General features: G+C 62.7%; 54 protein-coding genes. 38 read left to right on the plus strand and 16 right to left on the minus strand.

All coding sequences use genetic code 11. The features are described 5' to 3' along the window. Positions 1-45 precede the first annotated feature (45 nt). Genes ACYP5B_RS38860 through ACYP5B_RS38875 form a run of 4 tightly spaced genes read left to right on the plus strand, consistent with a single transcriptional unit; the run spans position 46 to position 5,736 of the window. Positions 46-1,332: an MSMEG_0569 family flavin-dependent oxidoreductase gene (locus ACYP5B_RS38860; RefSeq protein ID WP_459573139.1), complete on the plus strand. Its 1,287-nt coding sequence runs from the start codon at positions 46-48 to the stop codon at positions 1,330-1,332. Between the two features lies 1 nt (position 1,333). Further along, the gene (locus ACYP5B_RS38865) at positions 1,334-2,185 is read left to right on the plus strand and encodes a Pnap_2097 family protein (RefSeq protein ID WP_459573140.1); all 852 of its coding nucleotides are present in this window, start codon (positions 1,334-1,336) and stop codon (positions 2,183-2,185) included. Continuing rightward, on the plus strand, positions 2,182-4,293 hold the full coding sequence (gene scpA, locus ACYP5B_RS38870; RefSeq protein ID WP_459573141.1) for a methylmalonyl-CoA mutase: 2,112 nt from the start codon (positions 2,182-2,184) through the stop codon (positions 4,291-4,293). Before ACYP5B_RS38865 ends, scpA begins: the two co-directional genes overlap by 4 nt. A gap of 60 nt (positions 4,294-4,353) precedes the next feature. Beyond that, positions 4,354-5,736: an MmgE/PrpD family protein gene (locus tag ACYP5B_RS38875; protein ID WP_459573142.1), complete on the plus strand. Its 1,383-nt coding sequence runs from the start codon at positions 4,354-4,356 to the stop codon at positions 5,734-5,736. A gap of 48 nt (positions 5,737-5,784) precedes the next feature. Here the strand turns inward: ACYP5B_RS38875 and ACYP5B_RS38880 are convergent, their stop codons facing one another. Beyond that, positions 5,785-6,588 (minus strand): IclR family transcriptional regulator, encoded by an 804-nt coding sequence (locus tag ACYP5B_RS38880; protein WP_400096344.1) that lies wholly within the window; start codon positions 6,586-6,588, stop codon positions 5,785-5,787. A 246-nt stretch (positions 6,589-6,834) separates the two neighbouring features. On the opposite strand from ACYP5B_RS38880, the gene ACYP5B_RS38885 reads away from it, so the two are divergent. From ACYP5B_RS38885 to fumC, 9 genes are all read left to right on the plus strand, one after another. After that, a complete protein-coding gene (locus ACYP5B_RS38885) occupies positions 6,835-8,298 on the plus strand; it encodes an FAD-binding oxidoreductase (RefSeq protein ID WP_459573143.1) in 1,464 nt (487 codons plus the stop codon). 8 nt (positions 8,299-8,306) lie between these two features. Then, entirely contained in the window at positions 8,307-9,671 is a 1,365-nt protein-coding gene (gene purB, locus ACYP5B_RS38890) for an adenylosuccinate lyase (protein WP_400096346.1), read from the plus strand. Positions 9,672-9,716: 45 nt separating this feature from the next. Further along, a complete protein-coding gene (locus tag ACYP5B_RS38895) occupies positions 9,717-10,718 on the plus strand; it encodes a Bug family tripartite tricarboxylate transporter substrate binding protein (RefSeq protein WP_459573144.1) in 1,002 nt (333 codons plus the stop codon). A gap of 55 nt (positions 10,719-10,773) precedes the next feature. After that, on the plus strand, positions 10,774-11,115 hold the full coding sequence (locus ACYP5B_RS38900; RefSeq protein WP_035815155.1) for a carboxymuconolactone decarboxylase family protein: 342 nt from the start codon (positions 10,774-10,776) through the stop codon (positions 11,113-11,115). 9 nt (positions 11,116-11,124) lie between these two features. Continuing rightward, complete coding sequence (locus ACYP5B_RS38905) at positions 11,125-11,994, plus strand: sulfurtransferase (protein ID WP_459573145.1); 870 nt, start codon at positions 11,125-11,127, stop codon at positions 11,992-11,994. A gap of 154 nt (positions 11,995-12,148) precedes the next feature. Beyond that, positions 12,149-13,153, plus strand: a complete 1,005-nt coding sequence (locus ACYP5B_RS38910) for a Bug family tripartite tricarboxylate transporter substrate binding protein (protein WP_459573146.1) — start codon at positions 12,149-12,151, stop codon at positions 13,151-13,153. A gap of 7 nt (positions 13,154-13,160) precedes the next feature. Beyond that, positions 13,161-14,273, plus strand: coding sequence for an NAD(P)/FAD-dependent oxidoreductase (locus ACYP5B_RS38915; RefSeq protein ID WP_459573147.1), 1,113 nt, complete (start codon positions 13,161-13,163; stop codon positions 14,271-14,273). A 52-nt stretch (positions 14,274-14,325) separates the two neighbouring features. After that, positions 14,326-16,686, plus strand: coding sequence for a molybdopterin guanine dinucleotide-containing S/N-oxide reductase (locus ACYP5B_RS38920; protein WP_459573148.1), 2,361 nt, complete (start codon positions 14,326-14,328; stop codon positions 16,684-16,686). A 447-nt stretch (positions 16,687-17,133) separates the two neighbouring features. Beyond that, positions 17,134-18,537, plus strand: coding sequence for a class II fumarate hydratase (gene fumC / locus ACYP5B_RS38925; RefSeq protein ID WP_459573149.1), 1,404 nt, complete (start codon positions 17,134-17,136; stop codon positions 18,535-18,537). A gap of 17 nt (positions 18,538-18,554) precedes the next feature. Here the strand turns inward: fumC and ACYP5B_RS38930 are convergent, their stop codons facing one another. The 4 genes from ACYP5B_RS38930 to ACYP5B_RS38945 all read right to left on the minus strand — a co-directional run bounded on the left by ACYP5B_RS38930 (position 18,555) and on the right by ACYP5B_RS38945 (position 22,011). After that, the gene (locus ACYP5B_RS38930) at positions 18,555-19,187 is read right to left on the minus strand and encodes a VTT domain-containing protein (protein WP_459573150.1); all 633 of its coding nucleotides are present in this window, start codon (positions 19,185-19,187) and stop codon (positions 18,555-18,557) included. Positions 19,188-19,227: 40 nt separating this feature from the next. Further along, complete coding sequence (locus ACYP5B_RS38935; RefSeq protein WP_459573274.1) at positions 19,228-19,641, minus strand: hypothetical protein; 414 nt, start codon at positions 19,639-19,641, stop codon at positions 19,228-19,230. Positions 19,642-19,709: 68 nt separating this feature from the next. Further along, on the minus strand, positions 19,710-20,492 hold the full coding sequence (locus ACYP5B_RS38940; protein WP_459573151.1) for a COG4705 family protein: 783 nt from the start codon (positions 20,490-20,492) through the stop codon (positions 19,710-19,712). Between the two features lie 331 nt (positions 20,493-20,823). After that, on the minus strand, positions 20,824-22,011 hold the full coding sequence (locus ACYP5B_RS38945) for an FIST signal transduction protein (protein ID WP_459573152.1): 1,188 nt from the start codon (positions 22,009-22,011) through the stop codon (positions 20,824-20,826). Positions 22,012-22,470: 459 nt separating this feature from the next. On the opposite strand from ACYP5B_RS38945, the gene ACYP5B_RS38950 reads away from it, so the two are divergent. The 5 genes from ACYP5B_RS38950 to ACYP5B_RS38970 all read left to right on the plus strand — a co-directional run bounded on the left by ACYP5B_RS38950 (position 22,471) and on the right by ACYP5B_RS38970 (position 27,437). Next, complete coding sequence (locus tag ACYP5B_RS38950) at positions 22,471-23,337, plus strand: IclR family transcriptional regulator (protein WP_459573153.1); 867 nt, start codon at positions 22,471-22,473, stop codon at positions 23,335-23,337. Between the two features lie 24 nt (positions 23,338-23,361). After that, the gene (locus ACYP5B_RS38955; RefSeq protein ID WP_318235072.1) at positions 23,362-24,303 is read left to right on the plus strand and encodes a dihydrodipicolinate synthase family protein; all 942 of its coding nucleotides are present in this window, start codon (positions 23,362-23,364) and stop codon (positions 24,301-24,303) included. Between the two features lie 114 nt (positions 24,304-24,417). Next, positions 24,418-25,119, plus strand: a complete 702-nt coding sequence (locus ACYP5B_RS38960) for an SDR family NAD(P)-dependent oxidoreductase (RefSeq protein WP_459573154.1) — start codon at positions 24,418-24,420, stop codon at positions 25,117-25,119. Positions 25,120-25,181: 62 nt separating this feature from the next. Then, positions 25,182-26,354, plus strand: a complete 1,173-nt coding sequence (locus ACYP5B_RS38965; RefSeq protein ID WP_459573155.1) for a mandelate racemase/muconate lactonizing enzyme family protein — start codon at positions 25,182-25,184, stop codon at positions 26,352-26,354. Between the two features lie 117 nt (positions 26,355-26,471). Then, positions 26,472-27,437 carry a Bug family tripartite tricarboxylate transporter substrate binding protein gene (locus ACYP5B_RS38970; RefSeq protein ID WP_318235069.1) on the plus strand — a complete coding sequence of 322 codons (966 nt, stop codon included), beginning with the start codon at positions 26,472-26,474 and terminating at the stop codon, positions 27,435-27,437. Positions 27,438-28,131: 694 nt separating this feature from the next. Here ACYP5B_RS38970 and ACYP5B_RS38975 read toward each other — a convergent pair. The 3 genes from ACYP5B_RS38975 to ACYP5B_RS38985 all read right to left on the minus strand — a co-directional run bounded on the left by ACYP5B_RS38975 (position 28,132) and on the right by ACYP5B_RS38985 (position 29,050). Next, positions 28,132-28,287 carry a hypothetical protein gene (locus tag ACYP5B_RS38975; protein WP_459573156.1) on the minus strand — a complete coding sequence of 52 codons (156 nt, stop codon included), beginning with the start codon at positions 28,285-28,287 and terminating at the stop codon, positions 28,132-28,134. Positions 28,288-28,503: 216 nt separating this feature from the next. Continuing rightward, positions 28,504-28,800: a BrnA antitoxin family protein gene (locus ACYP5B_RS38980; RefSeq protein ID WP_459573157.1), complete on the minus strand. Its 297-nt coding sequence runs from the start codon at positions 28,798-28,800 to the stop codon at positions 28,504-28,506. Then, the gene (locus tag ACYP5B_RS38985) at positions 28,784-29,050 is read right to left on the minus strand and encodes a BrnT family toxin (protein ID WP_459573158.1); all 267 of its coding nucleotides are present in this window, start codon (positions 29,048-29,050) and stop codon (positions 28,784-28,786) included. Before ACYP5B_RS38985 ends, ACYP5B_RS38980 begins: the two co-directional genes overlap by 17 nt. A gap of 397 nt (positions 29,051-29,447) precedes the next feature. On the opposite strand from ACYP5B_RS38985, the gene ACYP5B_RS38990 reads away from it, so the two are divergent. Beyond that, positions 29,448-29,675: a hypothetical protein gene (locus ACYP5B_RS38990; protein WP_459573159.1), complete on the plus strand. Its 228-nt coding sequence runs from the start codon at positions 29,448-29,450 to the stop codon at positions 29,673-29,675. A gap of 757 nt (positions 29,676-30,432) precedes the next feature. On the opposite strand, the gene ACYP5B_RS38995 is transcribed toward ACYP5B_RS38990, so the two are convergent. Continuing rightward, positions 30,433-30,651, minus strand: a complete 219-nt coding sequence (locus ACYP5B_RS38995; RefSeq protein WP_459573160.1) for a hypothetical protein — start codon at positions 30,649-30,651, stop codon at positions 30,433-30,435. Between the two features lie 653 nt (positions 30,652-31,304). Then, a complete protein-coding gene (locus tag ACYP5B_RS39000; protein ID WP_459573161.1) occupies positions 31,305-31,526 on the minus strand; it encodes a hypothetical protein in 222 nt (73 codons plus the stop codon). Positions 31,527-31,822: 296 nt separating this feature from the next. Between ACYP5B_RS39000 and ACYP5B_RS39005 the strand changes: the two genes are divergently transcribed. The 11 genes from ACYP5B_RS39005 to ACYP5B_RS39055 all read left to right on the plus strand — a co-directional run bounded on the left by ACYP5B_RS39005 (position 31,823) and on the right by ACYP5B_RS39055 (position 41,503). Then, positions 31,823-32,239: a hypothetical protein gene (locus ACYP5B_RS39005; protein WP_459573162.1), complete on the plus strand. Its 417-nt coding sequence runs from the start codon at positions 31,823-31,825 to the stop codon at positions 32,237-32,239. 96 nt (positions 32,240-32,335) lie between these two features. Next, entirely contained in the window at positions 32,336-32,746 is a 411-nt protein-coding gene (locus ACYP5B_RS39010; RefSeq protein ID WP_459573163.1) for a hypothetical protein, read from the plus strand. 53 nt (positions 32,747-32,799) lie between these two features. Further along, complete coding sequence (locus tag ACYP5B_RS39015) at positions 32,800-34,200, plus strand: TolC family protein (protein WP_459573164.1); 1,401 nt, start codon at positions 32,800-32,802, stop codon at positions 34,198-34,200. 2 nt (positions 34,201-34,202) lie between these two features. Next, positions 34,203-35,501: a multicopper oxidase family protein gene (locus tag ACYP5B_RS39020; protein WP_459573165.1), complete on the plus strand. Its 1,299-nt coding sequence runs from the start codon at positions 34,203-34,205 to the stop codon at positions 35,499-35,501. Positions 35,502-35,561: 60 nt separating this feature from the next. Further along, positions 35,562-35,912, plus strand: coding sequence for a copper-binding protein (locus ACYP5B_RS39025; RefSeq protein ID WP_459573166.1), 351 nt, complete (start codon positions 35,562-35,564; stop codon positions 35,910-35,912). Positions 35,913-35,977: 65 nt separating this feature from the next. Then, positions 35,978-36,352: a copper homeostasis periplasmic binding protein CopC gene (gene copC, locus ACYP5B_RS39030; RefSeq protein ID WP_459573167.1), complete on the plus strand. Its 375-nt coding sequence runs from the start codon at positions 35,978-35,980 to the stop codon at positions 36,350-36,352. Continuing rightward, entirely contained in the window at positions 36,352-37,296 is a 945-nt protein-coding gene (locus tag ACYP5B_RS39035) for a copper resistance D family protein (protein WP_459573168.1), read from the plus strand. The genes copC and ACYP5B_RS39035 overlap by 1 nt, the downstream gene beginning before the upstream one ends. Before the next feature lie 142 nt (positions 37,297-37,438). Then, positions 37,439-37,936 carry a cupredoxin domain-containing protein gene (locus tag ACYP5B_RS39040; RefSeq protein ID WP_459573170.1) on the plus strand — a complete coding sequence of 166 codons (498 nt, stop codon included), beginning with the start codon at positions 37,439-37,441 and terminating at the stop codon, positions 37,934-37,936. Positions 37,937-38,079: 143 nt separating this feature from the next. Next, on the plus strand, positions 38,080-38,349 hold the full coding sequence (locus ACYP5B_RS39045) for a copper-binding protein (RefSeq protein ID WP_459573275.1): 270 nt from the start codon (positions 38,080-38,082) through the stop codon (positions 38,347-38,349). Positions 38,350-38,755: 406 nt separating this feature from the next. Further along, complete coding sequence (locus tag ACYP5B_RS39050; RefSeq protein ID WP_459573171.1) at positions 38,756-38,983, plus strand: DUF2933 domain-containing protein; 228 nt, start codon at positions 38,756-38,758, stop codon at positions 38,981-38,983. Positions 38,984-39,049: 66 nt separating this feature from the next. Continuing rightward, positions 39,050-41,503: a heavy metal translocating P-type ATPase gene (locus ACYP5B_RS39055; RefSeq protein ID WP_459573173.1), complete on the plus strand. Its 2,454-nt coding sequence runs from the start codon at positions 39,050-39,052 to the stop codon at positions 41,501-41,503. Positions 41,504-41,572: 69 nt separating this feature from the next. Here ACYP5B_RS39055 and ACYP5B_RS39060 read toward each other — a convergent pair whose 3' ends face one another. The 5 genes from ACYP5B_RS39060 to ACYP5B_RS39080 all read right to left on the minus strand — a co-directional run bounded on the left by ACYP5B_RS39060 (position 41,573) and on the right by ACYP5B_RS39080 (position 46,352). Next, a complete protein-coding gene (locus ACYP5B_RS39060) occupies positions 41,573-42,073 on the minus strand; it encodes a TPM domain-containing protein (RefSeq protein ID WP_459573174.1) in 501 nt (166 codons plus the stop codon). Continuing rightward, a complete protein-coding gene (locus ACYP5B_RS39065) occupies positions 42,073-42,918 on the minus strand; it encodes a TPM domain-containing protein (protein ID WP_459573175.1) in 846 nt (281 codons plus the stop codon). The genes ACYP5B_RS39060 and ACYP5B_RS39065 overlap by 1 nt, the downstream gene beginning before the upstream one ends. Next, positions 42,915-43,538, minus strand: a complete 624-nt coding sequence (locus ACYP5B_RS39070) for a LemA family protein (RefSeq protein WP_459573176.1) — start codon at positions 43,536-43,538, stop codon at positions 42,915-42,917. Before ACYP5B_RS39070 ends, ACYP5B_RS39065 begins: the two co-directional genes overlap by 4 nt. A gap of 214 nt (positions 43,539-43,752) precedes the next feature. Next, complete coding sequence (locus tag ACYP5B_RS39075; RefSeq protein WP_459573177.1) at positions 43,753-45,858, minus strand: copper-translocating P-type ATPase; 2,106 nt, start codon at positions 45,856-45,858, stop codon at positions 43,753-43,755. After that, positions 45,849-46,352, minus strand: coding sequence for a heavy-metal-associated domain-containing protein (locus ACYP5B_RS39080; protein WP_459573178.1), 504 nt, complete (start codon positions 46,350-46,352; stop codon positions 45,849-45,851). Before ACYP5B_RS39080 ends, ACYP5B_RS39075 begins: the two co-directional genes overlap by 10 nt. Before the next feature lie 498 nt (positions 46,353-46,850). On the opposite strand from ACYP5B_RS39080, the gene ACYP5B_RS39085 reads away from it, so the two are divergent. The 8 genes from ACYP5B_RS39085 to ACYP5B_RS39120 all read left to right on the plus strand — a co-directional run bounded on the left by ACYP5B_RS39085 (position 46,851) and on the right by ACYP5B_RS39120 (position 55,085). Next, the gene (locus tag ACYP5B_RS39085) at positions 46,851-47,060 is read left to right on the plus strand and encodes a heavy-metal-associated domain-containing protein (protein ID WP_459573179.1); all 210 of its coding nucleotides are present in this window, start codon (positions 46,851-46,853) and stop codon (positions 47,058-47,060) included. 3 nt (positions 47,061-47,063) lie between these two features. Next, entirely contained in the window at positions 47,064-48,368 is a 1,305-nt protein-coding gene (locus ACYP5B_RS39090; RefSeq protein ID WP_459573180.1) for an MFS transporter, read from the plus strand. 31 nt (positions 48,369-48,399) lie between these two features. Then, complete coding sequence (gene ppk2 / locus ACYP5B_RS39095) at positions 48,400-49,200, plus strand: polyphosphate kinase 2 (RefSeq protein ID WP_459573181.1); 801 nt, start codon at positions 48,400-48,402, stop codon at positions 49,198-49,200. An 873-nt stretch (positions 49,201-50,073) separates the two neighbouring features. Next, complete coding sequence (gene tnpC / locus ACYP5B_RS39100) at positions 50,074-52,785, plus strand: IS66 family transposase (protein WP_459573182.1); 2,712 nt, start codon at positions 50,074-50,076, stop codon at positions 52,783-52,785. Positions 52,786-53,549: 764 nt separating this feature from the next. Continuing rightward, the gene (locus ACYP5B_RS39105; protein WP_459573183.1) at positions 53,550-54,068 is read left to right on the plus strand and encodes a DUF6998 domain-containing protein; all 519 of its coding nucleotides are present in this window, start codon (positions 53,550-53,552) and stop codon (positions 54,066-54,068) included. Between the two features lie 59 nt (positions 54,069-54,127). Beyond that, positions 54,128-54,520, plus strand: a complete 393-nt coding sequence (locus tag ACYP5B_RS39110) for a hypothetical protein (RefSeq protein WP_459573184.1) — start codon at positions 54,128-54,130, stop codon at positions 54,518-54,520. 43 nt (positions 54,521-54,563) lie between these two features. Then, entirely contained in the window at positions 54,564-54,830 is a 267-nt protein-coding gene (locus ACYP5B_RS39115; RefSeq protein ID WP_459573185.1) for a type II toxin-antitoxin system RelB/DinJ family antitoxin, read from the plus strand. A 54-nt stretch (positions 54,831-54,884) separates the two neighbouring features. After that, positions 54,885-55,085, plus strand: coding sequence for a type II toxin-antitoxin system YafQ family toxin (locus ACYP5B_RS39120; RefSeq protein ID WP_459573186.1), 201 nt, complete (start codon positions 54,885-54,887; stop codon positions 55,083-55,085). 434 nt (positions 55,086-55,519) lie between these two features. Here ACYP5B_RS39120 and ACYP5B_RS39125 read toward each other — a convergent pair. Further along, positions 55,520-56,095, minus strand: a 576-nt coding sequence (locus ACYP5B_RS39125; RefSeq protein WP_459573187.1) for a 2-oxo acid dehydrogenase subunit E2, incomplete at its 5' end; no start/stop codon positions are given.

A 56,095-nucleotide genomic window follows, 5' to 3' on the forward strand; every position in this document is an offset into this window, starting at 1 on the left:
TAGCACTTGGCCGACCCTCACACAGCATTCAAAGAAGGACCCAACATGTCTACCACCCCCAACGAAACCCAGGCCACCGGCGCCGCTCCCAAGCACCACAGCGTCATCGTCGTCGGCGGCGGCCAGGCTGGCTTGTCCATGAGCTACTACCTCAAGCAGGCCGGCATCGATCATCTCGTGATCGAGAAGCACACCGTCACCCACACCTGGCGCAGCCAGCGCTGGGATGCCTTCTGCCTGGTCACGCCGAACTGGCAGTGCGCCTTGCCCGGCTATCCCTACCAGGGCAACGACCCGCACGGCTTCATGAAGAAGGATGAGATCACCGCGTACCTCGACGGGTTTATCCGCATGGTGAACGCCCCGGTGCTGGAGCACACCGAGGTCCGGCGCGTGAAACCGCTAGAGCAGGGCGGCTATCTTGTCGCTACCACGCAGGGCGACTTCACGGCCGGGCAGGTGGTGGTGGCCTCCGGCGGCTATCACACGCCGATCGTGCCGCGCATGGCCGAGCGCCTGCCGGCCAGCATCCGGCAGATCCAGTCCTCCGAGTACCGTAGCGCGCAAGCCTTGCCCGAAGGCGGCGTGCTGGTGGTGGGCTCCGGCCAGTCCGGCGCGCAGATCGCGGAAGACCTGCACCTGGCGGGCCGCAAGGTGTTCCTGGCCGTTGGCCAGGCGCCGCGCTGCGCGCGCTTCTACCGTGGCCGGGATGTGGTGGACTGGCTGGCCGACATGCAGTACTACGACATGCCGGTGCAGGAGCATCCGCTGCGCGAAGGCGTGCGCGACAACACCAATCACTACGTGACCGGCCGCGATGGCGGGCGCGACATCGACCTGCGCAAGTTCGCCACCGAAGGCATGGAGCTGTTCGGCGCGCTGGAAGATTTCCATGACGGCAAGCTGCGCTTCACGCCGAACCTGAAAGCCAACCTCGACGATGCGGACGACACCTACAACCGCATCAACGCCAGCATCGACAAGTTCATCGACAAGCACGGCATTGCCGCGCCCGCCGCCAGCACCTATGTGCCGGTATGGACGCCGGGCGAGGAGCGCTGGGCACTCGACGTGGGGCAGGCTGGCATCGGCGCCATCGTCTGGTGCATCGGGTTCCGCCCGGATTTCAGCTGGCTGGAGGCGCCGGTGTTCAACGGGCGCGGCTATCCCGGCCACGTGCGCGGCGTGACGGCGCAGGACGGACTGTACTTCCTCGGCCTGCCGTGGCTGCACACCTGGGGCTCCGGGCGCTTTTCGGGCGTCGCGCGCGATGCCGGGTACCTGGCGGCCGTAGTCAGCGAGAAGCTTGGCGCGCAAGCCCTGGCAGCCTGACATGTTTCGCGCGAGCACAAGCTATGTCGCCGGCATGCCGAACCTGTCCTATACCGGCCTGTCGGAGAACTGGCTGCTCAAGGCTTGCGGCGACCTGCACTGGCAGGGGCTGGCGGCGCTGTCCGGGCAGGCGCTACCGGAGTTCCGCGACGCGCAGGGCAACAAGGCTTACGCCGCGTTCACCGCGATCCGGCTGCGGGAGGCCTCGCTGGAAGCGCTTGGCGAGAACGCCGGCTTCTCGGTGAACACGCAGTTGATGCGGGTGGCCGGCGCACGCCACTTCAGCACGCATGCGCTGAGGCTCGATGGCGATGGCGGTGGCGGTGGCTCAGGTGCAAGACGTGCCGAGGTATCGATGATGTCCACCTTCATCCGCCGTGAGCGCGAACGCGACAATCGTTCGGTGGTCAGGGCTGCTTTCAACATGCCGGCGGACGGGCCGCCACCCGCTGCGGCGGCCGAGATGGGCGCGCTCGCCAAGCGCTTCCGGGCGGGGGACTGGACCACCCATCTTGGCCTGGAGCAGGCACGGCACCTTGGCCGCCACATGGCCGAATACCTGCCTTGCCCCTATACCGACTTCAACGGCGCGGATCTGCTCTACTTCGCCAACTTCCAGGCCATCGTCGACCGCGCTGAATGGCAATGGCAGCGTTTCGACGAGCCGCCGGTGATTGCGGGGCGCGACCTGTTCTTCCACGGCAACGTCAATCTTGGCGAAGCGCTGGAACTGTCGTTCTCCGCCGTGGAGATCGGGCAGGGCGGACTGGCCCATTGGTGCGAGGTCCGGCGCGGCAGCGACGGCGAGAAGATCGCCGATGTGGTGACACGCAAGCGGTGGAGAGTGCGATGAGCGCAGCTGATGGAAGGGGACTGGCACTCAAGCCCGTCTATACCGCTGCCGACCTGGATGGGTTGCAGCACCTGGGCACGCTGCCCGGCGAGGCGCCGTTCGTGCGCGGGCCGCATCGCTCCATGTACGCGGGCAAGCCGTGGACCATCCGGCAGTACGCGGGCTTTGCCGATGCCACCGCCTCCAACCTGGCATTCCGGCAGGCGCTGGCGCAGGGCGCGCAGGGTTTGTCGGTGGCGTTTGACCTGCCGACCCATCGTGGCTACGACTCCGATCATCCGCTGGCGCAGGCGGACGTTGGCATGGCCGGCGTGGCGATCGATTCCGTCGAGGACATGAAGCGCTTGTTCGATGGCATCGCGCTGGACCGCGTCTCCGTCTCCATGACCATGAGTGGGGCCGTCCTGCCGGTGCTGGCCGCGTTCCTGGTGACGGCCGAGGAAGCCGGCGTCCCGCTCGAGCAACTCAGCGGGACGATCCAGAACGACATCCTCAAGGAGTACATGGTCCGCAACACCTGGATCTTCGCGCCCGGGCCGTCGATGCGGATCTGCGCGGATGTGGTGGCTTACCTGTCGCGGCATGTGCCGAGATTCAACGGCATGTCGATTTCCGGCTACCACTTCCAGGAAGCCGGGGCGGACCCGGTGCTGGAACTGGCGCTGACGCTGGCCAACGGGCAAGAATACGTCAGGCACATCGGCGAGCGCGGGCTGGATGTGGACGCATTCTGCGCGCGCCTGAGCTTCTTCTTCGGCGTGGGCAAGGATTTCTTCATCGAGATCGCCAAGCTGCGCGCCGCCCGGCTGCTGTGGTGCGAGATCGTTCGCGGGCTCGGGGGCACCACGGATCGCGCCACCACGCTGCGCACGCACTGCCAGACTTCGGGATGGTCGCTGACGGCAAAGCAGCCGGACAACAACATCGTGCGGACCACGGTGGAAGCCATGGCCGCGGTGTTCGGCGGCACGCAGTCGCTGCACACCAACGCCTACGATGAAGCCCTGGCCCTGCCCAGTGTCGATTCCGCCAGGCTGGCGCGCGATACCCAACTGATCCTGCAGCACGAGATGGGCCTGTGCGGCGTGGCCGACCCGTGGGCCGGCTCCTACATGATGGAGTCGCTGACCGCGCAGATGGCGCAAGAGGTGCGCGCGGTGATGGCCGAGATTGCCGCTGCTGGTGGCGTGCTGGCCGCAATCGAGTCGGGCTGGGTGCATGAGCGCATTCATCGCGCCGCCGTGGCCACGCAGGCGGACATCGACGAAGGCCGGCGCGTTATCGTCGGCGTCAACCGCTACCAGGCGGCGGCCGACGAGGCGCCATCCTGCCGGGAGATCGACGGGCGGCAGGTCCGGGCACAGCAGGGCGAGCGCCTGGCCAGCCTGCGGGCAAGTCGCGACCACACAGCCGTATCCCGTGCGCTGCGCGCGCTGACTGACGCGGCGCGCAGCGGCGAGGAAAACCTGCTGGCCCTGACCATGAACGCCATCCGCTGCCGCGCGACCATTGGCGAGTGCACGCAGGCGCTGGAGCCTGTGTGGCCGCGCCATGCGATGGCGCCGCGCTACGCCCGCCAAGCCTACGGCGTGGCCCTAGACGACAGCCCGGCCTGGGAAGCGGCCCGCGAGCAGGTCCATGCGCTGGCGGCGCGCCTTGGCAGGCCGCCGCGCATCTTCATCGCCAAGCTCGGGCAGGACGGCCATGACCGCGGCGCCAGGGCCGTGGCCGCGGCGCTCTCCGATGCCGGGTTCGCGGTCACGCTGGGGCCGCTGTTCCAGTCGCCGGAAGACGCTGCGGCGATGGCCGTGCACGGGCGGGTTGACGCGGTGGGTGCATCGTCCCTGGCGGGCGCCCACCTGGCGTTGCTGCCTCGACTCGTCGATGGCCTGCGCGCTCGCCGGCTGGAAGCGTTGGTCTTCGCGGGCGGCGTGATTCCCGCCAGCCACGCCCGGCGGCTGCGCGGCCAGGGGGTGAGCGCGATCTTCGGGCCGGGCGTCACCATGGCGGCCATCGTCATGGAGATCGCGGGCGCGTTGCTGGGGCATGCGGGCAAGGCAATCGTGAACTCAAGGCGGCACGGTCAACAAACGGTTGGACAGAAATAGTCATGGCAAACGCCGATGGTTTTATATAATGAAACATCTTTCATTGAATGAAATCATCATATGCAGAATCTTGCGGAGACGAAACTGGCGGAGCACGTGGCCGCCATGCAACATCGACCCCTGGCGCAGCCCACCCGGGACCGCCTCGCCCAGGCCTTGCTCGACTGGTTCACGGCCGGCTGGTCGGCGAGCCCAATGCCGCAGGCGGCGACCATGCGCACGCTGGCGCGGGATTGCATGCCCGGCGAGGGTCCCGCCGCGGTGTTTGGCGGGCGCGGCATGACGCCACTGGGCGCGGCGTTTGCCAACGCCGGCATTGCCCATCTGCGCGAAATCGACGATGCGCATCGCGCGGCCATGCTGCATCCGGGCGTGATCGCCATCTCGCCGGTGCTGGCGCTGGCCGTCGCGCAGGGCCTGAGCCAGCGTCGCGTGGCCGATGCCATCGTGGCCGGCTATGAGGTTTCATTGCGCGTGGGGGAGGCGCTCGGCACCCGGCACGCGGCCAACTTCCATGCGACGGCGACGGCCGGCGCCGTGGGGGCTGCGGCGGCGGCCGGTGTGGCGTTGGGGCTGACGCCCGTTCAGTTGCATCACGCCATGGGGATCGGCGCCACGCAGGCGGCCGGTCTCTGGCAACTGGTCGACGACGACGCGCACGAATCCAAGTCGCTCCATCCGGCCTTTGCGGTGCGCAACGGCATTTACGCGGCGTTCGCCGCGCGCGCCGGGTTGCCCGGCGCCCGAGCCTTCATGACGGGCAGGCGCGGCCTCTATGCGCTGATGGCCGGCGACGGGCCGCTGCAGGCGCTGGACGGCGAGCTGGACGCGCCGGAGCGCATCAACACGGCCACCATCAAGGCCTGGCCTTGCTGCGCGCAACTCTTCACGCCGCTGGACGCGACCCGCGCGCTGATGGACGCGCATGCCTTCACCCCCGAGGAGATCGTCTCGGTCGACGTGACGATCTTTCCCCACGCGCTCAAGATCGCCGGGGTGATATGGCCCGCCAAGCCCGCCGAAACCTGTTTCAGCCTGCGCTACGTTGTTGCCACGCTCTTGCTCAAAGGCAGCTTGGGCATCGAGGACATGGAAGCGCCCGAGCTGGACTCACCGGCGCTGCTCGCGCTTGCTGAGAAGATCAAGGTCGCGACCGACGACGAGTTCCAGCTTGCCTTCCCGCGCAAGCGGCCGGCCAGGGTCACCATCGCGCTACGCGACGGCCGGCGCGTCAGCGCGCTGCGCGAATTGCGGCGCGGCGATCCGGAAGACCCGTTCGACTGGGCCGCCCTGCAGGCCCGGATGCGCGCCTTCGCACCTGCCATGGACGACCCCACAGCCGCCGGCATTGCCGACTGGTGCGCAGGCTTCGCCGATGCGGATGGGGACCAGGCGGCTTGCACCGTGCCGCCGGCGTTGTTCGGCGCGGCCGCACCGGGCTAAGCTGCGCGCACTCGCCCCTGGCGCGTGCGGTATGGCGCGCAGAGCCGTTCAGTGGGTGGCGGAAGGTTTGGTATTGAAGCCCTGCTGCGCCAACTCGCGGCGCACCACGTCGACAGCCCTCAACTGGGCTTGCTCGTTGTGGCGCGAAGCGAGCCCGATGACTACCAGCGCGCCCAGGAAGGTGCCGTCGCTTTCGAACACCGGCAGCGCCACCGAGGCCATCTCGGCCACGCGCTCGGAACGCGTCATCGCGTAGCCCCTTTCATGGATGTCCTTCGCCTGCGGCGTGTCGTCGCCGGTGAAGGCCTTCAACACGTGCGCCGAGGAGCCGCCGTCGGCCAGCCGGATGCGCGTGCCGACCTCCACATGATGGCGCACCTCCTTCGATGTGTTCTCGCGGAACAGACAGACGCGCTCGTTGCCGCTGCGCACATAGAAGGCCACCGTTTCGCCGGTTTCCCGCATGGTGTTATGCAACACCGGCTGCATGCGCGTGCCGAGATCGAAGGTGCTGCGGTAGAGCATGCCCATATGCAGCAGGGCCGGTCCAGGCGCATAGCTGCCGCTGTCGAAGCGGTGAACCATGCGCGCACGCATCAGCACGCCGAGCAGGCGCAGCAGCGTGGCCTTGTCCAGCCCGGTGCATTCGGCAAGCTCGCGCAGCGACAGGCGCAAGCGCTCTTCGCTGAAGCATTCGAGGATCGCGATGCCGCGCTCCAGCACGCCAGCCGGCGGCTTGGGCCCGGTTGAAACGGCGTCGTCGTGTCCGCTATCGGCGTCGCCGCCTGGCTCGGCCGTGGCAGTGGCCGCGGCCTTGGCGCCCGCGGACGTCTTGGTGCGTGAGGTCTTCATCTTTTCGGCGTGTGTCGTCCACGAAATCCACGCTTGACACGGGTTTCGTGACTCTCTATAGTTTTATTCATTAAAACACATTTCATTCAATGAAACAACAAGGCGCGGTGAGGCAAGGCGCTGGCCCGAGCGGTTTGGCCATGCCGGAAGGCAATCGACCTTGCCCCCGCCGGAGACTATTGTCGCTGATCGCAAGCCGAGCCCCCCAAGGCAGGCGCAGCGGCACTTACCTGAGGCTTCAAGTCCATGCAATCCGGAAGTGATCCTTTTATCGCTGTGCTGTCCGGCATCGTCGGCGCTGCCAACGTCCTCACGCGGGAGGAAGACGTGGCGCGCTACGTCTCGGACTGGCGGCGCAACTATCCGGGTGCCGCGCGCGCCGTGGTGCGCCCGGCCAGCACCGGCGAGGTCGCTCATGTGGTGGCGGCGTGCGGCGCGCACGGCGTGCCGCTGGTGCCGCAGGGCGGCAATACCGGGCTGGTCGGCGGATCCACCCCCGATGCCTCGCGCACGGAAGTGGTCTTGAGCCTGGGCCGCATGACCGCAGTGCGCGGCGTCGATCCGCTCAACAACACCATGACGCTGGAAGCCGGCTGCACCGTGCTGGCGGCGCAGGAAGCCGCCGCCGCGCAGGGCCGGCTGTTCCCGCTGTCGCTGGCCTCTGAAGGCAGCGCCACCGTCGGCGGCGTCTTGTCGACCAATGCCGGCGGCGAGCAGGTGCTGCGCTATGGCAATACGCGCGAACTGACCCTTGGCGTTGAAGTGGTGCTGGCAGACGGCCAAGTGCTCGACAGCCTGGCGGGCCTGCGCAAGGACAATACCGGCTACGACCTCAAGCAGCTCTTCATCGGCAGCGAGGGCACGCTGGGCGTGGTGACGGCCGTCACCTTCAAGCTGTTCCCGCCGCCCCGTACTGTCATCACCACCTGGATGGCAGTGCGCGATCCGCAAGCCGCAGTGGAGATGCTAAGCCGCCTGACCGGCGCCGTGGGCGAGCGGGTCACCGCCTTCGAGCTGATCGGCCGCGAGGCGCTGTCCCAGGTGCTCGCGCACCCGCTGGCGGGCATGCGCGACCCGCTGCCGGACAACTATGCCTGGGCGGTGCTCTTCGATGTGTCCGAGACCTCGCCGCGGCTCGATCCGCGCCCGGCGGTGGAAGACATACTGGGCGAGGCCATGGAAGACGGCCTGGTTGCCGACGCCGTGATCGCCGCGTCCGAGCGCCAGGCCCACGAACTGTGGGCACTGCGCGACCACGTGCCCGAAGCCCAACGCCTGTGCGGGCCGTCGATCAAGCACGACATCTGCGTGGCAACCTCGCTGATTCCCGTCTTTATTGCCGAAGCCGGGGCCGCGCTGGAGCAGGCGATGCCCGGCATCCGCCTGGTGTGCTTCGGCCATGTGGGCGACGGCAACCTCCACTACAACCAGAGCAAGCCCGCCGGCATGGCCGACGATGCCTTCCGTGCGCGCGAGGACGATGTGCACGAGGTGGTCCACGCCGTGGTCGCGCGCTTGCGTGGCTCGATTTCTGCCGAGCACGGCATTGGTCGCCTCAAGCAAGCCGCGCTGCTGCAGTACAAGTCGCAGGTGGCGCTCGACCTGATGGCGCGCGTCAAGACCGCGCTGGATCCTCTGAACACCTTCAACCCCGGGCGCGTGTTGCCGCGCGAGCGCGTGTCCCCGGCCACGTCTTCCTCTCACCGCTAGGACTCCCCATGCCCGTTTCCGTATTCGATATGCAATCGCTCCAGCATCTGTGGGGCACCGACGAACTGCGCGCCATCTTCTCCGAGGACAACCGCGTGCAGAAGTGGCTGGACTTCGAGGCCGCGCTGGCCGCCGCGCAGGCGGAGCTTGGCATCATTCCGGAGGCAGCCGCCAGGGATATCGCCGCGCAGGCAAGGATCGAGAACATCGACCTGGCGCAGATGTCCGCCGAGATCCGCCGCATCAAGCATTCGCTGGTGCCCGCGCTCAAGCAGCTGCAGGCGCGCTGCTCGCGCGAGAATGGCGAGTGGGTACATTTCGGCGCTACCACGCAGGACGTGGTCGACACCGGCGTGGCGCTGCAGCTCAAGGAGTTCCATGCGGTGGTGATGCGCGACATGAAGGCGGTCGGCACCGAACTGTCGCGTCTGGCCGGCGCCCACCGCGATACGCCCATGGCGGGCCGCACGCATGGCGTGCAGGCGCTGCCGATCACCTTTGGCCACAAGTGCGCGATCTGGCTCGACGAACTCGGCCGCCATCACCAGCGCCTGAAGGAATGCGAAGCGCGCGTGCTGGTCGGCATGGTGGCTGGCGCGGTTGGCAGCCAGGCGTCGCTCGGCGAGCAGGCGGCGGAAGTCGAACGCCGCACGCTGGCCAAGCTCGGCCTCGGCACACCGGCGATCAGCTGGGCCCCGGCGCGCGACCGTTTCACCGAATACGCGCTGCTGCTGGCCATGATCGGCTCCACGCTGTCGAAGATCGGCAACGAGCTGTTCAATATGCAGCGCAACGAATTCTCCGAAGTGGAGGAGGCCTTCTCCGAGGGCAAGCTGGGTTCCTCCACCATGCCGCACAAGCGCAACCCCACCTCGGCCGAGAACCTGGCGGGCCTGTCGCGGCCACTGCGCTACAGCGCCGCCATGATGCTCGAAGGCATGGTGCAGGAAGGCGAGCGCGACGGCATCGCCTGGAAGATGGAATGGAAGGCGCTGCCGGAGTGCTGCATGATCGCCGGCGCCATGCTGTTCCAGGCCAGGAACCTGCTGGCCGGCCTGCGCGTGGATGCCGCCAGCATGGCCACCAACCTCGATCGCATGCGCGGCTACCTGCTATCCGAGCACGTCATGATCGAGCTTGGCGCCCGCGTGGGCAAGCAGACCGCGCACGAGTGGATCTACGAAGCGTCGATGCACGGCATCAGCCACAAGCTCGACTTTGCCGAGGCCATGCGCGGCCACAAGCACCTGGCCGAAGTGCTCGGCGAAGCCGAAATCGTGCGCCTGACCGACCCGGCCGGCTACCTGGGGCAGTGCGCGGCCTCGGTCGACCGCGTGATCGCACAGCAGCAAAACGGCTGGCTCGGCCACTGAGCCGGCACGGCACGCATCCCATAACAGATGGAGGCGACAGACACCATGGCAAGTTCTTTTCCTGGCGCGCTCGGGCTGCGCCGCGCGGCGCTGGCCCTGCTGCTCGGCGCCGCGGCCTTCGCGCAATCCGTGCAAACGGCGCAGGCTGCCTATCCCGACCAGCCCATCAAGCTGGTGGTCGGCTTTCCGCCGGGCGGTGGCGGCGATCTCTACGGCCGCCTGATCGCCAACGCCATGAGCAAGTCGCTGGGGCAGACCGTGGTAGTGGAGAACCGGGCCGGCGCGGGCGGCAATATCGCCGCCGACGTGGTCGCCAAGTCCAGGCCGGACGGCTACACCATCCTGCTGGCGATGAGCGGCAACCTGGCCGTATCTCCCGCGCTGAAGCCGTCCACGCTGCCTTACAAGGTGCCGGACGACTTCACGCCGATCGGGCTGATCCTCGAGGCGCCGCACGGCCTGTTCGTGGCCAGCAATTCGAAGTTTCCCGATGCCAGGACGGTACTGGCCACCGCGAGGAAGCGTACGCTCAGCTTTGCCTCCACTGGCACCGGCGCCGCCGCGCATATCGGCATGGAGATGGTCAAGCAGCGCGCCGGCGTCGACATGCTGCACGTGCCCTACAAGGGCTCCGGCCCCGCCATCACGGACCTGATCGGCGGCCAGGTCGACATGTTCTTCGCCACGGCGTCGCCGCTGATGGGACAGGTCAGGCAGGGCCAGTTGCGCGTGCTCGCGCTGACCGGCGCGCAGCGCAGCCCCGCGCTGCCCGAGGTGCCCACCTTCAAGGAGCTCGGCGTAGACGTGGTGGTGACGCAGTGGTACGGCCTGGCCGCGCCGGCGGGCACGCCGCAGGCCGTGGTGAAGACGCTGTCCGATCATCTTTCCCGCGCGCTGGAGCAGCCGGACGTGCAGCAGGCCATCCGCAAGGACGCGGCCATGGAGCGCAACCTGCCGCTGGACGCTTTTCGCCGCTACATCGTCGAAGACATCGCGCGCTACAAGAGCGCCGCCACGCCCGAACTGCTCACGCAGATCGCTCAATAACGCATTGCCGATCCCCCGCCTGTCTCGAAAATGGATGTCGATAAAGGATGCCACCATGCTGCAGAACTGGACTGAAACGCTCTCCAACAACCGCAAGGCCGCCGGCCAGCTGGCGGCGCACAACCCGCAGATGCTGACCGCCTTCCGCGCACTGAACGAAGCGCAGGGCGCCACCGGCACGCTGGACGCCAAGACCCGCGAACTGATCGCGCTGGCCGTCGCCGTCACCACCCGCTGCGACGGCTGCATAGCCGCTCACGCGGCGGCAGCGCGCAAGGCCGGCGTCACGGAGGCGGAACTGGCCGAGGCGCTGGGCACCGCCATCGCGCTGAACGCGGGCGCCGCCTACGTCTACTCCCTGCGCGCGATGGACGCGCTGGATACTTTCAAGGAATAAGCAGACCGCATGCCCATGACCTACCAGACCCTGATTTCCGCCGATGCCCTGGCGCGCGACCTCGACGGCGCGCAGCCAGGCTCCCTGCTGGTGCTCGACTGCAGCTTCGAGTTGACCGATGCGCAGGCCGGCCGGCGCGCCTACGACGCCGGTCATATTCCAGGGGCCCGCTACGTGCACCTGGAAGACACGTTGAGCGCGCCAAAGAACGGCCGCAACGGCCGCCATCCGCTTCCCACGCCAGAAACCTTCGTGCGCGCGCTGGCAACCCTCGGTGCCGGCGACCAGACCCAGGTGGTAGCCTACGACAACGCTGGCGGCATGTACGCTGCGCGCCTGTGGTGGATGCTGCGCTGGATCGGCCACAGCGCCGTGGCCGTCCTGGATGGTGGCCTGGCCGCGTGGAGCGCGGCGGGCCTGTCCCTCACCGGCGAAGCGCCGCCGCCAGTGGCCGGCACCCTGAGTCTGCGTGCGCCGCTGGCCGGCACGGTCTCCTACGAGACGCTGTGCGCCAACCTGGACAGCGGCGAACGGCTGGTGCTCGACGCGCGCGCGCCGGACCGCTTCCGCGGCGAGAACGAGACTATGGATTCCGTCGGCGGCCATATTCCCGGCGCACGCAACCGGCTGTTCCGCGACAACCTCGACGCCAGCGGCAACTTCAAGCCCGCCGCCAGGCTGCGCGAGGAATTCCTGGCGCTGGTGGACGGACGCCAGCCCGCCGAACTCGTCAGCCAGTGCGGCTCGGGCGTGACCGCTTGCCACAACCTGCTGGCGCTGGAGATCGCGGGCTTGCCCGGCGCCGTGCTTTACCCCGGCTCGTGGAGTGAATGGTGCGCCCAGCCCGGCGCGCGTATCGCCACAGGCGCGGCCGCTTGAGGCGATTGGCCCCCTCGCGCGGCAGGCATGGCGCTGCCGATAGCCGGGCCGGCCGCGCGCCGCCAAATCCCGCATCCGGACCCGCTTACCGACGATAGATCGCACCGGCCGGATGCTGCCAGACAAGACCGACATCGTGAGGAGACAACCCAAGATGCATCGCCCTGATTCCCTGTTTCGCCGCGTCAGCCGCCATGCCGCGAGCGTGGCAGCGTGCTGCGCCGTGGCCGCCGTGCTGGGCACCCTTGGCACCGGCAGCGCCCTGGCCGCGTATCCCGACCAGCCGATCCGCCTGGTGATCGGCTTTCCGCCCGGCGGCGGCGGCGACCTGTACGGCCGCACGCTGGCCAACGAACTGTCCCGCCAGATCGGCCAGACGGTAGTGGTGGACAACAAGCCCGGCGCCGGCGGCAATATCGCAGCCGAAAGCGTGGCGCGTGCCAAGCCCGACGGCTACACGCTGCTGCTGGCGATGAGCGGCAACCTGGGCAGCGCGCCGGCCATCCGCGCCAACCTGCCTTACCGTGCGCCAGAGGATTTCGTGCTGATCAGCCAACTGGTGGAAACGCCATTCGGCCTGCTGGTGAGCGCTAATTCCAGGTTCAAGACGATCCAGGACTATGTGGCGCAGGCGCGCAAGGGCAAGAACACCTATGCGTCCACCGGTACCGGCGGCGCGGCGCAGATCACCATGGAAATGGTCAAGCAGCAGGCCAACCTCGACATCCTGCATATCCCGTACAAAGGCTCGGGGCCAGCCGTGACCGATCTGATCGGTGGCCAGGTCGACAGCCTGTTCGCGCCCTATACCCCGCTGATGGGCCAGATCTCCGCCGGCAAGCTGCGCCTGCTGGCGATCAGCGCGGCCAAGCGCATTCCCGCGATGCCGGATGTGCCGACGCTCAAGGAGTCCGGCATCGACGTGACGATGACGCAGTGGTACGGCTTGGCCGCGCCTGCGGGCACGCCCAAGGAGGTGGTCGACACGCTGGCGCGGCATGTCAAGGCCGCGCTCCAGCAGCCGGACTTGCTGCGCGTCTACCGCGCCGACGGCGCGCAGGAGTCCACGCTCAGCGGCGACGCGTTCCGCAAGTTCGTCGTGGGCGACATCGCCAGGTATCGCCGCGCGGTCGAACGCGGCCACCTGACGGCGGAGTAGGGCGCCCATGGACCGGGTCGATTGCGCCGTCGTCGGCGCGGGGGTGGTGGGCCTGGCGGTGGCGCGCGCGCTGGCGATCGCAGGCCGCGAAGTGGTGATCGTGGAAAGCCAGGGCGCGATCGGCACCGAGACCAGCTCGCGCAATTCCGAAGTCATCCACGCCGGCCTGGGGTATCCGGCCGGCTCGCACAAGGCCCGGCTCTGCGTGCGCGGGCGCGCGCTGCTGTACCGCTATGCCGAAGCTCGCGGCATCGGTCATCGCCGCATCGGCAAGCTGATCGTCGCTGTGGACGAGGAGGAACTGCCGGGGCTGGAGAAGTACGAGAAGCTCGGCGCAGCAGCTGGTGTGACCGACCTGCAACGGCTGCGCGCGGATGAGATCAGGCAGCGCGAGCCCGCAGTGCGTGCCATTGCCGGGCTGTGGTCGCCCTCCACCGGGATCGTCGACAGCCATGCGCTGATGCTGTCGTACCTGAGCGATGCCGAGGCCCACGGTGCCCTGCTGGCGCTGCGCTCGCCGGTCGAGGGCGGCCTCGCCACGGGGGATGGCATCGTGCTGCGCGTGGGCGGCGACAGCCCCACCGAGTTGCTGTGCGGCACCGTGGTCAATGCCGCGGGACTCGGCGCGCAGCAACTCGCGCACCGGCTCGAAGGCATGCCGGGCGCCCTGGTGCCGCCGCTGCACTACGCGATCGGCCACTACTTCACGCTCAGTGGTGCCTCGCCTTTCCGCCATCTGGTCTATCCGGTCTCGCGCGACGCGTCGGCACGAGTGCATGCCACGCTGGATCTCGCCGGCGCCTGCCGCTTCGGCCCCGACCATGCGTGGATCGATAGCAAGGACTATCGCTTCGACGAACGTCGTGCGCAGGGCTTCTATCGCGGCATCCGACGCTATTGGCCGTCACTCCCCGATGGCGCGCTGGTGCCCGGCTATACCGGCATCCGCCCGCGCATCGCCGGCCCCGATGCGCCGCTGACCACCGCGGCCGCAGACTTCGTCTTCCAGGGCGAGGCCGTCCACGGCGTACGCGGCCTCGTCAACCTGTTCGGCATCGAGTCGCCGGGGCTGACCTCGTCGCTCGCGATCGGCGAGTATGTGGCTTCGCTGGTTGCCTGAGCAAGCCGTACGCTGAATCCTGTCATCCCGCCACCGCATGAGCCCAAAATCTATGTCCGCGTCTCTTTCCGCTTCCAGCACCGCGTCTGGTTCCGATCCTCGCCCCGCCATGCGCCCGCACAGCGCGCATTGGGGCGTCTTCTCCGCAGGCTGGCAGGATGGCGCCCTGGTGGTACGGCCGCATCCGGACGACCCCGATCCCAATCCGCTGATCGGCAACTTCACCAATGCGTTGCGCCATCCCGCGCGGGTGACCACGCCGATGGTAAGGCGTGGCTGGCTGGAGCGCGGTCCCGGGCCCGATCCCCTGCGTGGCCTGGACACCTTCGTGCCGATGCCGTGGGACGAAGTGCTGGACCGGCTCGCTGCCGAACTGCAGCGCGTCAAGCAGCGGCATGGGGCCCAGGCGGTGTTCGGCGGCTCCTACGGCTGGTCCAGCGCCGGCCGCTTTCATCATGCGCAGAGCCAGGTGCACCGCTTCCTCAATACCTCGCTGGGCGGCTACGTGCGCTCGGTGAACAGCTACAGCGCGGGCGCCTCCGCGGTGATCCTGCCGCATATCCTCGGCAGCATGGACGACGTGGCCCGGCGCAACGTGACCTGGGAACAGATCGTCGAGCATACCGACGTGGTGCTGGCCTTCGGCGGCATGGCGCTGAAGAATTCGCGCGTGGCGAGCGGCGGCATCAGCCGGCATATAGAGCGGGACTCGATGCGCGAGGCCGCGGCGCGCGGCTGCCGCTTCGTCTCGGTCAGCCCGCTGCGCACCGACTTTCCGCCCGAAGCCAAGGCCGATTGGCTCGCGGCCAGGCCCGGCACCGATACGGCCCTGATGCTGGGCCTGCTGCACGAACTAGTGAGCAGCGGCCTGCACGACCGCGACTTTCTCGCCCGCTATTGCGAAGGCTGGCCGGAATTCGAGGACTACCTGATGGGCCGCGCCGACGGCACGCCGAAAACCGCGGCCTGGGCCGCCAGCATTTGCGGCCTGCCCGAGCGCGCCATCGCCGAACTGGCGGCGGCTTTGCCCGGCAAGCGCGTGCTGGTGGTGGTGGCCCACTCGCTGCAGCGCGCCGAGCACGGCGAGCAACCGGTATGGATGGCCGCCGTACTGGCCGCGGCACTCGGCCAGCTTGGCCTGCCGGGCGGTGGCTACAACTACGCGCTGGGTACGCTGGCGCACTACGGCAAGCGGACCAATGCCGTGCCGGTGGCCGCGCTGCCCCAGGGCACCAACGGCGTGAAGGATTTCATCCCGGTCGCTCGCATTGCCGACATGCTGCTGCATCCCGGCGAAGCGTTCGACTACAACGGCCAGCGCCGCACCTACCCGCATATCCGGCTGGCCTACTGGGCCGGCGGCAATCCCTTCCACCATCATCAGGACTTGAACCGCCTGCGCGAGGCGTTCCGCGGGATCGACACCTTCATCGTCCATGAGATTGCCTGGACCGCCACCGCGCGGCATGCCGACATCGTGCTGCCCTGTACACTGACCTTGGAGCGCGAAGATATCGGCGCGGCGCCGACCGATCCGCTGATGGTTGCCATGCACCGCATCGCCGAGCCGCACGGCCTCGCGCGCGACGACTACGATATCTTCGCCGACCTCGCCGGGCGCCTGGGCACGCGCGAAGCCTTCACCGAAGGCCGCACCAGCGCCCAATGGCTGCGCCACCTCTATGAGCTGACCCGTGTCGCATTGGCCGACAAGGGGCTCGAAGCACCGGATTTCGATACGTTCTGGGAGCGCGGCGAGTTGCTGCTGCCGCAGCAGGCTGACGACGGCGGCATTCTGCGCGCTTTCCGCGACGACCCGTTGGCTCATCCGTTGCCCACGCCAAGTGGTAAGGTCCAGGTCACCTCTCGCACGATTGCCGGCTTTGGCTACGCCGACTGTCCCGGTCATCCAGCATGGCTGCCCGCCACCGACGGCCCCACGGCGGCGCATCCACTCACTCTGATTGCCAATCAGCCGGCCACCAGGCTGCACAGCCAGCTCGACTTCGGCGCGCACAGCGCCAGCCAGAAGCGTGGGGCGCGCGAAGTGTGCTGTCTCAACCCGCAAGATGCCGCCGCGCGCGGCATCGCGGACGGTGATCTGGTGCGGCTCCATAACGCACGCGGCGCCTGCCTGGCCAGCGCGGCGCTGTCCGATGCCGTGATGGCCGGTGTCATCCAGTTGCCGACTGGTGCCTGGTACGACCCGGCCATCGATGCGCAAGGCCGCTCAATGTGCGCGCACGGCAACCCCAACGTACTGACGCGCGACAAGGGCACCTCGTCGCTGGCGCAAGGCTGTTCCGGCCAGCTTACTGCCGTGCAGGTGGAACGTTTCGACGAAACGCCGCCACCGATGCGCGCTTTCGAGCCGCCGGAGGGCGGGGTGGCAACGTTGAGCCGCGGAACATGAGAAGTGTGGCGCTTGCGGGCATCGCTACCACCGTCGAACGTCGCGCCGATCGAAACGGAACGTCATTGCCATAGCCCAAACCATGTGCTATGCGACGTCAACACCTCAAATTAACCCCTACCGCGAACCCCCTTCATTTCGTCGGGATTGATTGCCCATGGCCGGCGCCTGGGCTATCGTTCGTCTTGGCTCGAAGCGGCGGCGGGAACGCACGTGGCTGGGCTGTCCCCACAAAAGGAAAACGCAGAGACCGTTTCGTCCTCCCGTACTACAGCGCACTACAGCGCACAACTGCAAAGATCGGCGCAGGTCACGCCCTGGCTGCCGCCCGAGCGGGTGGTCCATGGACAAGATAGCGCCGGCGTTTATTCCGGCTCGGTGATGGGTGCCTCCAGATCGCCCCGCACCGGGCAATCCTTGACGTAGTTTGTTTGGAGAGTGTCTTCCATGCCCGCATTCCGTTCCGAAACCGATTCGATGGGCGCCATCGATGTGCCCGCAGATCGCTACTGGGGGGCGCAGACGCAGCGTTCCACCATCAATTTCCCGATCGGGGTCAGCCGCTTCCGCTGGCAGCGGCCGGTGATTCGCGCGCTGGGCATCCTCAAGCGCGCGGCGGCCGAGGCCAATGCGGAGCTTGGCGAATTGCCTCCCGACATCGGCCGGCTGATCGTGCAGGCGGCCGACGAGGTCATTTCCGGCAAGCTGGACGACCACTTCCCGCTGGTGGTGTTCCAGACCGGGTCCGGCACGCAATCGAACATGAACGCCAACGAGGTGATCTCCAACCGGGCCATCGAGATTGCCGGCGGGGAGCTCGGCAGCAAGAAGCCGGTGCATTCGAACGATCACGTGAACCGCGGCCAAAGCTCCAACGACACGTTCCCCACCGCCATGCACATCGCCGTGGTCGAGCAGATCCATACCAAGCTGCTGCCGGCGGTGGGCGCCTTGCGTGACACGCTGGCCGCCAAGGCACAGGCGTACCAGGGCATCGTCAAAACGGGCCGCACCCACCTGCAGGACGCCACGCCCATCACCCTTGGCCAGGAAATCAGCGCCTGGGTGGCGCAGATCGATTTCGGCCTGAATGCCGTCAAGACGGCTGAGCCGGGCTTGCTGGAACTGGCCATCGGCGGCACGGCGGTCGGCACCGGGCTGAATGCGCATCCGCAGTTCGGCGCACGCGCGGCGGCCTATATTGCCGCGCTGACCGGCCATCCGTTTGTCGATGCGCCGAACAAATTCTTCGCGCTCTCCGCGCACGATGCGCTGGTGCAAACCTCCGCCGCGCTGCGCACGCTCTCCGGCGGCCTGATGAAGATGGCCAACGACGTGCGCTGGCTGGCCTCCGGCCCGCGCTGCGGCATTGGCGAGCTCAACATCCCGGAGAACGAGCCGGGCTCGTCGATCATGCCGGGCAAGGTCAACCCGACCCAGTGCGAGGCCATGACCATGGTGTGCGCGCAGGTGTTCGGCAACGATGCCACGGTGGCCTTTGCCGGCAGCCAGGGCAATTTCCAGCTCAACGTGTACAAGCCGGTGATGGTCCACAACGTGCTGGAAAGCATCGAGCTGATCGCGGACGCCTGCCTGGCCTTCAACGACCACTGCGCGCTTGGCATCGAGCCGAACCTGCCGAAGATCTCGGAGAACCTCGACAAGAACCTGATGCTGGTGACCGCGCTGAACCGCCATATCGGCTACGACAAGGCGGCGGCGATTGCCAAGAAGGCGCACAAGGAAGGGCTGACGCTGAAGGCCGCTGCGCTGGCGCTGGGTTATCTCACCGAGGACGAGTACGCGCGCTGGATCGTGCCCATCGAGATGACGCATCCGAACAAGGATTGAGCCGCAACACCTGACGTCTAGCTCCCGGCGCGCGCGGTGCCGCGCCGGAGCTGGAACGCCACCGGCAGCAGGGAAACGGCAATGATGGCCACGGTCAGCCAGCTCATATGCCCGCGCACCCACTCGATCCCGCCCAGCCAGAACCCGGCCAGCAGCAGGCCGGAGCACCACAGGGCCGCGCCCAGCAGGTTGTAGAGCGTAAAGCGCCGCGGGCACATGCCGCCCAGGCCTGCCAGGAAGGGCGCCACGCTTCGCACGATGGGCACAAAGCGCGCCACCGTGATCGTGGAGCCGCCATATCGGTCGAAATACGCCCGTGTCTTTTCGAGGTGGCGCGGCTTGATCCATGCTTTGCGGATGAGGAACTGGCCCACCGCCGAACGCCCGATCATGTAGTTGACGCCGTCGCCCAGCACCGCCGCAAGCCCGATCAGGGCAATGGCCGGCAGCGGCGGGATGCCGTTGATGCCAAGGAATGCGCCCGTCGCGAACAACAGGGAGTCCCCGGGCAGGAAGGGCAGCACGACCATGCCCGTTTCCAGGAATACGATGGCGGCGACGATCAGCAAGCCATAGACCCAGTTATTCGCCATCGTCGACATGATCTGCTGGTCGTTGGTGATCCAGCTCAGTAGTCCCGTTGACAACATAGATCCTCCTCAATCCCGCGTGCGTGCCACCGGCGGCACCTTACTGCTTGCCACTCACCTGGTCGATCGTCCTGATCAGGTCCGCCAGTGATTTCTTGCAATCGGCCGCATTCGGCGTGCCGGCCCTGAGCCCCTCCAGCGCGCGATCGATCGCCTTGTCGACCACGTGCCAGTCGGCTGCCGCACGCGGCTTCAGGCCCGCTTCGGCGGAGTCCCAGGAAACCTCCAGGTCCTTGATGCGCTTCTTCGCGCCGGCGAGGTCGCCCTTGTCGACGATCGATGCCGTATCCGCCGCGATCGCGCGGAACGCGCTCAAGTCGCCCAGCTTTGAGGGGGTTGCGGCTTCGGCCGCAGGGATCAGGCTCGTGGAAGAGAAGACGGCATAGCCCGGCAAGCATGCCGCGAGTGCCAGCAATCCGATGGAGAAAGGACGGGTGATAAGGGTTCTGCGCATGGTGGTCTCCTGCTGTATGGAAGGGGTGGATGCGGTGAAGAGGGCAACGGCGGCGCCATTGGTGCCATTCATGGCGCCGTTGCCGTTCCCAAAACCTGGTTTGCGTTGCGCTGGGCAACCGCGACCAGTGCGACGATGACAGCCAGGAAGATGCCGCTGGTCAGCGCCGCGCCAAAGCCAAGGCCGCCATAGGTCTGCGCCTGGGACAACAGGTCGCCAAGGGATGCGCCCAGCGGGCGCGTCAGGATATAGGCGATCCAGAAGGTCAAAACGGCGTTGACGCCGAAGTAGAACGCGGCCACGGCGAGGGCAATGAGGGCGCCGAACACAAGGGCGCCCAGCTGGAATCCCAGGCCCAGGGCTTCGGTGGCCAGGTCGCCCGCGGCGGTGCCGAGGGCAAAGGTGCAAAGAATCGCGGCCCAGTATAAGAGCTCGCGGCGGCGTGAGCAGATCGTGCGAATGGAGAGCGTGCCTTCGCTCCGGTACCAGAACGCGAAAATCCCCGCCAGCATGACGGCGAAGACGGCCGTGCTCAGATACAGGCTCACGCCCAGGCCATCGGTGAGCGCATCGGTGATCTGCGTGCCGACGATGCTGACCAGCACCACGGTCAGCCAGTACATCCAGGGAACATAGCGATGCACCCGGACCTGCGCGAACAGTGCGATGGCCAGCAAGGCGCCCATGGCGCAGCCGGTGACGGCCTGGCCCAGCCCCGCGTTGACCGCGAGAAAATCGGCGCCGGTTTCGCCGACCGTGGTCGACAGGATCTTGATGATCCAGAAGCCCACGGTGACTTCGGGCACTTTGTTGAGCCAGGCTGGCATCGTCTGGTGGGACAGCGTGTTCATGGCGTGCTCCAGGTGTGCTATGCGCTGGGGGGGGGGCGGGCGGTTTGGCCCTGTTGGTTGTTGGGGGGCGGGCGTGGGATAGGTCGCTCTACGCAGTCCGTGGCGCAAGGTTATTTCACCGTGGCTTAAGGCTGCATTAAGACCGCATGGAAAGCAGGCGCTGAACCGCCATATCGGCTACGACAAGGCGGCGTTTGCCAAGAATGCGCACAAGGGAGGGCTGGCGCTGGGTTACCTCACCGAGGACGAACAGGAATAAGCGCGCTGGATCGCGCCCCTCGAGATGAGGCATCCGGACAAGGATTGAGCGCGGCGGGGCGCGCTCATTGGCTCATTGCCCCGTGAAGACCGTCAGCACCCCGGTGTAGCCGTATAGGCGGTCTCGTGCGATCTCGCCGCCAGCGAAGAATCCCGCCAGCGGCAGGTCGCCCAGCGCATTGCGCACCATCTGCAACTCCGCATGCGGCGCCCCGAAATGGGGCCCACCCCGTCCGGAACAACTGATGTACAGCGCGCCCAGCGCCCGGCCGCTGTGGCCGCTCTCAAGCTCAGACCGGATCTCTGTGGCAACGCGCATCAGGTCCGCCCGCGCGGCGGCGGGGTTGCGCGTGCAGAAGGCCAGCCGCATGCCGTCCTCCACAACATCCGCCAGTGCCAGTACGCCATGCTGCGCGTCTACGCCAAGCACATGGCGCACCAGCGTATCAGTGCCGAACCTGCCAGGCACGCTGAGCGCATCGTCGTCACCCTTGCTCAGGCCCACCAGGGTGGCGGACAGCACGCTTGCCAAGGTATCTTCCGGCACATCGCGCCCGAGCCCCAGGTCTTGTAGGACGCAGTCGAGGGCTGGCTCGCCATCAAGCTCGAACAGCAGGTTATGCGCCGCACGGGTAACGGTGCGCGCCGGCCCGATCGGCTTGCAGCCCTGCGTCACCCGCGAGATCAGGCCGATTTCAGGGCCGAACAGCACCCCCGACAGCCCGCCGGAGAAAACGCCATCGGCCATGTGCAAGGTGCGGTTGCGCGCCGAAGACAGGCCGCCGAAGAGATAGCCGGTGGCCGTGCGCGTGCTCAGCTCGTGCAGCAGGTCCTGGACATCCGGCGTGCTGCCCTCGGCATGGACCAGCGCGGTATGGGGCGCGAAGTGGGAGGGGGAGGATGCCGAAGGCAGTGGCTGCTGCCCCGAGAACAGCCGGAATGTGCTGGGCGGCAATGCCGCCGCCATCAGCACCATGGCCGGCTCGTCGAAGTATTCGACGCCGCTGGCGCAGACGCCCACGCCAGCCGCACCCACCCAGGCCACGCCCGGCCAGGTTTCCTGCAGCGCGGCGAGGATGGCCTCTGCGGCCGGCGCGTAATAGTCGCTCAGGTAGCACCAGCCGAGCGTAAGCGGGGCCCCGCCCGGCTCTGCCTGACGCGCCGCAAGCTGCGCGTCAAATTGCTGCCGGCACTCGGCCAGGGCCGCCTGCCAGTCGCCATGGGCTGCGTGAGCGTGCACAAAAGTAGTAGTGTCAGACATGGTCGCTCCGCCTTCCGGGCAATGAAGTTGTTGGACCGCCGCCGGCAAGGTGTGTTCAGGCCAGCAGGGGGCAGGATTGGCATTGGTCCCTTACCATGCAAGCATCCGGCTTCCCGTTGGGAAGCTCGCCTAGTAAAAACCCTTAGAAAATCGAGCTTGCAAGGGCCGGAAGTCGAGGCCTAGAATATTTCATATTGCGAATATAAATTCGCTATCCGAATAAATTGAAGGGCGCCTCAGGGCGCGAGGCAGGATGAAGAGGTGCTTTTGGTTGGCACCTTTTCTCAGCCCTAGATTGCGAATAAAAATTCGCAATCCGAATTTTAAGCGGCAAGCGGCAATGCCGATGCTTACCCACCCAACTTGAGCGAGGGCTTTCCTCTGTCAGTTCATCGAATTAAAATTCGGAATCCGAACTCGATTCCGGGTTTGCATCAAGAACTGACAGTGGAGATAGACATGGCTACCGAGAACTCCGTCCCGACCGCATCGAAGGCGAGCAGCGCGGGCGACGCATCCAAGAACACGGTGCAGTCGCTGGCGAAGGGCTTCCGCATCCTCGAAGCGTTCACGGCGCAGGAGCCCGAGCTCACCATGGCGGAAGTCGCGCGCCGCTCGGGGCTGGACAATGCCACGGCCTTTCGCTTCCTCAACACGCTGGTGGATATCGGCTACGTGCGGCGCGTGCCGGACACGCGGCTGTTCCGGCTGTCGCTGAAGGTGCTGGATCTCGGCTTCGACGCCATCGCCCATGCTGACCTGCGCACGCGGGCCAGGCCCATCCTGCGGGCGCTGGTGGGGGAGATCAATGAAGCCGCATCCATCGGCGTGCTGGATGGCCCGGACGTACTGTACGCGGAACGGATCCAGGCCGGGCTGACGCGGCTTGGCGTGGATATCCGCATTGGCAGCCGCGTGCCGGCTTACTCCACCGCCGTTGGCTACGCCATCCTGGCGTGGCTGCCGCAGGACATGCAGTCCCGCGTGCTGGACGCCCAGCCCCGGCAGAAGCTGACCGACCACACGCTCACCGAGCTTGACACCATCCTCGAGCGGCTCAAGACCGTGCGGGCCAAGGGCTACGCGTTGTCGAACCAGGAAACGGTGTCCGGCCTTTATGTGGTTGCCGCGCCGGTGCTGGATGTGGACGGCGTGCCGGTTGCCGGCCTGAGCGTGGCGGCGCCGGCCATGAATACCTCGCTTGAAGATTTCGAATCGACCACGGCCCCGGCGGTAGTGCATGCCGCTACCGAACTGTCCCGTGCGTTGCAACCCTCCGGCGGGTTCATTCCGCCCACCTTGCTGCCAACCCGAACGCGCAAATAGCGCAAGCCTCACCAGGAGACGAACGTGTCTGATATCAATTTCCACGGCATCATTCCGGCCATCGCGGTCCCGTTCAACGCGGACTACAGCATCAACGAGCCGGAGCTGCGCCGCTTTGCCAGGTGGCTGGGCGCTCAGGAAGGCGTGACCGCGCTGATGACCAATGGCCATACCGGTGAAGTCTTCTCGCTGACGCCGCGCGAGCGCGCCGAGGTGACCCGCATCACCGCCGACGCCACCCAGGGCATCTGCCCGGTGATCTCGTCGGTGGTCTGCGAAGGCATCAACGACGCCGTGGAACAAGCTGGCTGGGCCAAGGAAGCTGGCGCCGCCGGGCTCGATATCATGCCGCCGCATCACTGGCTGCGCTTTGGCTTCAAGCCGGAGCATTGCCTCGACTACTTCAACGCCATCGGCAAGGCCAGCGGGCTGCCCCTGGTGGTGCATATCTACCCGGCCTGGACCCGTGGCTCCTACTCGTCGGAGCTGCTCGCGGAACTGGCAAAGCTCCCGTATGTAAAGGCCTTCAAGATGGGCGAGCGCGAAATGAACAAGTACGCGCGCGACATCAAGGAGATCCGCGCCGCGGATCCCACCAAGGTGCTGATGACCTGCCACGACGAATACCTGCTGTCGTCGATGGTGCAAGGCATCGACGGCGCACTGGTCGGCTTTGCCTCGCTGATTCCCGGCCTGATCAATGACCTGCTCAAGGCGGTCAAGGCCGGCGACCTGCATGAAGCCATGCGCGTGCAGGCCCTGATCAATCCGCTCAAGGACGCGGTGTACGGCGCCGGTGAGCCCACGGGCGAAGCCCACGGCCGCATGAAGGCCGCCATGGCGCTGGCCGGCATCCTGCGCGATGGCACGGTGCGTCCGCCGACCCACGCGCCGTCGGCCTCGGAACTGGCCGCCATCAAGGCCGCGCTGGAACACGCCGGCGTGACGCAGAAAGCGGCCGCCTGAGCCTGAGCCACGTCTGACCTGAGCCTGTACCGGTTCGGCATCCCGCCGCGCGGCTAGCGCGCCGGGGCCGGGCCGCCGGCCATGCAATCCAAAGGGGCTTTGATGAGCCAATCCATGCAAGACGACGACACGCCCGTGGCGCGCACCAGGCACGCCCTTGTCACCGGCGCCAGCTCCGGCATCGGCGCGGCCATCGCCCGGCGCCTGCTGTCGGCGGGCTGGACGGTGACCGGGCTGGACCGCTCGCCGGCACCCAGCGTCGACGGTTTCAACGGGATCGAGGTCGACCTGACCGATGCCCCGAAGCTGGCCGCCGCCGTGGCCACGTTGCCCCAGGTCGACGCCATCGTCCATGCCGCGGGCTTCATGCGCACCGCGGTGCTCGGCGACCTGAAGCCCGAGGACGGCGAGGGCATGTGGCGCATCCATGTACAAGCCGCCTGCGTGCTGGCCAACGCGCTGATGCCGACGCTGCCGGATGGCGCGCGCATCGTGCTGATCGGCAGCCGCACTGCGGCCGGCGCGCCGGGGCGCAGCCAGTACGCCGCGACCAAGGCCGCGCTGGTGGGCATGGCGCGCTCGTGGGCGTCCGAGCTGGCGCCGCGCGGCATCACGGTCAATGTGGTGGCGCCAGGTGCCACCGAGACCCCGATGCTGAACGACCCGGGCCGCAAGGGCACGCCGCCGCGCACGCCGCCCATTGGGCGCTTTATCCGGCCTGAGGAAGTGGCCGGGATGGTGAGCTTCCTGCTGGGCCCGGATGCCGGCGCGATCACCGGGCAGCAGATCCTGATTTGTGGCGGCGGGTCGCTGTAGTGGCCCGGCAAGACACTGAAACACTGAAGTACCTGATTACCGAAAGACACTGGAGACCAGCAATGTCCGTCCGCATCATTGACGTCCGCGAAGTGACGAAGCCGATTTCGTCGCCCATCCGCAATGCCTATATCGATTTCTCGAAGATGACGAGCAGCCTCGTCGCCGTGGTGACCGACGCCTTCCGTGACGGCAAGCGCGTGATCGGCTACGGCTTCAACTCCAACGGCCGCTACGGGCAGGGCGGCCTGATCCGCGAGCGCTTTGCGCCGCGTATCCTGGCGGCCGATCCGGCATCGCTGCTGGACGACGCCGGCACCAACCTGGACCCCAACCGCGTGTGGGCCGCCGCCATGTCCAACGAAAAACCGGGTGGCCACGGCGAGCGCTCGGTAGCGGTCGGCACCATCGACATGGCGGTGTGGGATGCGGTGGCCAAGATCGCCGGCGTGCCGCTGTTCCAGTTGCTGGCCGAGCGCCACGGCGTCAAGGCCAACCCGCGCGTGTTCGTCTATGCCGCGGGCGGCTACTACTACCCAGGCAAGGATCTCGGCGCGCTGCGCGCCGAGATGCGCTCCTACCTGAACCGTGGCTATAACGTGGTCAAGATGAAAATCGGCGGCGCCAGCCTGGAAGAAGACAGCGCCCGGATCGAAGCCGTGCTGCAGGAAATCGGCTCGGACGCGCAGCTCGCCGTGGACGCCAACGGCCGCTTCGACCTGGACACCGCCATCGCCTACGCCAAGATGCTGCGCGACTATCCGCTGTTCTGGTACGAGGAAGCCGGCGATCCGTTGGACTACCACCTGCAAGCCACGCTGGCCGAGTACTACCCCGGCGCCATGGCCACCGGCGAGAACCTGTTCAGCCACCAGGACGCCCGCAACCTGATCCGCTACGGCGCCATGCGCTCCGACCGCGACTACCTGCAGTTCGACTGCGCGCTGTCCTACGGCCTGGTGGAGTACGAGCGCACGCTGGAAGTGCTCAAGACCTTCGGCTGGTCGCCGAGCCGCTGCATCCCGCACGGCGGCCACCAGATGTCGCTCAATATCGCCGCCGGCCTGGGCCTGGGTGGCAACGAGAGCTACCCCGACCTGTTCCAGCCTTATGGTGGCTTCCCCGATGGCGTGAAGGTGATCGACGGGCATATCACCATGCCGGAGCTGCCGGGCATCGGGTTTGAGGGCAAGGCGGATCTTTACGCGGAGATGTCGGCGCTGGCGCAGCCGTGACGACGGGCCAAAGACGTTTGGGATGACGACGTCTAGCAAACAGAAAGATAGAAGAAGCGCCCCATAGGCGAACCGCCCTCTCTGGGGCGCACCTGCAGTCGAGACAGGAGACAAATCATGCTGTTCCACCGGATCTTCCGCTGTGCCGCCGGCGCGTTGCTGGCATGCGCCGCCGCCAGCGCCTTCGCGCAGGCCTACCCCAACAAAGCCGTGCGCGTGATCATTCCGTTCCCGCCCGGCGGCCCGACCGACACCGTCGGCCGCATGCTCGCGCAAAAGCTCTCCGAGCAAACCGGCCAGAGCTTCATTGTCGACAACCGGCCCGGCGGCCAGGGCATCATCGGCGCCGACGCGGTGGCCAAGGGCGCGGCGGACGGCTACACGCTGCTGTTCAGCGCCTCCACCTTCACCACCACGCCCATGACCCTGAAATCGTCGCCCTACGACGTGACCAAGGATTTCGTGCCGATCGCGCTGGTCGGCAAGGGGCCGCTGGCCGTCTCCGTCAACCGGAACCTGCCCATCAAGAACATCAAGGACTTGATTGCCTACGCCCAGGCGCATCCCGGCAAGATGTCGTTCGCGATCGGCTCGCAGGCTTCTGCGGGGCATTTGTCCACGGAGCTGCTCAAGCGGGCTGGCAAGATCGATTACCTGGTGGTGCCGTACAAGGGCTCCGCGCCCGCTTACCAGGACCTGATCGGCGGCGCCATTGATGGCTTTATCGATCCGGTGCTAGGTGCCGTGCCGTATCACAAGAGCGGCATGGTGCGCGTGGTCGCGGTGACCTCCAAGGACCGGCTGCCTTCCATGCCGGACGTGCCCACCGTTGGCGAGACGGTGCCGGGCTATGAGTTCTACTCGTGGTACGGCCTGTGGGGTCCGTCCAAGCTGCCGCTTGAGGTGACCAGGCGGCTCAATGCCGAGGTCAACAAGGCGCTGGCTTCCGACCTGCGGGGCAGGCTGGCCGAGCAGGGCTACCTGCTCTCGCCCGGCACGCCGGAAGATTTCGCCCGCTTCGAGAAAGAGGACATGGCCCGCTCGGCCAAGATCGTGGCCGAAGCAAAGATCCGCGCGGAGTAGGGGGCCTGCCCGGCGCCGAAGGCCGGTGCGCTTTCGGCGCCGCGGAGGCCCTGCGCAGCCAGGCAGCCAGGCAGCCAAGCAGTCAACGCATCAACACAACCAAGACCTCAATTTACCGGCAGGTCGGTCGATATCCAATGGGGGGGTGGCGAAAGATCGCTACGCCTCGCAAACGCCTGGTCAGGGAATAATCTGACGGAAGACTGCCTGGCACAGGGGTTGCCGGGCAGGATCCGTGGGGCGCCCCGTTCGAGAGGACACGATCCGGTTTTCCGGCGGTATTTGTGAGGATTAAAGTGGCTGACACGGACGATACCTGCGCGAGACTGGCAGCCGCGATCGATGGTGGCTTGCTCCGGCCTGCATTCCAGCCATTGATATGCCTCGAGACCGGCGCTATCGCCGGCTTCGAGGTGCTCGCCCGCTGGACGGATCCCGAAACCGGTCTGCCCCGTCACCTTCATATCGTTCGCGGAGTCCTTTTCGGGGTGATGTCAGGTCGAAGCCAATGACGCGCTGCATACCCTTTGTGGCGCGCCTGGTCAAGGCGCTGGGCCCGCCAGAGCGCATCGAGGCATTCGGCCTGCGCTGCGCGGTTGACGAAGTAGTGACGCTTGAGTGCGAGTCATTGAAGCCAGCCATGCTTATGCCGTTTGCAAAACTGAAGCATGCTCAATGGCTGGCTTCCTGTTTCCTATTTTCCGCGCTTGGCGGGAGTTTTTGGCTTGTCCGGCGCCTGGGTCAACACGGAACCAGCAAGCTTCTTTGCGGCTTGGGTGGAACTCTTCTGTTGCAGCACCTTGCCGGCAAGCGATGAGAGCTCTTTGGATGATTTTTCGTTCTTTGCCATACCGGTCCCCTCCAGTTTGATAGGAACTGTCCATCGTAGTAACAGGCCCTTAATGCGCTATCCCCTTTTGGTGGGGAGTTGGGTAAACCATGGCAATGAGCAACCGGAGCCTCACCGGGGCACCCAGCCGGCGAAGGCGCGTTGCCATGTTGTTCCCCCCTGTCGTCGGGAAATGGTCTGGCCGGTTGGCTGGCGGCACTCAGCAGGCAATGGAGGTTAGGGCCGATGCGTGCTCAGCCATTCACGTAATGCGTCATTCATGCGGGTTTGCCAGCCTTCGCCGCTTGCCCGGAAGGCAGTCAGGATCTCCGTATCATAGCGGATGGTGACAGATTCTTTCGGGTTGGCGAGCTTCGGCCGGCCGCCTCGGTTTTTGATCACTTCGCCAAACGACTTCATCGCTTTGATCTCTTCGGCGCTGAGATCATAGGTGTCGGGATCAGCGGCAATCCCGCGGTTGATTGCCTGGTCTTCTTCGGGGGTCGGCATCACGATCTTACGATTCTTGAACATCACGAATCTCCTTACTGTTGGCCTTGCGCAGGCTGATGATGCGGAGGGTTTCGCCCCGCTGCGTGAACACCACGCAGTACAGGCGATCGCCGATGAGGCCAAAGCCGATCTCGCGCAGTTCGCTGTAGTCGCGGCGAGTGTCGGGGCGAACCATCACTTCCGACCATTCAATCTCAGCAGAGAGGGCCGGGGACACGCCATGTTTGGCGATGTTGGCGGCGTCTTTGTTGGGGTCGAAAGTGATTTCCATGTAAGTAATTGTAGTTACGAAAACCTAGCGAGTCAAAAAGGTTTTTGTAATCGGGGGCGCAGGCGAACATGTCTCTCTCATCGAATACTGTATGGATATCCAGTATAGGGGCCGCCCGAGAGGGATTGCCGATAGTCGAGTTGGCTGTATGGATATACAGTGTCGGGGTGGCTTGCCCGCATGCCCAGACGAAATTGAGCCGACGCCCGTGTTGGAAACCGGAATTAGCCGGACTACAGATCAGTTTGCTGGACTGGAAATCCGGAATTAGCTGGACTGCCGTGCAATTCTCGCCGACGCTGAGCCAGGATCTGTAGGTCGATTCGCCCTTTGCTCACTGCGTGGCTCAAGAAGTCGGCGAGGCGGCCAATACGGGACTCCATTCCGTGTCTTCGCCATGCGTTACATCCCGATCCGCGACCAGCACCTCACTATCCTCGCCCGCAACCGCGATGCCTGGCGGGCTCGGGCGGAACGACCCTTTGACGTCGAAGATCTCATTCGGGCATGCGTTCCGGATGCCGCCACTTGCGATCCAAGCCTTGTGGCCGACGCGATCCGGGAGTGGTTCGATAGCTTCGACGACGGCATTCCGACATGGCGGCTCTCGTCGCAAGAGCGATAAGAAGCCGGCCCAGGCGGATCCAGCGCCGAGGTTCCGTGTGCCAAGGAGGACCGTTGTCGGCCAGTTCCGGCCGTCGGCCCGGTGGTCCATTCGGACGCTCGAGTGTCGCTTCAACACTAAACAACGGCCACTCGCGCGTCGGCGGCACTTGTCGGTTCATCGGCCAATCCCGCCATTCGCGCTGCGCGGTTACAGTACGCTAGCGAACGTCCGCTTTCACGCGCGTCCGGGGACTGTTGTCCACCGATAGCGTTCGCAAGGACGTCCTTCGACGCATTTCTGCTCGGTTCGTCAAGCCATTCAGGAGTGGCGGCAAGAACGATACGGCCAATGCGGGAGCCATCGCAGTCGGGGCCCGGCAGGCAGCCATGCGGACCGTGCCTATCAAATCGGTTGAACAGCAAGCTGGCCTAGCATTCCGTAAGCGGGGTCTGCAACACGAATGGACAGCCTTGCTGACTCGGATGCGCGGGTTGCTAGGGGAGCTTGGCGTGGTTGTCGCGCGATCTGTAGATTGAATCGTCGCTGTCAGGAAGGCGTAAAGGAGGAATCCAGCAAGCCATAACCGGCGAAGAGACATTCGCACGAGAACAGTTCGTAACTTTGCAGGATCAGCGCATAGCCATGATTAGGATGGGCTCACCGTGGCAGGTTGTCGCATATTTTCCGGTCGCCCGCTAACCGATGGCGTGGGACTGAGGAACCCCAGGCGGGACGTCCATCAGCAAAGACGCCCCGTCCGGACCTCAGACGAAGCCTACTTGGGCTGCATCAGCATGGGCTGCGTCATCATCTCCCGGCAGGTCTTCATCATGGCTGCTGGGTCACCAGTCTTCTGCTGCATCTGCGCAGCATGCATCTCCGTCTGCTTGGCTGCGCGTGCTTTCTCAATGACGTACCAGTCCGGGCCCGCGAGGACGGACAAGGATGCGATGAGTGCCGTTGTGCCAACGGCGGCAAGGATAATCTTCTTCATGATAGTTCTCCGCTCACTTCGCACAGTGCGGTTTCGAACCCCTTTCGTTCAAAGGTTGGCCAGCACTGCCCCGAATGCAAGGTCGTCCTTTGGGGAACAACCTCACTGCCTAGTCGTTGGGATAGACTTGCCGTGCCTTTGCAAGCCAAGCGGTAGCGCTGGCTTGCTGAACTCGGCTTCAGGTGAAGAACGCTTTAGGTGGACGCTCCGGGAGCGCTAGGACTACAGAGGGGAAACTAGATTCACGGTGCGCGACGAAGATGCTCCTCCAGGAGCTCTGGGCAACGTTGGCCGCGATGGGGAGTGCTGCGACGGCAGCGCATATCGCCATGCACGAGGCGTGCGACATATCGGCTGGATGGTCCTCGATGGAACAATCGATGTGTCCATCGCAGGTATCACTCGAGCTGAAGCGGGCAGCCTCATGCAGAGCGGCGTACGAAGTCGGGTTGGCCGTACCGTCAACGCAGCATGCAGAAAGCGGCATGGCGAATACACGAAGCGGCAACGCAACTGCGAGTATCACAATGAGAACCGCACTCCAAAACTGCTTCATCAGTTTGCTGCGCGGCCTTCGTCGCGCTTCCTTGTCTAAGGTGCCCGGCAACCAAGCCAAGCTACGTGCTTCCAAGTATGGGAGTCTCTGCCAAAGCCTAATGACGCGATGGCGTGTATTCGAGGGAGACTTCGCCTTCTTCGAAGGATGCTGCGAGCACGAGGTATGCAAGGTCGAGCTGCCGCTCGTCCTTCTGGCGGCGCGCAATGGTTTCAAGCGCGGACAGCAGGTGCTCCGCTAATGCGAAGTCTTTTTCATGGCAGGCTCGCTCGAATACGGCAGATACTTCCTCGAACAGCGTGTGCTTAGTGCTACTCATACCTACTGCCTCCCGTACTTGCCCAGCCGGCCTCCCTGTGCGCTCGGAAGTACTGATGTTTGGCGTATCCACAATGTGAGCATGTGGCGCAGTTTTCTCGTTCTGTATGGGGACGAGCATCCATTGCCGGGGCGAAAACAGGCCTTCTATAATGCTATAGACGTTCCCACAGTGGGAGGGTCAAGCGATTTCGTTATTGGCCGGCTGGAAGGAAGGTCTTGCAATCGCCCCCGTGGTGGACGTGGTGCACATCCGCTACACTATGAGCCCAGCCAAGTGGCTGGTATTCCCTATCCATGGTTCGACTCTTCGCCCGCCTTCTCCTGTTGCTCCTCATTGCAGCGCTTCCGCTGCAAGGGGTTGCTGCGGCCACGATGATGGTGAAAGGCGTGACGTTGACTTACGCTACCGGCTTGCGCTCGGCGTCATCTGATAGTCATGAAGTCGCCGTTGCGGTCGCGTCCAATGAGGACGATGACCATTGCCTCGCGCACATGGACGATGCAGACGCAAAGAGCGGCAAGTCGGGAAAGCATGCTGGGCATGCCTGTCCAGGCTGCGCCGCCTGTTCACTCTGCTCGGTCGTCCCCTACGCTACCCCGCTTTTTGTTCACCTCGACAATGCGCCAGCCCAGGCTCCTTCTGGCCTGACGGAAGCATTCGTCAGTCATATCTCGGACGCGCTCCAGCGTCCGCCTGCCTTGGTCGTCTGATGCCCTAGGTGCGCCCATTTTTTGGGCGCACACACCGGGCGTTGCCACAACAGTGGCTAACGCGACACTCCAAGCTTTCCTTTCGTAAGGTTTGATATGTCTCTGACACGCATGCTGGCAGGCGCCAGCCTGGCGGTTGTCTGGGCTTCCGTATTTGCGCAGGCGTCGACGCCTCGACCGGACCCGCTTGACCCGAACGCTCCAACCACCACCCTCACAGTGCCTCGCACCTTTGAGGAATACATCCCATACAAAGACCCGAAGGTGGTGCCCTGGAAGGACACCAATGCCGCCGTTTCCGGCGACGGCATGGCCGGAATGGCCCACGGCGCCGCAGGCGGTATGAAGCATGACATGGGCACGATGAAGATGCCAGGAGCATCGTCGCCTGCCGCTCCTATGCCGGGGCACACGATGCCGATGGGTCCAGTGGATAAATCGCTTCCAGAAGGTGGGCCGAGTCCGGCGCCGGGCGGGAATGCTGACCACTCCAACCACAAGATGTGATGCGGGGACTCCGAATGCCAGTTAGAAGAATTCAAGCCCTGAGGATTGGCGTCATGGCATTGGCCGTCGCGGTGTTCCTGGGCGGTTGTGCCTCGTTCTCGAAAGATGGCGGCTTCGATGCCGTCTCCACTGTCGCGAAGGACCGCCTAGGCAAAGAGGCGGCATGGGTCAGGTCGGACAAGGACCAGGATAGCGTCTACCTGCGCACGCAGGAGTTGCTGGCTGAGCCTCTGACCATAGACAGGGCCGTTCAGTTGGCTCTGCTTAACAACCGGGGGCTGCAAGCTGCGTACGCTGAACTTGGCATATCCGAGGCCGACTATGTACAGGCGAGTCGCCTGCCCAATCCAGGCTTTACTTTTAGCCGCAAGCGAGGGGGCGAAATCCTGACTATCGACAGGACCTTCTCGGTGGCGTTTCTCAACCTCCTGACCTTGCCGTTTGTCTCCCAAATTGAAGGCAAGATTTACGAGCAGACAAAGCTCGTCGTCGCGAACGAGACGTTGAAGGTGGCGGCGGAGGCGCGCAAGGCATACATCAACGCCGTGGCGTCCCAACAATTTGCCAACTACGCCGAACAGGTGAAGGACGCGACGGAAGCTGGCTCGGAATTCGCACAGCGATTGGCCGCGGCTGGCAACTTCAGCAAGCTGGACCACGCGCGTGAGCAAGCTTTCTACGCCGAAGCGACGGGCGCGCTAGGGAGGGCTCGGCGCCAAGCCATCTCCGACCGGGAGAGGCTCATCCGAGCGATAGGACTGTGGGGTACCGGAGCGAACTTCACGCTGCCGGACCGTCTGCCAGACCTCCCGAAGGAGCGGCCAGAGCTACAGGACCTTGAAGCCTACGCGATGGAGAACCGGCTCGATATTCAGGCCGGCAAGTTGCAGACTCAGAGCGTTGCCTCGTCGCTCGGTCTGACAAAGGCCACTCGGTTCGTCAACGTCCTGGATGTTGGCTATCTGCGTAACAGCGTTACAAATTCCCCACGGGAAACGGGCTACGAAATCAGTATCCAAATCCCGCTATTTGATTGGGGGTCTGCGCGTGTGGCCCGTGCCGAAGCCGTCTACATGCTCGCGGTGAACCAGCTCGCGCAGACGGCAATTAACGCTCGTTCCGAGGTCCGGGAGTCATATGCGAACTACCAGACGAGCTATGACCTGGCGAAACACTATCGCGATGAGGTCGTGCCGCTGCGCAGGGTCATCACCGACGAGATGACGCTGCGCTACAACGGCATGCTTTCCAGCGTGTTCGAACTGCTTGTCGACACGCGCGACCAAGTCAACGCGGTCAATACGTATATCGAAACGCTACGCGACTACTGGGTAGCGGAAGCCGACCTCCGGACCTCGCTGGGAGGAAAGCTCCCGACCCAGGAGGCGGTAGCACCGGCGGTCTCAATGCCAGCTAACGGCCCGATGACCGCCCCGAACAAACAAGGACAGTAATCATGGTCTCCCGTCGACAATTCCTGCAGGGCACCGGCACTGCCATGTTGGGCGCTGCCGTAGTCTCGAAGGTAGGCGCGGCCTCTTTGCCCGAGGCGCCGCTGCAGGCTGGCGCTGCAACACAACCGCCTCTCTTGCCGCAGTCCGGCCGCCCGTACAACCCCATCGTCACCCTGAATGGCTGGACCTTGCCATGGCGAATGCGCAACGGCTGGAAGGAGTTCCACCTGATTGCGGAGCCGGTGGAGCGCGAGTTCGCTCCAGGCATGAAGGCGCATCTGTGGGGCTATAACGGACAGAGTCCTGGCCCCACCATCGAGTGCGTGGAAGGGGACAAGGTCCGTATCTTCGTGACCAACAAACTTCCCGAGCACACCACTGTTCACTGGCACGGCGTCATCCTGCCTGCAGGCATGGACGGCGTTGGCGGGTTGTCACAGCCGCATATCAAGCCTGGAAAGACCTTCGTCTATGAGTTCGTGATGGGTAAATCCGGTACGTTCATGTACCACCCACACTCGGACGAGATGGTGCAGATGGCGATGGGCATGATGGGCTTCATTGTCGTGCATCCGAAAGACGCATCGTTCATGCGGGTCGACCGCGATTTTGTCTTCCTGATGTCGGCCTACGACATCGACCCGGGCTCATACACGCCCCGTGTGTCTGAGATGACGGACTTCAATATGTGGACGTGGAATAGCCGTGTGTTCCCAGGTATCGACCCGCTGCCAGTTCGCCTCGGTGACCGTGTCCGTATACGCATGGGAAACCTCACGATGACCAACCACCCGATTCACATACACGGACATGATTTTGAGGTGACTGGCACCGACGGTGGGTGGGTGCCAAAGTCCGCCCGGTGGCCAGAAGTTACGGTAGACGTGGCAGTGGGCCAGATGCGCGCATTTGAATTCACCGCCAACAACCCAGGGGATTGGGCGTTCCACTGCCACAAGTCTCATCACACGATGAATGCAATGGGACATCAGGTCCCAACCATGATTGGCGTCAAGCAAAAGGACCTGACCAAGAAGATGAACAAACTCGTTCCCGATTACATGGGGATGGGCGAAGCCGGCATGGCCGACATGGGCGGCATGGAGATGCCTCTGCCGGACAACACGCTGCCGATGATGAGCGGTCAAGGTCAATTCGGGCCCATTGAGATGGGTGGGATGTTCACCGTTGTGAAGATTCGCGAAGGCCTCGGTCGAAATGACTACAAGGACCCAGGACCTTACAAGCACCCAAAGGGAACCGTTGCCTACGAATACACCGGTGAACTGCCGGAAAGCTGATTTCATTGGGCCGGAGCACATCCGGCTCGCGTCTATCGCTAAACACTTGGAGTAAGAGCGATGAAGAAGAAGTTTGTATCGATTGCAGTTGGCTTGGCGCTGGCAAGCTCCGCATCCGCATTTGCCGCTGGCGACATGGGCAATATGGACATGAGCGCGAGCGGCTCTCACAAGGCAGGCTCAACCGCCGCCAGCATGTCGCACGGGGAGGTCAAGAAGGTTGATGCCTCCACCGGGAAGCTCACTATAAAACATGGTCCGTTGGAAAACCTCGGGATGGACGCGATGACGATGGTGTTCAGGGTCAAGGACCTTGCCATGATTTCGCAGGTGAAGGTTGGCGACAAGATTGACTTTGTTGCCGAGGATTTGAATGGCGCACTAACTGTTACCAAGCTTCAGATGCAGTAAGCGGCTCTGCGATAGGCGGCCGGCTGCCGGCCGCTACGACACTCCCCAAACCAGGAAAAATACACATGAAAGCACTCACGCAGAAAATACTGTTGGGCATCACGACCGCCGCCGCCATCGGACTTACGCCTGCTATCGCGCTCGCGCATGGCAAGCTCGAGACCGCAGACCCAGCCGCGGGTAGCACGGTTGACGCGCCGGCGGGTCCGCTTCGACTGACGTTCAATGAGGACTTGGAGCCAGCGTTCAGCAATGTGAGCGTGGCGGACGCCAGTGGCTCGGCGGTTAGCAAAGAGAAGGCCAAGGTCGACTCGTCGAATCCGCGTGTGCTGACGGTCGCAGTCCCGAAACTGTCGCCGGGTTCCTACGCTGTGCGCTGGACCGTCATGACGCACGACGGACACAAGGTCAAGGGCGACTACAAGTTCACGGTGAAGTGATGAACGACGGTTTCCTTGGCATTTTGCGCCTTGCTCTGACGGCACTGCAGAACCTCAGTTTTGCGGTGCTCGTCGGCACCTTGTTGAGCGACCACTGGCTGGCTCGCTCCCCGTCTCCGTGGCAAGCTCGTGTGAGTCAGAGCTTGGCGCATGCATTCAGAGTCGGGGCAATCGTTGCGCTCCTGTCTGGCGTACTCGCCTTCTGGATACATTGCGCGCTGATGAGTGAATCCTCGCTTGTTGACGCGGGACCGGCGGTGCGCTCGATGCTAGCGGAAACCGGCTTCGGCCACGCTTGGGCCATCGGCGCTGCCCTGATGCTTTGCGTCACTATCGTTTCATTCTTCCCTTGGACCGGAAGCGGCCTTGGCCTCCGGCCGATTCTGTGGCTGGCGCTTGCGGGCTTTGCACTGACGCGGAGCCATAGTGGCCATCCGGTGGACGCTGGTGCGTTCAGCCTGCCCGTTTGGGCTGACTGGGTTCACCTTCTCGCTGTTAGCGCTTGGGTTGGCATCGTGTGGGTCGCCGCTTTTATGGTGGCGCCGAAGATGGCCGAGGCTTCCCAGAGCGACCACCAAAACGGTGCGTCGTTCATTCAATCGCTATCGGATACGGCCACGTACGCGCTCGTCGCGATCTTTGTCACCGGCGCCTATAACGGGTGGCGTGGAGTCGGTTCGCCAGGCAACTTGCTCGACACTTCGTACGGCCAGTTGCTAGTGCTGAAGCTTGGTTTCGTGATAGTTGCCGCGGCCCTCGGGGGGCACAACCGGTTCTTTGAAATGCCTCGCCTGTTGGAGTCGCTGCAAAACCCGTCGTCAACGTCGAGCGCCCGATACATTCAGCGCTTCGCCACTGTTCTACATGTGGAGTCTTGGGTGCTCGCTGGGGTGTTGGTCGCTGCGGCGGTGCTGGTAGCGAGCCCGCTGCCCGGTACGTCCTAAGTTATCCCGCATGTCAATTGCCGGGCAATGCTCGTAGAAAGCGTGTGGAAGCCCTGGAGTTAATGGTTTCCTCTTTCGACCGCCTCTAGGCACTGCCGGTGATCGCTCTTCTCAAACCGGCATCACGTAAAGGAGAAGTTCAATGAAGTTCTCGATGAAGTTCCAACTCGCTGCCTTTGTTGTTGCGACAGCGCTGTCAGGTGTGGCCTTGGCAAGCGACAGCGAGCCGGGCTGGTGGCACGGTCACGGGCATGGTGGTGGTGGAGTGACAGCCTTTGGAAAACCTGGCGACCCAAAGAATGTAAGTCGGACTATCAATGTGGATATGACTGACAACATGCGCTTCACCCCCGCCGTGATTACGGTGAAGCGGGGGGAGACGATTCGCTTCAACGTAAGGAACGCGGGCAAAGTGAAGCACGAGATGGTGCTGGGCACCGAAGGCCAGTTGAAGGAGCACTATCAGATGATGATGAAGATGCCAGAGATGGAGCATGCCGACCCTAACGCCATCACGCTTGACGGTGGCAAGTCCGGTGAAATCATCTGGCAGTTCACAAAGTTCGGTACTGTGCCATTTGCCTGCCTGCAGCCTGGCCACTACGACGCTGGCATGAAGGGCTCGGTGGTCGTTAAGTAAATCCGCAAACCGCCGTATGCTGAAGGAGAATGATGATGAAAGCACTTCAGAAAGTTGCACTGACCACGCTGGTGGCCGCTACGCTTGGCTCAGTCGGATTCAACCTGCACGCGCAGGAGACCAAGGGCACGGAAGGCACGAACATGTCGGGTGAGACAAGGATGGACAAGAAGTCCGATGACACCAACGCAGCCATGTCTGAAGGTGAGGTCAAGAAGGTTGACGTCTCTGCGGGGAAATTGACAATCAAGCACGGTCCCCTGACCAATCTGGACATGGACGCGATGACGATGGTGTTCCGGGTTAAGGACCCCGCCATGTTGATCCAGGTAAAGGAAGGCGACAAGATTAAGTTCGCTGCCGAGAAGGTTAACGGTGCCCTGACGGTAACGACGTTGCAGGTGCAAAAGTAAGGCATCTTTGATTCGACGAGCCTTTAGCAGGGCCCGCTTCTACCTTGTCCCCCGTGAACCGCGTCACCATACTGGACGTCCCGCACGATGCGCTTTCGGTGCTGCTGCTGACGACAATATTCGTGTTCGTGGCTGTGTGCGCGTTCGCTTGGTACCTTCGGCGCAGGTATCGACCTGGACGCCCACGAATGCCCAATCGGAATCTCCATGCCGGCCGAAAGTCGCGAAGGTCTCAAAAACGGATTAGGTGAGCCTACGCTCTTGTCGCTCGCTCCTTGGGGACTCCAGTCTTGAACCTTGACCTTCCCATCATGGTAAGGCCTATCTTGGAGTCGGGATGGTGGAGAGGAATGGCACGGACCGAGGTGTTCCCAAGGGCTCCTCGCCATCGAATATGGACCGCACCATGACACACTGCATCTATCGTCAAGGTCAAGCGAAAGGCGGAGACTTACGCCGTTTCCTGCGGCTTCCCCGGGTTCTCGTGTTGCTCGGCGTGGCGTCCGCCGCCGTCGTTCTCGGTAGCCAGCATCGGAACGACGTTGGCTCTTGGCTGCCGTTTGCGCTAGTGTTGCTTTGTCCGATGATGCATTTCTTTCACGGAGGACAGGGCCAGCATGGGCAAGGGATCTAGGCCGTGCGCAAATGACGACCGAATCAGTTGGTGTGCAACGGGACGATTAAACTAGGAGCAGCCAGAATGAGCCGTAGCGACGAGAGGCCTTCTCACGACCACGAACTTCGAGGCGTTGAGCCGGCGGGCGAACATCGGGACCATTGCGCCCACGAAGAGCATGGCCATCCGGCTGCGCATGCTCATGGCGCACACAGTGGCCATTCAGAACATAGGCACGGAAGTATTTCCAATGAGGCGCCAGATGCGCTCAAGGACCCGGTTTGCGGGATGTCGGTTTCGTCGGACTCGCGATTTCGTACCGAGTATGATGGAACTTCCTACTTTTTCTGCAGTGAATCATGCCAGAAGAAGTTTCAAGCCGACCCCGCAAAGTATGTGAGCCCTTCTGCCGATGCTCCCGCCGAGCCCGCTCCAGAAGGCACGATATACACGTGCCCGATGCATCCGGAGATTCGCCAGGACCACCCTGGGAACTGCCCCAAGTGCGGGATGACTCTGGAGCCCCTGCTGCCAGGATTGGACGATGAGGAAAATCCCGAGCTCGTGGATTTTCGTCATCGGTTCTGGTGGACTCTACCGGCCACGGCGGTGGTGTTCATCCTGGCCATGTTCGGCCATCGCCTAGGCTTAATGGAGGCTTCCACCCAGAGCTGGGTAGAACTGGTCCTCTCCACACCGGTCGTGCTTTGGGCGGGCCTGCCGTTCTTCAAACGCTGCGTGCAGTCATTCATTAATCGCAGCCCGAACATGTGGACGCTCATCGGACTCGGTACCGGTGCAGCCTATATTTATAGCGTCATCGCTACCATTGCACCAGGAGTCTTTCCCGAAGTCTTCGCCGCGCACGGGCGCGTTGGCGTGTACTTTGAGGCGGCAGCCGTTATCATTTCGCTGACGCTGGTCGGCCAGCTCCTAGAGCTCAAGGCGCGTTCGCAGACCTCGGCTGCAATAAAGTCGCTTCTCGGCCTAGCGCCGAAGACTGCGCGCCGAATCAACCAGGACGAGACCGAGGAAGACATACCGTTGACCCACGTCCATGTGGGCGACCTGCTGCGCGTGCGTCCGGGTGAGAAGGTGCCGGTGGACGGCGTCGTAACGGAGGGTTCCAGCTCGGTAGATGAATCGATGATTACCGGCGAGCCAATTCCCGTAACAAAGCGAGTCGGAGATCACGTCATCGGCGCGACGATGAATACGTCTGGCAGTTTAATTCTCCGCTCAGAGAAGGTCGGCTCGCAAACGGTGCTAGCCCAAATCGTTCAGATGGTAGCGCAGGCCCAGCGGTCGAAGGCACCGATGCAGCGGATGGCGGACAAGGTCGCCGGTGTGTTCGTCGTCGGAGTGGTCTCCGTGGCGCTGCTGACCTTTTTTGCCTGGGGCTTCTTCGGGCCAGCGCCTAGCTGGGTCTATGGGCTCATCAATGCCGTCGCTGTGCTCATCATCGCGTGCCCGTGTGCACTCGGTCTGGCTACGCCAATGTCCATTATGGTCGCAAGTGGAAAAGGGGCGTCGAACGGCATCCTGTTCCGCGATGCCGCCGCCATCGAGAATCTCCGGAAGGTTGACACGCTTATCGTGGACAAGACCGGTACGCTTACAGAGGGCCGACCAGTTTTCGAACGTGCAACGGGCTCAAACGGATACTCTGAAGAAGAGGTTCTACGGTTGGCTGCGGGCCTCGACCAGGGCAGTGAGCATCCGCTTGCGGCAACGATCGTCAGGGCGGCTCGCGAGCGAAATCTGACGCTTGAGAAGGCCGAGAGTTTCGAATCTAGCTCCGGCATTGGCGTGCGCGGGAGCCTCGGTGGTCGCAAGCTTGCTCTGGGCAACACTGCGCTCATGCAGGCCGAAGGCATTGCAACGGGGCCATTGGCTCAAGAGGCCGATGCATTGCGCGCCGGAGGGGCGAGCGTCATGTATCTGGCGGTAGATGGTGTGCTTGGCGGCATTCTTGCGGTGTCCGACCCTGTAAAGGTGACGACGCCGGAGGCGCTGTCTAAGCTCAGGGACAAAGGAATCCGCGTCGTTATGGCGACAGGAGATGGTGTAGTGACCGCCAAGGCCGTCGCAGCAAAGCTGGGAATCAGCGAATTTCATGGAGAGGTGAAACCCGCCGACAAGTTGGCGCTAGTGACCCAGCTCCAAAAAGAAGGTGCCGTGGTCGCTATGGCCGGCGACGGTATCAATGACGCACCAGCACTCGCCAAGGCCGACGTAGGAGTGGCCATGGGAACCGGCACGGACGTGGCGATGAATAGTGCTCAGGTAACGCTCGTCAAGGGAGATTTGCGCGGTATCGCCCGGGCACGTGAGCTGTCCAATGCGACTGTGGGGAACATGAAACAGAATCTTGGGTTCGCCTTTGTCTACAACGCACTGGGGATACCCCTGGCAGCAGGTGTTCTATATCCATTCACCGGCTGGCTGTTGTCTCCGATGATTGCTGCGCTGGCGATGAGCTTGAGCTCAGCCTCCGTTATCACCAATGCTCTCCGACTCCGGAATGCGAAAATCTGACCTGCCGGTACGTGCAGGCAGTACTCGATTGACGCTCGAAAGCGGCTTCTTCGCTGGTGCACTCATCGGTCAAAGAATCACTGGTCTGTCGCGCAACTCGTTTTCGCTGCGGCCCCGCGTAGGAAAATGCTGCGTCATGTGTTGGGCAACCGCCTGGATACCACCAACCACGCCACGGCGATACTCCCCGCGCCCGAATGCGGCCTCCATCTCCCGGCAGGTGCTTTCCCATTCGCCGGGGCCGACCTTCAAATGCACCCCACGATCGGCCACGATCTCAACGCAGTGGTCGGCCAGCAGTAGATAGATCAGCACTCCGTTATTCTGTTCCGTATCCCATACGCGAAGTTGCGAAAATACCTCAATCGCACGGTCTCTGGCCGATTGCCCTTTAAGTAGTGCGGCGCTGTGTAGCGCCCCCTCCAGGGCGAAGCAGATCTGCCCGTCGTGCGTGGACTCGCTCGCCTTGACGGCCTGCTCAATCGCGTCCAGCGTTTCTCGCGGGAAGGCCAGATTGACCTGCCAGTGTGTCATCAGAAGATGCTGCACGATGCGTTTGATATTCGTCATCACCATCTGCCTGAAGCACCGCCGCCGCCAAAACCGCCACCCCCGCCGCCGAACCCGCCGCCAGATCTGCCAGAGCGACCGCCTATGCTCCACGCGCCAACGTGCGCCCCCATGCCACCGCCCAGCAAAGTGAACGACAAGGCGAGCACGCCCGCTACAAGAGCGACAAGGATTGTGCCTGAGAAGAGCCATGCGACTACCCCGATGGCACCGCCAGCGGCGATCGCCCCCGGGAATCTGCCGAGCGCACTTCGCAGTACGCCGCCCAGCAACAACGTAAGCATCAGCACGATCGGCATGTACTGCCGGATGGGATCCCTCTCGCCGCCGGCCGTAGCTTTCGGCGGTGGCAGCGACTCGCCGCCGATGACCTGGAGCATCCGATCAATGCCCGCGTCGAGACCGCCATAGAAATCGCCTTGCTTGAAGTGAGGCACGATGTCCTCGCTAATGATACGCTTGCTTGTCGCATCGGTCAGGATGCCCTCCAGGCCATAGCCCACTTCAATACGCAAGGTGCGATCATCCTTGGCCACGATGAGCAATGCACCGTCGTCCACCCGCTTGCGCCCCAGTTTCCACTGCTCAACCACGCGCAATGAGTACTGCTCGATGGTTTCCGGCTGAGTGGTCGGGACGATGAGGACGGAGACCTGACTGGCCTTCTTAGTTTCGAAGGCCTGCAACTTTTGGTTCAGGGCCTGCAGTTGATCGCGCGTGAGTGTGCCGGTCAGATCCGTCACGCGGGTCGTCAACGGAGGGACCGCAACCTCGGAGAGGACCGCAAGCGGAAAGAAGAGCGCTACCCCGAGGAACAAGGCACGCGCGGCCTTGATCGGATTCATTTGGTACTCCCGGTGGCTTTTGGAGAGGCTATGCCGAACTCGACTTGCGGCGGCTTGGCAATGTCCCCTTCATTGGTGACAGTGAAATTGGGTTTCTCCTTGTATCCGAAAGCCATTGCCGTGAGATTGGAAGGAAACGAGCGCACGGTTACGTTGTAACCCTGTACCCCCTGAATGTATCGATTTCGCGCAATGGCGATGCGGTTCTCGGTCCCTTCCAGTTGCGCCTGCAGGTCGCGAAAGCTGGCATCCGCCTTCAACTGTGGATAGTTTTCCGAAACGGCAAGGAGTCTGGAGAGAGAGCCCGTTAGTTGTCCCTGGGCGGCTTGAAATCGCGCGAACGCCGCAGGGTCGTTGAGGAGTGCGGGCGAAGCCTGGATCGCGCCAACGCGAGCGCGCGCCTCGGTAACCTGGGTCAGGACTTCCCGCTCATGACTTGCGTAACCCTTGACCGTGTTTACTAAGTTCGGCACGAGGTCCGCGCGACGTTGGTACTGGTTCACCACCTCCGACCAACTCGCCTTGACTTGCTCGTCCTGGGACTGAATCGTGTTGTAACCGCATCCCGTGAGGCCGAATGCAAGCGACACCGCTAGCGCTTGTAACCATAGTCTGTGCATGAGACACCTCCAGCATGTCGCGGCGTTCGGGATTGACCGCCGGGGCCAAGTATTGCGATCGTGCGACGCAGCCCGAAGAAAGGCCGTTATTGCAAATCCGTTTGCACAATTCATCATAGAGCACGCGGAGGTAACATCTCCGATCTACCTCAAGAGGCGGCAGATCATGGGTCAGTACCGCGAATGATGTTTCAGGTGCGGCTGGCTTGCCAGCCTAGTGAATGCCTTCCAGCTTGGTGCGTTTGAGCATGAGCGCATTGATCGCGACGATTAGCGTACTGCCCGACATCGACAGTGCTGCAATCTCCGGGCTCAGCACGAATGGGTACAAGACGCCAGCAGCGAGCGGGAACGCGACCACGTTGTAGCACACCGCCCACCAAAGATTCTGGTGCATCTTTCGCACCGTAGCGCGCGACAGCTCAATCGCGCCGACGATGTCATACGGGTCGCTCTTCATCAGCACAACATCGGCGCTATCCATCGCGACATCGGTACCGGCGCCAATCGCAAATCCCACGTTTGCCTGGGTCAGCGCCGGCGCGTCGTTGACACCGTCGCCCACCATGCCTACCTTCTTTCCCGTGGCCTGCAGGGCTTTTACCTTCTCTGCCTTCTGGGCCGGCAGCACATCGGCCAACACAGAGTCGATGCCGAGATCTGCGGCAATGCGCCTGGCTGTGGCCGCGTTGTCGCCGGTTAGCATCACTACTTCAATCTTGCGTTCGCGTAGCTTCGCCACCGCAGCCATTGCGGTCGGTCGGATTGCATCGGCGATGGCGATGAGGCCGATCACGCGACCGGCCTGAGACACATGGACCACCGTGCGGCCGTCCGCCTGCAGGCGAGTGGCTTCGGCCTCCAGACTTCCAAGCTCGAGCTTTTGGCTATCCATCAGCAGCCGGTTACCGAGGAGCACCGTCCCGCCAGCGGTCTCGGCGCGCGCGCCCATGCCGTCGAGGCTCTCGAAGCCTGTCGGTGCAACGATGGTCAGGTGTGCCGCACGGCGCTCGATGGCTTGGGCCAGGGGATGTGCGGAGCCCTGCTCGACGGCGGCCGCGGCGGTGAGTACCACGTCCTCGGAGACACCGTCTGCCGTCACGATTGCGACAACCTCAGGCTGACCGACGGTGAGCGTACCGGTCTTGTCGAATACGATTACGTTGAGCTTGGTCGCATCCTCGAGCGCAGACGCGTTCTTGAACAGGATGCCGTTCATAGCGCCCAAGCCCGTACTAACCATGACCGCCATCGGCGTTGCGAGCCCCAACGCATCTGGGCAGGCAATCACAAACACTGTGATAGTCATGGTTACCGCGAACAACAGTGGCTGTCCAATCCACCAGAGCCACACCGCAAAGGTCGCAAGACCGATGACGATCGCAGCAATCACCAGCCATTGCGCCGCCTTGTCCGCCAGGAGTTGCGCCGGCGCCTTCGAGTTTTGTGCCTCCTGCACTAGCTTCACAATCTGCGCTAGCGCCGAGTCAGCTCCGACCTTAGTCGCCTTGTAGCGAAAGCTGCCGTTCTTGTTAATGGTTGCACCGATCACCGTGGCGCCCGGCCCTTTTTCGACCGGCATTGACTCGCCGGTGAGCATCGATTCGTCGACCAGCGAGTCGCCGGACTCCACAGTGCCGTCGACCGGAATCTTGCTGCCCGGCCGGATTATCACGGTCTCGCCCGCTATCACCTCTGCGGTCGGAACTTCGATCTCGACCCCATTGCGTATCACAGAGGCCCTCGCCGGTGTGAGATTCATCAGCGCCTCGATGGCGGATGACGCGCCGGCACGGGCTCGCATTTCGAGCCAATGGCCGAGCAGGATGAAAACCAGCAGGACGGCTGCCGCTTCGAAGAACTGCCCACCCTCCTTGACGAAGAATGTGGTGCCGACACTGAAGAGATACCCGGTACCAACGCTTAATGCGATCAGCGCAGCCATGCCCAGGGTACCCTTCCTGAGCGCGCGCCAGGCGGACACAAAGAACGGCCAGCTAGGATAGAGAATTGCGGCACTTGCGAAGAAGAACAGCCACAGATTGAGCTTCATTCCGAGTGGCGGCGCCGGCGGAGCGAAGAAGCCGCCCATCGGAGCGTAGACGAAGATCGGCAACGTAAAGATCAGGCAGATCCAGAAACGGTTGCGCATGTCGCGGGCCATCGCCGGCAGGTCCGCGCCTCCATGCCCCATGTCATGCCCTATATCCGTCGAGATGCTGGACTGAACGCCCGGCGCGGCGTGGCGCTCGTGGCTGCGGGCTGCGGCGGGACCGGCCGGCACACTCGTGGAAGCCTTTGACACATTGGCTACCGACATAGGGGGCGGCGGGCCGGGCGCCGGACGACCATTGGGAGGGGAGACGGCGGGACCTGGCATGGCGATAGGAGGATCCGGCGCAGCGGCAATGGGTATTGAAGGCTGCACTCCGCGCGCGGAGTGGCCCTCACTGTGATCGAGCGCGGCAACGTTCGGAGGGGGACAGCGGCGGGAGTGCCTGGCGCAACGGTCGGCGATGATGCGACGGGAAACCCCTCGTCCGGTGTGGGCACGATAGCGAGCTTGCGTGTGGACTCGTGTGCGCTCACGTGCTTCGGCGGGGATTTTCCCTCTGAGTCATACGGCCTTTGGCGCACCGCTGACTTGATATCGGCGACCGCGAGCCGGGCTTCGTCGTAGCGCACTGTGGCGTTTCCCGTCGCGTAGTTCACCGTAACGCTTTCGACGCCCGGCACTTTGCCGATCCGTTCTTCAACTCCGAGCACACTCTGTAGCGACAGCAGGTCGTGCACTTCAATTACGCTCGTTTTCATCGCGCTTCCATTTCACGGACGACTTGCGATCCACAAACTGAAGTACGCACGGTGGGGTAGGCCTGCGTACACCCCATAAAGGGAAGATTCGAGCGACTCCACGCAAGGAGTCACGCACATCCATGACCGCCACTGCGTTGCCACGCGGCCACGTCATCGTATCGTTCACGCTACGCCATGGCAGATGCGAATGCGGTACGACAGCGTACGAAGACGCGAAAAGGAACTGATTTGCAGATTCCTTTCAACTCTCAACACGCGCAGTTCATACCACCCATTCAGTGGCGGCTTGGCCGTGACGGTGCCATCTCGGCCTGAGTGACCGCTACCGTACCGATAATCCGGGCGTCAAACGGCAGACTCACGACACGGCGCAAGCAAGCGGGCTGGACCACGCCATCTGGAACGATTTTCGACGTCGTGGGTGATGCCCCCAGGGCGGTAGCATGCGCCGCGACGCGGCTCGCAGCCTCGGGAAATCTGTGAGGGAGTAGGCGCATGAACATCTGGACTCTTAAAGTCACGGGCATGTCCTGCGGGGGGTGCGCCACCAAAGTGAAGCGCGCCGTGGCCTCGTTGGACCCGACAGCTCAAGTCACCGTCGATCTGGAACGGGGCCACGTGCAGGTACACACAATGCGACAGCAGGACGAAATCGAAGCAAAAGTCCTGTCGCTAGGGTACGGAGTAGCCCCGGCGAGCGAGTAAATCATGCGTGTCCCTGTTGCGGTGCGCCGCGATTCACCGAATGCAGCCGCTCGAGCCGACAAGCACAGACTCCGCGCCGTTGCTTTGCTGATGGCGGTGGTGCTCGTTGTGTCGCTGGGCTACGGCGCGGGGACACCACTATTGCCGCAGTATGTGAAGCAGTTTGTCGGTGCTGCCGCACCCGCCGCGCTCGCTTGGCACGTAGGTGCGGTGGGCGGCGCGTACACCTTCGCATTGTTTGTATTTGCGCCGCTGTGGGGGCGCGCGTCGGACAGGCGTGGCCGCAACACTGCACTGGCCTGGGGCTTCGGCATTTTTCTTGTGGGCGGGGTGGCTTCGGCGTTCGCGCCCAACCTGGCTGCCGCTTATGCCGCCAGACTGCTTGCCGGAGCCGGCGCAGCCGCGGTGATGCCCGCAGCACAGGCCTATATTGCTGATTTCAGTGCGCCCGTGGCGCGCAGCCGCCGCTTCGTATTGCTGGGCAGCGCGTCGTTTGTCGGCTTTCTTGCGGGACCGGGTATCGGTAACTGGCTCGCGGGTCCGGTAATGAATGTGTCTGCCGGCATCATGCCCGCGATGGTCAACTGGCCTTGGCTGGCGGTGGCGGGCGTCGGCTTGCCCGTTCTCATTCTGGTACCGCTATGGATCAAGCCGCAACCCACCATAGCGCGGATATCGCCGCAGACAGCCACGTCCGCTGTGCGCGCCCGATTCGTGCGCGCATCGATGCTGCTTGCCGGCTTCTCGTCATTTGCAACAGGGACGTTCGAGGTCGGCTTTAACCTCTTCGGTGGCCAGACGCTTCACCTGAGCAGCGGCACGATCGCGATCATGTTCGTGACGTGCAGTGTCGCCATGCTAGCTGCGCAGGGCACGCTGTTGCTGCCTGGCGTGCGCCGGCGTATCGACGGCCGTTGGATGGCCGCGGTGTTTGTGTTTTCCTCCCTGGCATTGATGTTCGTCTCCGCTGTTCCCAACGCCGGCTCATTTACCCTGTTCATTGGTGTAGTGGCCGCGAGTGTCGGCATGATCGGGCCCGTACTCTCGTACGAACTGCTCGAGCGAGGCAACAGTGCACACGGCGCACTGCTGGGCAAGCAGGCAGCAGCAGGCAATCTTGGGCAGGCCTTGGGCTCGGTCGCGGCTGGCTGGCTATTCACCTTGCGACCCGAGGCGCCGTTCTGGGCGGCCGCGCTCGTTCTCGCGATCGGAGCCGTTGCCTCGGCATTCCTGTGGGGCGCCGCCCGGGCCGACGAACTGGCACTTGAATCCCGGCGACCGAGCCAGGGCGAGAGTCATGTCCGCTGAGACCCATTCTTTGAACCGGCAGAATGCAATCATGAACACCTCCAAGGAGGCATCGGCGGGGCCATCGGCTAGTGCAGATCGCATGCACTATTCGAAGACCCTACGCCGATTGCAGATCGAACTTGTGAAACTTCAAAGCCACGTGATCAGTTGTGATGAGAAGATTCTGGTGGTCCTCGAGGGACGCGACGCCGCCGGCAAGGACGGCGTCGTCAAGCGCATCGTCGAGCATCTGAGTCCACGCGAAACGCGCGTCGTGGCGCTGGGAAAACCGAGCGACCGCGACCGCAGCGCTTGGTATTTTCAGCGTTGGGCCGCCCATCTGCCTGCGCAGCGCGAGTTTGTGCTATTCAATCGCAGTTGGTACAACCGGGCGGGAGTGGAGCACGTGATGGGCTTTTGCACCAAAGACGAGTACCGGGAGTTCATCGCGACAGTGCCTGCGTTTGAGGAAATGCTGGTCCGCTCTGGCGTTAAACTACTCAAGTACTACCTCGATATCTCGCGTGCCGAACAAAAGCATCGGCTGTCCCAACGCCGGACCGACCCCCTCAAGCAATGGAAGCTCAGTCCGATCGACAAGGCGGCACCGAAGCTTTGGAGCGAGTATTCGACTGCGCGTGATGCGATGCTCGCGGCCACCCATAACGAGGTTGCACCTTGGACTATCATCCGCACGGACGACAAGCGCGCTGCGCGAGTCAACCTCATCAAGGACTTACTGTTCCGCGTGCACTATCGTCCCAAAGACAAGAAGCTGATCATGGCCGATCCTTCGATCGTCTTTCCCTTCGCCGACGATCTCCTCAAGACGGAGCGGCTAGCTCAGTAGCGGCTCGGCTCACGACGCTGCTGACTGTCACCCGAAACATCGAGACGTGATCCACCGTATCGCCCGTGCGTTCAAGCGCGGGCCCAACTTGAGCATACGTTGCCGGGACAATGGTTGGCTCAGCTCGTCATTCTTGGCCGCCGCTCCCGAAGAGCGTCGCGACGGACGACGCATAGCCAGCCATCGTCCTATATCGATTAGCACTACCTCCCTCCTAACGTCGTTCGCATTGCCTCCCGCCGACAGAACAGCATGACCGTTCTTGGCCTCCCCAAAGCAGTCAATCAAGCCCAATCCGCGACGATGCTCAATCGACCGCTGTGGCCGACTCCGGTCCAACGTCGAACTCGCCCGATAGCGGACACCCGCCATCATCGTCTTGTTGCCACGAGTGGCAGTTATGGCCGATGAACCGCCGTTGGCCGACAAGGCGGCGGACGACTCTTCCCGGCCATCTCCGGCCACTGGACCAGACTTTCACGCGGACATTCGAATGTCGGCTCAAGTCCGACAATGGACGACCGCTCGTCGCGCCTATACGGCACTTCGTCGGCCGTTGCGGTTGTTCACGGTCGCGTCGTCTCACGCTTGCAAAGTTCGGACCCTCAGCCGCGCCCCACAGGCGTGGCTTGCCGTGTCAATTGAGATAGCGATCCCCTCAGCCTCGTTGGCGGCGCTTTCGTCAGGTCGTTATCGAGCATGCGATATCCAAGCAAACCCCATCAACGCTCCGACGGCTATGCTGCAACACTCGTCAATATCCCTCCACCACCTACGCTTAGCAACCTAAAGTGACATTGGGCGCCTAACTTCTCGCAACTCCCTTGCGTGGTTGGCGCAGCACTGACCTCGGTCAGGGTTTTTGGAGGCCAAATGGCAGCAAAGATCGAAAGCCCGCGCATTACTGAAAAGGTATTAAGTGCGTATTATCATTGCGTCCGAAAGAGTTATCTTTTGATGTTCGAGCGGGACGCAAGCCGGCGTACGGACTTCCAAATAATGCTTGATGACCGGAGAACGCGCCTTCGTGCGGACTTCATTGACGGACGCCTCCCTGGAGCGCCCAAGCCTGAAGTGATAGCTCCCGCAAGCACGGAAACACTTGTGACAGAGGAGATTACATATATTCAAGCCACGCGGACAAAATCAATAGATGGAACGAGTGATTGGGAACCTGTCGTTTTCGGTGCACATCACTCGCTCGATTTTGACGATAGAAGGGAAGTGGCATTTGCCGGCTACGTTACTTCTTGCGCCAGCGGCGCGCCACCTCTTTCAGGGATGGTTATATTGCGGGACGGAAATGTTAAGACCGTTCGAATAAAAGAGGCGATCGGCCATATACGGGAAACGGTCAACACTCTCGAAGGTTGGATCGAAACACGGCCGACCATACCTCGTGCCTTATTGAACAGGCACTGTCCATACTGCGAGTTTCAGCATATATGTAAGCCAATCGCAGAAGGCGAAGACAATCTCACTCAACTTCATGGCATAAGTGAAAAAGAGGTAAAGAAATTTGAGCGCAAGGGAATTTTTACCGTAAAGCAGCTATCTTTTCTTTATCGCCCACGCAAGCGTAGCCGCCGATCCAGCCCGCACGGACAGACGCACAAATATGAACTGCAAGCGCTCGCGTTAAGGACTGGCAAAATTTATATTCAAGACAAGCCTCCTGTGATTCCACAATCCAATGTAGAAATATATTTAGACATCGAGACCGATCCGGAGACTGGCTTTTGTTATCTGATTGGAGCTCTGGTGTCAACCGCTGGCAAGCGCAAACTCTCACAATACTGGGCGGATCGTCAGACGGACGAAAAATCAATATGGGATGATTTTCTTTCCTTGCTCGATCGATATCCGGATGGCGTGATTTTTCATTACGGAAATTTCGAACGAAAGACGTTGATTAGACTGAGTAAGTTGTATGGAGGAGCAGTTCAAGATGTTCTCAATCGGTTGTTTAACGTAAATACGTGCATATATGGGAAGATCTACTTTCCAACCAAATCTAACGGATTAAAAGATATCTGTCATTATCTGGGTTGCACGTGGACTTCAAAGATATCGTCCGGCCTTCAGTCGATTGCATGGCATTACAGGTACGAAATAACTGGCGACAAACAATACCGGAACCAGCTTCTTATATATAACAAAGAAGACTGCCAGCATTTGAAAACACTGGCCGAAACGATACGTGAGATTGCGCTGACAGCTAGCCACTCTCCTGAAGTACGATTTGCAGACGTTGAGGGTGGTTCGATAAGCGAATCAGCCTCCAATGTCATTGGTCATTTTTCGAAACTGCTTCAATCTGCCCATGGTACCTACGAGAAGTCTAAGATAAAGCTGACGAATACTGCTAAGCCGGCCGGTATCGACGCTAAAGACGCGCTATCGAGGAAGAAGAGAAAATTTAGGAAGCCAAGAGTAACCAAAATAATCAATGTGCGGCGTGGCAGGATATGTCCGCATCATCCGGGACAAGCTCTGAAACCCCGCCAAACCAAGTCAGTACGAACTATTCTCGATCTGGAGTTTTCGAGCCGAGGGGTAAAGAAGGTAGTTAATCAGTATGTGGGCTACATGGGCTATTGCGTCACTTGTAAAACACAATATAGCCCGCCGGCGATCCGAAAGCTCGGGCGCGGCAGAAAATACGGTCGTGGATTGCAAGTTTGGGCAGTTTACCACCGAATGGCTTTACGCCTTCCATATGACAAAATTTCTCAAATGATAGAAGATATTTTCTCAGAACAAGTTGGCCAGGGTCAGATTATGTCGTTCGTCAATCAGATGAGCCGATATCATATCGTTACAGAAAATCTTATTCTTAAATATATTCTCCAGTCTCCCGTGGTACATGTGGACGAAACGACAATCAATATTCGAGGTGAAACTCAATACGTTTGGGTAATAACAGACGGTAAACATGTGGCGTTCCGATTAACTCCAGGTCGTGACGCGACAGTCGTGCATGAGTGGCTCGATGGTTATCCCGGCGTATTGTGTTCCGACTTTTACGGCGGTTACGATTCTGTGGATTGCGTTCAGCAGAAATGTTGGGCGCATCTTATTCGAGATCTAAACGACGATTTGAGAAAATCTCCATTTGATTCCGAATTTGAAAGCTTTGTGCTGGCAGTTCGTGATTTGATTGTTCCAATGTTCGAGGCAAGTGAGAAGTACAACATGAAATCAAGAAATTTACGTAAATTTAAACGAGCAGTCGAAGTGTTTTATAGGAAGCACATCGATGGTGTAGACTACCGATCAGATCTGACACAAAGCTACCAAAAAAGATTTTCAAGATACAAAGACAAGCTCTTTGTATTCCTCGAATGGGACGGGGTGCCGTGGAATAACAATATGGCGGAGCGGGCAATACGTCACTTGGCGGTCCAAAGAAAAATTTCGGGATCCTTTAACGATAAATCTTTCCCGTACTATCTTCGACTCCTTGCGGTTACGCAAACGTGCCGGTTCCAGAACAAGTCCCTACTGCAATTTCTTTTATCCGGCGAGAGGGACGTCGATCAATTCGACGGTAAAGGGCACTTCAGCGGCTGGCGTATGCGATAGTGAATGCTTCGTACCAAAGCCTCCGTGCCCTCCGGGAGGATGGAGCGGCCATTTGGTCGCGCGTGACGACGGAGCGTTGTTTGATGAGCAGTTCAGCGCCAAACGTTGGCAACTGACACCCACCGGCATCCTGTCGCTGCCACGAGCGACAGCTATAAAGGCCGACGATGCAAGCGGCCGCGAGGCACGGACGGCCGGTTCACCTTGATAGCGGTCGTCCAGACGACGCCGGCTCGAGCGACTGGTTGGGGTCGGGAAGAGCCACTGAGCAACCGGGTGATGAGCCTTGCAACGAGAAGTGCGCAAAACGGCGCTCGCATCGCGGTCCGGCTAATTCGCGCTTCTCGTCATGGCAGTCCAGCTATTTCCGATTCCAAGACCGCGAAGCGGTAACGGAATGAGATGTTAAGTCATTGATTTTTCGGGAAACGCAGTCCAGCGAATTCTGGTTCCTCACAGCCCGTGTAGGAAACCGGAATTCGCTGGACTACATACCGGTTTGCTGGACTGGAAATCCGGAATTAGCTGGATTGCCGTGCAGCTGATGCGGGCGCAGCTGCTCCAGGTTTCGTTCTGCTGCGCATTCGCCCTATGTCTGTGACGTGAGCTGCTCAATATCGGCCTCAAATGGCAAGGTCTTCACAAAGGACGTTGTGTGGCCAGTTCTCTACGCATAACATGGCGCTTAACCCCGCTCCCTTCTGTCGCTGGACCCTTCGCCGGCAATCCGGCTCGGGCCGGTTAGCTCTGCATTGGTCCTCTTGATGACTACTGATCCCGTCCTTGAAATTTTGGCGGAGGCAAAGAAACTCGCGCAGCGCTATCGGCAGCTTACGGGCAAGCCGTTGGGCATCACTGGTGAAGTCGCCGAATATGAGGCCGCACGTATTCTCGGTGTAGAACTCACTGCCGCACGCCAAGCTGGCTACGATGCCATCGAAGTTCGCGATGGTCAGCCGGTCCGGCTTCAAATCAAAGGACGGTGCGTGCTTGAAGGTAGTAAGCCCGGCCAACGAATGGGGGCCATCGACGTCGAGAAAGATTTCGACGCTGTCTTGCTCGTTCTCCTCGATGGAGACTTCGAGGCCACTGCAATTTATGAGGCGCCTCGTGACGCCGTAGTTTCCGCGCTCACTGCACCCGGCTCCAAGTCACGCAATGAGAGAGGGGCTCTTGGGGTGTCGAAGTTTAAGTCCATCGGGTCGCTACGCTGGAAACGTCCAGTCGAGGCCCAACCCATCACTGCACCGGACCTGTGGCGGCAAGCCGCGTCAGACCGGTGAATCCAGACGTTGAGTGCCAGCAGCACCGCCTTCAATGCTGGAATTTTTGGAGAATAGCCATGAAGAAGATCGTAAGAATTTCAGCTTTAGCTCTGATTTTTGTCGCGGCGTCTCTTCAAGCCCAAACTAATTGTCAGTACATTGGTATTCAACGAATTTGCGCTGACGCATATGGCAATAGCTCAACAACGCAGCGAATTGGAAACCAAGACATTACAAACTATAGCAATGGGCAGTCCGCGACTACGCAGCGGATTGGAAGCCAGAACATCACGAATTACAGCAATGGCGAATCTGCGGCGTCACAGCAGATAGGCAATCAGCGCATCACGAACTACAGCAATGGAACGAGTGCGACAACGCAGCAGATTGGGGATCAAACGATTACGACCTTCAGTGACGGACGCACAGTTACCTGTCAAAAAATCGGAAATCAGCGAATTTGCAATTGAGAAAAACTTTAACTTTTTGTAGCAAGTATTGTTGGAGCCCGTCATGCCTACGTCTGCGTTTGTTCGTACTCGGATCGACCCTGAAATCAAGGAAGAGGCCTCCATCGTGTTGGAAGCGATGGGCCTGACCGTGTCTGATGCAATGCGCATGATGTTGACCCGCGTAGCGCGTGATAAGGCTCTGCCGTTTGAACTGATGACGTCCAACCCCGAGACCATCGCCGCCTTGAAAGAAGCGCGGGCCGGCGGCCTCCGCAAGTCCGGGTCGGTGGGCGACTTGATGGCGGATCTTAAAGATGAGGACGATTGAACGAACGAGTCAATTCAAGCGCGAGCAAAAGGGCCGCATCGGGCCACGCTTGATGTGGACTTCATTGCCGTGGTAAAGGCGCTGGCGAACGATGAGCCGCTGGCGGCAAAGCACGAGGACCACCCGCTGAGTGGGGAGTGGAAGGATTTTCGCGACTGCCATGTTAGGCCGGATCTGGTGCTGATCTACTGCAAGGTGGGCGACGACGTTCTGCGGCTTGTCCGCCTGGGCTCGCACAGCGAGTTGAGTCTGTAGGGTGCTGCGCGCTCGCCTAGCCGCCTTCGGGCGGTTTTTTTTGTGCCCACGGATCCTGACGGTGGCGAACTTTGGAGACTGCCAGCCCCGAATCCACGTCCCTCGAGGCCGCCCCGCAGGCCGATCTGGCCACGCTGCACGCGCAGTTTCCGGAGACCCGGGGTAACCGTCCGCTGATGGCCGTGTAGACGCGATAGTCGAATCTATCCAGAGTAGTTCCCATCAAAATCTGGCGGGGACTACTTTGGAGTCTGTAGCAAAGCGGGGGGCCGCACGCACGGCAGCCGCAATCACCCGATTGAACTGAAACGTAGATTGGCAGAAGCTGCTTGCGTGCCAGGCGTGTCTGTGTCAAAGCTGGCGCTGGAACACGGTCTGAACGTGAACATGGTCTTCCGGTGGCGTCGCATGCAGGGCCAGGACCTCGTTTGGGCTTAGACCGGCAGCGCCAGGTCCGCGATCACTGCCGCCAGAAAGCGCGCGGCCTCGCCGCCCGTGACCACCCGATGATCGAAAGTCAGGCTGAGCGGCAGGATCCGGTGCACGGCGGGCACGCCGCCGGCCGCAACCACCGCATCGTGGATACGGCCGGCGCCAAGAATGGCAACTGTCGGGGGTACCACGATCGGCGCCGCATACTTGCCGGCGATCATGCCGAAGTTGGACAACGTGATGGTGTTGCCGCGCATCTCCTCGGGTGCGATCGTTCGTGCACGCACATCCGCGCGCATGCGGTCCAGGCCGCGCCGCAGGTCTGCCGCGTCCCGTTTGCCGGTATCCCGCAGCACCGGCACGAACAGGCCTTCGGGCAGGTCGACCGCAATCCCCACGTCGATCCGCGTCGGCACATGGCGGCGCCCGGTCTGGCTTTCGTACCAGGCGTTGAGGCCAGGCTCGGCGCGGCATCCGGCGACCAGCGCGCGCACCAGCCGGATCGTGGTGTCGGTGCCGGGCACCCAGGCGTGGATATCGGCGTCGTCGATCACGGTCGCCGCGGCGACCTCGCGTTG

Source organism: Cupriavidus sp. 8B (genome assembly GCF_054589115.1).

Bases quoted from the DNA above. Each gene is read 5' to 3' on its own strand.
- ACYP5B_RS39105 (WP_459573183.1), top strand. From the start codon at position 53,550: ATGACTACTGATCCCGTCCTTGAAATTTTGGCGGAGGCAAAGAAACTC.
- ACYP5B_RS38885 (WP_459573143.1), top strand. From the start codon at position 6,835: ATGCAATCCGGAAGTGATCCTTTTATCGCTGTGCTGTCCGGCATCGTC.
- fumC (WP_459573149.1), top strand. From the start codon at position 17,134: ATGCCCGCATTCCGTTCCGAAACCGATTCGATGGGCGCCATCGATGTG.
- ACYP5B_RS38915 (WP_459573147.1), top strand. From the start codon at position 13,161: ATGGACCGGGTCGATTGCGCCGTCGTCGGCGCGGGGGTGGTGGGCCTG.
- ACYP5B_RS38910 (WP_459573146.1), top strand. From the start codon at position 12,149: ATGCATCGCCCTGATTCCCTGTTTCGCCGCGTCAGCCGCCATGCCGCG.
- purB (WP_400096346.1), top strand. From the start codon at position 8,307: ATGCCCGTTTCCGTATTCGATATGCAATCGCTCCAGCATCTGTGGGGC.
- ACYP5B_RS39085 (WP_459573179.1), top strand. From the start codon at position 46,851: ATGAACATCTGGACTCTTAAAGTCACGGGCATGTCCTGCGGGGGGTGC.
- ACYP5B_RS39075 (WP_459573177.1), bottom strand. From the start codon at position 45,858: ATGTCGGTAGCCAATGTGTCAAAGGCTTCCACGAGTGTGCCGGCCGGT.
- ACYP5B_RS39065 (WP_459573175.1), bottom strand. From the start codon at position 42,918: ATGAATCCGATCAAGGCCGCGCGTGCCTTGTTCCTCGGGGTAGCGCTC.
- ACYP5B_RS38970 (WP_318235069.1), top strand. From the start codon at position 26,472: ATGCTGTTCCACCGGATCTTCCGCTGTGCCGCCGGCGCGTTGCTGGCA.
- ACYP5B_RS39010 (WP_459573163.1), top strand. From the start codon at position 32,336: ATGTCTCTGACACGCATGCTGGCAGGCGCCAGCCTGGCGGTTGTCTGG.
- ACYP5B_RS39060 (WP_459573174.1), bottom strand. From the start codon at position 42,073: ATGACGAATATCAAACGCATCGTGCAGCATCTTCTGATGACACACTGG.
- ACYP5B_RS38950 (WP_459573153.1), top strand. From the start codon at position 22,471: ATGGCTACCGAGAACTCCGTCCCGACCGCATCGAAGGCGAGCAGCGCG.
- ACYP5B_RS38935 (WP_459573274.1), bottom strand. From the start codon at position 19,641: ATGCGCAGAACCCTTATCACCCGTCCTTTCTCCATCGGATTGCTGGCA.
- ACYP5B_RS38980 (WP_459573157.1), bottom strand. From the start codon at position 28,800: ATGTTCAAGAATCGTAAGATCGTGATGCCGACCCCCGAAGAAGACCAG.
- ACYP5B_RS38995 (WP_459573160.1), bottom strand. From the start codon at position 30,651: ATGAAGAAGATTATCCTTGCCGCCGTTGGCACAACGGCACTCATCGCA.
- ACYP5B_RS39115 (WP_459573185.1), top strand. From the start codon at position 54,564: ATGCCTACGTCTGCGTTTGTTCGTACTCGGATCGACCCTGAAATCAAG.
- ACYP5B_RS39020 (WP_459573165.1), top strand. From the start codon at position 34,203: ATGGTCTCCCGTCGACAATTCCTGCAGGGCACCGGCACTGCCATGTTG.
- ACYP5B_RS39000 (WP_459573161.1), bottom strand. From the start codon at position 31,526: ATGAGTAGCACTAAGCACACGCTGTTCGAGGAAGTATCTGCCGTATTC.
- ACYP5B_RS39025 (WP_459573166.1), top strand. From the start codon at position 35,562: ATGAAGAAGAAGTTTGTATCGATTGCAGTTGGCTTGGCGCTGGCAAGC.
- ACYP5B_RS38965 (WP_459573155.1), top strand. From the start codon at position 25,182: ATGTCCGTCCGCATCATTGACGTCCGCGAAGTGACGAAGCCGATTTCG.
- ACYP5B_RS39050 (WP_459573171.1), top strand. From the start codon at position 38,756: ATGACACACTGCATCTATCGTCAAGGTCAAGCGAAAGGCGGAGACTTA.
- ACYP5B_RS38875 (WP_459573142.1), top strand. From the start codon at position 4,354: ATGCAGAATCTTGCGGAGACGAAACTGGCGGAGCACGTGGCCGCCATG.
- tnpC (WP_459573182.1), top strand. From the start codon at position 50,074: ATGGCAGCAAAGATCGAAAGCCCGCGCATTACTGAAAAGGTATTAAGT.
- ACYP5B_RS39040 (WP_459573170.1), top strand. From the start codon at position 37,439: ATGAAGTTCTCGATGAAGTTCCAACTCGCTGCCTTTGTTGTTGCGACA.
- ACYP5B_RS38860 (WP_459573139.1), top strand. From the start codon at position 46: ATGTCTACCACCCCCAACGAAACCCAGGCCACCGGCGCCGCTCCCAAG.
- ppk2 (WP_459573181.1), top strand. From the start codon at position 48,400: ATGAACACCTCCAAGGAGGCATCGGCGGGGCCATCGGCTAGTGCAGAT.
- ACYP5B_RS39055 (WP_459573173.1), top strand. From the start codon at position 39,050: ATGAGCCGTAGCGACGAGAGGCCTTCTCACGACCACGAACTTCGAGGC.
- ACYP5B_RS39110 (WP_459573184.1), top strand. From the start codon at position 54,128: ATGAAGAAGATCGTAAGAATTTCAGCTTTAGCTCTGATTTTTGTCGCG.
- scpA (WP_459573141.1), top strand. From the start codon at position 2,182: ATGAGCGCAGCTGATGGAAGGGGACTGGCACTCAAGCCCGTCTATACC.
- ACYP5B_RS39015 (WP_459573164.1), top strand. From the start codon at position 32,800: ATGGCATTGGCCGTCGCGGTGTTCCTGGGCGGTTGTGCCTCGTTCTCG.
- ACYP5B_RS38865 (WP_459573140.1), top strand. From the start codon at position 1,334: ATGTTTCGCGCGAGCACAAGCTATGTCGCCGGCATGCCGAACCTGTCC.
- ACYP5B_RS38905 (WP_459573145.1), top strand. From the start codon at position 11,125: ATGCCCATGACCTACCAGACCCTGATTTCCGCCGATGCCCTGGCGCGC.
- ACYP5B_RS39070 (WP_459573176.1), bottom strand. From the start codon at position 43,538: ATGCACAGACTATGGTTACAAGCGCTAGCGGTGTCGCTTGCATTCGGC.
- ACYP5B_RS38960 (WP_459573154.1), top strand. From the start codon at position 24,418: ATGCAAGACGACGACACGCCCGTGGCGCGCACCAGGCACGCCCTTGTC.
- ACYP5B_RS38945 (WP_459573152.1), bottom strand. From the start codon at position 22,011: ATGTCTGACACTACTACTTTTGTGCACGCTCACGCAGCCCATGGCGAC.
- ACYP5B_RS38940 (WP_459573151.1), bottom strand. From the start codon at position 20,492: ATGAACACGCTGTCCCACCAGACGATGCCAGCCTGGCTCAACAAAGTG.
- ACYP5B_RS38990 (WP_459573159.1), top strand. From the start codon at position 29,448: ATGCGTTACATCCCGATCCGCGACCAGCACCTCACTATCCTCGCCCGC.
- ACYP5B_RS38985 (WP_459573158.1), bottom strand. From the start codon at position 29,050: ATGGAAATCACTTTCGACCCCAACAAAGACGCCGCCAACATCGCCAAA.
- ACYP5B_RS38920 (WP_459573148.1), top strand. From the start codon at position 14,326: ATGTCCGCGTCTCTTTCCGCTTCCAGCACCGCGTCTGGTTCCGATCCT.
- ACYP5B_RS39005 (WP_459573162.1), top strand. From the start codon at position 31,823: ATGGTTCGACTCTTCGCCCGCCTTCTCCTGTTGCTCCTCATTGCAGCG.
- ACYP5B_RS39035 (WP_459573168.1), top strand. From the start codon at position 36,352: ATGAACGACGGTTTCCTTGGCATTTTGCGCCTTGCTCTGACGGCACTG.
- ACYP5B_RS38930 (WP_459573150.1), bottom strand. From the start codon at position 19,187: ATGTTGTCAACGGGACTACTGAGCTGGATCACCAACGACCAGCAGATC.
- copC (WP_459573167.1), top strand. From the start codon at position 35,978: ATGAAAGCACTCACGCAGAAAATACTGTTGGGCATCACGACCGCCGCC.
- ACYP5B_RS39080 (WP_459573178.1), bottom strand. From the start codon at position 46,352: ATGAAAACGAGCGTAATTGAAGTGCACGACCTGCTGTCGCTACAGAGT.
- ACYP5B_RS38895 (WP_459573144.1), top strand. From the start codon at position 9,717: ATGGCAAGTTCTTTTCCTGGCGCGCTCGGGCTGCGCCGCGCGGCGCTG.
- ACYP5B_RS38900 (WP_035815155.1), top strand. From the start codon at position 10,774: ATGCTGCAGAACTGGACTGAAACGCTCTCCAACAACCGCAAGGCCGCC.
- ACYP5B_RS38880 (WP_400096344.1), bottom strand. From the start codon at position 6,588: ATGAAGACCTCACGCACCAAGACGTCCGCGGGCGCCAAGGCCGCGGCC.
- ACYP5B_RS38975 (WP_459573156.1), bottom strand. From the start codon at position 28,287: ATGGCAAAGAACGAAAAATCATCCAAAGAGCTCTCATCGCTTGCCGGC.
- ACYP5B_RS39045 (WP_459573275.1), top strand. From the start codon at position 38,080: ATGTCGGGTGAGACAAGGATGGACAAGAAGTCCGATGACACCAACGCA.
- ACYP5B_RS39090 (WP_459573180.1), top strand. From the start codon at position 47,064: ATGCGTGTCCCTGTTGCGGTGCGCCGCGATTCACCGAATGCAGCCGCT.